Genomic DNA, 57,671 nt, shown 5'->3' with positions numbered 1-57,671 from the left:
GCGGCGATGCGTAACAGCTGCGCCTGTTTGAACTGACGCAGCGCCTCAAGCTGTTGCTCTTCGTCATCTTCCGGCACGCGCAGCAAATACTGGCGCAACTCATCGCGGTAGGCATCGGTCGCCGTCGGCTGGTAAAGAGTGTTTGGATCGAGCAATTCATCCAGCAATAATGGATAACGCGCCAGCTGGCTGGCAATCATCGGCGATGCGGCACACAGAGAAATCAAATGTTTAAGCGCCGCAGGGAATTCACTGAGCAATTCTAAATAGGTGGTGCGGGTAACAATCCCCACCAGCAAGGCGGTAATGCGCGACAGCGTAACGGCAGCGTCTTCACGCGCACAGACATCACTTAGCAGATATGGCATCAGATGGTCGAGCACCTGACGTCCTCGCGGCCCGATAGTACGCTTATCCAGCTCTTTGCGGAAATCAGCAATCAGCGTTAGCACCTGTTTGCGATCATCCTCGCTAAGATGCGCCAGCACTGGCGTAGTGTCATCTTCCTGCAACGCATCCTGCCACAGCTCACGCCACTGTTCCGACAGCGACTCTTCCTGAGTTTCACTTTCGTCGTCGCCAATCAATTCATTAAACACCCGGCGCACATTGGTCATATGTGCGGTCAGCGCCCCGGTCAATTGCGGCCAGTCAGCAAAGTCCATCGCCCACGCCAGCCGCGCACGATTAAGCTCATCAGAAGGAAGCGTCTGGGTTTGTTCGTCGTTAATGCTTTGCAGCAGGTTTTCCAGACGCCGCAGGAACAGATACGCCACTCGCAATTGTTCAGCATCGTTTTCAGAAAGCAGATGCAGCTCGGCAATGGCGCTGAGCGTTGGCAGTAAAGAGCGCGATTGCAGCGACGGTTCGCGTCCGCCGCGAATGAGCTGGAACACCTGAACGATAAATTCAATTTCGCGAATGCCGCCTGCGCCGAGTTTGATATTGTCGGTCAAACCACGTCGACGCACTTCACGGGCAATCATCCCTTTCATGTTGCGCAGCGACTGAATCACGCTGAAATCGATGTAACGACGGAAAACAAACGGGCGCAGCATCGCACGCAACTCGTTAGCATAGACGCCTTCGCTATCGCCCATAATCCGCGCCTTGACCATCGCGTAACGCTCCCAGTCGCGCCCCTGCTCCTGGTAATAATCCTCCAACGCGGCAAAGCTCAGCACCAGCGGGCCACTTTCGCCAAACGGACGCAGCCGCATATCCACGCGATAGACGAAGCCATCCTGCGTTGGTTGATCCAACACTTTAATCAGCCGCTGCCCCATGCGGGTAAAAAACTGCGCGTTATCCAGTTCCCGGCGTCCGCCCTGCGTACAACCATGTTCCGGCCAGGCAAAAATCAGATCGATATCTGAGGAGAAATTCAGTTCCCCACCGCCCAGCTTACCCATGCCTAAAATCAGCAGCGGTTGCGCTTCGCCCTGCGCATTGCACGGCGTTCCCCACTCGCGGCAGCAAGCGTCATACAGCCAGTCACGCGCGGCGACAATCAGCGTCTCCGCCAGATGGCTGAGCTGCTGCAATATGCTCTCTTCAGTAACCAAAGCCAGCGTTTGCGCCCAGGCGATGCGCACCATAATGCGCCGCCGGAATAGCCGCAGCTCGCGCATTAACCCGGCTTCGTCACTCACATTACTGAGCGCCTCCTGCAACCATGCCGCGTAATGCTGCCATTCGTCGGCCTGCGGCGGTTGGCTTTCCAGTTCCGTCAGCCACTCTGGATGCGCAATCACGCTGTCCTGCACAAAATCACTGAAAGTAAGTACTGACTTCGCCTGTGCGCTAAGTGATTTCTCGGCTAAAGGCTCTGGCAGCCGCTCAACAACGGTCTGCCAGTACTGCTGTAACGGTGAAGAGAGCGGCTTCATAAGCGATTTTATCCTTGCCTGATTAACGTTTTCCGCTGTGCAACCAGAACGGTTCCTGATTGTTTGCCTCATTACGGAAATGTTCAATTTCAATGCGTTGCCCGGTCGCAATAGCGTGACGCAGCCCCTGCCAGTTCTCCAGCCAGGCTTGCGCGACGACAGGATCATAGTAACCCGCCAGCAACAGTATTGAGTCAATATCACGCGTCAGACGTGGCAACTGGTCACGGTAGCGATCGCCCAACGGCTGGCAGAAAACGCTTTTCAGTTCAGCGGCATGGCGGGAAAGATGGATATCGGCAAAGCGTTTGAAGGAATCGCTCATTTTACTCTGCGCTTTGGCATCTAAAAACGGCTGCCAGGCTTTGCTTACCAGCCATTCGGTCAACGCCAGCTTCGCCATTGCCGTTTTGGTAGAGTAGACCGCCGTCACGGCAGAAACCGCAGAAGCGATGGTCGCTTCGCATTGAGTCAGCAAATCACGTAAGTGAGTGCTCGCTTTGCGCGGCACAATACCACCGAACAGCATCAGTGTATGACGGACCAGACCAATGGCTGCCAGCACCTGTTCTTTCGCCGCATCGTTGCCGCGTACCCACAGTTCTTCATGATACTGCCATTGCGCTAACGCCAGCTCGAGCGCCGCTTCCAGCCCCTGTTCCACATCGGCTTTTGCCGCAACATGCAAAATGGTGGTCGGTTTGATTTCACGCGCCGGATTGCCCTGCGCCAGATGATAGCCACGCGCCGCTTTGCTCAGGCTGCCCTGGCGTAATCCGGTTTGCGATACCAGTTGGTTCGCCAGTTTCAGCACCGCGCGCGTGTCGCCGCTAAGCAGTTCCAGTTCCAGCTCACAGATAGGTTCAGCAAATTCCCCCGCTTTCACCTCCCCCTGATCGAGAGCGATTTCAATTCGGCTGTCATCGACCGCCACCAGCCATTTTTCGCGATAAAAATCGGTGCTGAACAGCGGTTGTACGCGGGAAGCGAGATCGGCGGGCAATTCGCCGTTCGGCCAGACTTCCGTCGGTAACTGCGCCAGGTCGAGCGTCGGTTCGCTCAACGCCACGTTATATTCCGGGCGCTGGTGTAAGCCGCCTGTCACTCTTCCTGCAACTTTCATGGTCATCTCATAGCGACCGTTTTCGCCACGAATACGTAAGCCCATATCGTGCCCACGCAGCCAGTTATCCGGCGTTTCGTAGTAAATATTCAGCAACTGCACGGGGTCATGGTGCTCGCCGCCCAGCGTATTGAGATGGTCACGCAACGCCTCAACGGCACTGTGATTAACAATAAACTTTAATTCGATTTCCTGAGCCATGGCCTTTACTTATCGGTTATGTCACATAAGTGACGATGAACGGCGAACTTAATGCGATCTTTTTTGTCAGTAGATAGTATTTTGCGCCAAATTGCCATGCAACGGGCAATTTGACGGGCGTAAAAGTTTGAAGCAGTGGCAAGACCTGACACAGAGGATTCCGATTGATGTCGAATGCTTTGCGTAGCGACACTGATGCCACTACTATCGTTCCACTTTCCATGACAATAACGACAGCCTGATGCCAAAATTACGCCTGATCGGATTAACTTTACTCGCACTTAGCGCCACTGCCGTCTCACACGCTGAAGAAACGCGCTATGTTTCTGATGAACTGAATACCTGGGTCCGTAGCGGTCCGGGAGATCATTATCGCCTCGTGGGCACGGTTAACGCCGGCGAGGAAGTGACCTTATTACAAACTGACGCCAACACCAATTATGCCCAGGTGAAAGACAGCTCTGGCCGTACCGCCTGGATCCCGTTGAAACAACTTAGCACTGAGCCAAGCCTGCGCTCCCGTGTGCCAGATCTGGAAAATCAGGTCAAAACCCTGACCGATAAACTCACCAATATCGATAACACCTGGAATCAGCGCACCGCAGAAATGCAGCAAAAAGTGGCGCAGAGCGACAGCGTGATCAACGGATTAAAAGAAGAAAATCAGAAATTGAAAAACGAGCTGATTGTCGCGCAGAAAAAGGTCGATGCCGCCAGCGTACAGCTGGATGACAAACAGCGCACCATCATCATGCAATGGTTTATGTATGGCGGTGGCGTGCTGGGGCTTGGCTTGCTGCTCGGTCTGGTACTGCCACACCTGATCCCAACGCGCAAACGCAAAGATCGCTGGATGAACTAAATCGCCTTCTTCGTTGCACTGTCTTATTATTAGGAATTGTGTATTTGACGAAGGGATGATGGCGTGAAGATTTATCTGGTCGGTGGTGCTGTTCGGGATGCATTGTTAGGGCTACCGGTCAAAGACAGAGATTGGGTGGTGGTCGGCAGTACGCCACAGGAGATGCTCGACGCGGGCTACCAGCAGGTAGGCCGCGATTTTCCTGTGTTTCTGCATCCGCAAACGCATGAAGAGTATGCGCTGGCACGTACCGAACGGAAATCCGGTTCCGGTTACACCGGTTTTACTTGCTATGCCGCACCGGATGTCACGCTGGAAGATGATCTTAAGCGTCGCGATCTGACCATTAATGCGCTGGCTCAGGACGATAACGGCGAGATTATCGACCCGTACAACGGTCTGGGCGATCTGCAAAATCGTCTGTTGCGCCATGTTTCCCCCGCTTTTGGCGAAGATCCGTTACGCGTTCTGCGCGTGGCGCGTTTTGCTGCGCGTTATGCCCACCTCGGTTTTCGTATTGCCGATGAAACTCTGACGCTGATGCGCGAGATGACCCATGCGGGTGAACTGGAACACCTGACGCCTGAACGGGTATGGAAAGAGACGGAAAGCGCCCTCACCACCCGCAATCCCCAGGTGTTCTTCCAGGTACTGCGCGATTGCGGTGCACTTCGCGTTTTATTCCCGGAAATTGACGCCCTGTTTGGCGTTCCGGCCCCTGCCAGGTGGCATCCGGAAATCGACACGGGTATTCATACCTTAATGACGCTCTCAATGGCGGCGATGCTGAGTCCGCAGGTTGATGTCCGTTTCGCAACTTTATGCCACGATCTCGGTAAAGGACTGACGCCGCCAGAACTTTGGCCGCGTCATCATGGGCATGGCCCGGCGGGTGTTAAGTTAGTGGAACAACTATGCCTGCGTCTGCGCGTGCCAAATGAAATTCGCGATTTAGCCAGACTGGTGGCTGAGTTTCACGATCTCATCCACACCTTCCCAATGCTGAACCCAAAAACCATCGTCAAATTATTTGATTCCATCGATGCCTGGCGTAAACCGCAGCGTGTCGAGCAACTGGCGCTGACCAGCGAGGCTGACGTACGCGGCAGAACCGGTTTTGAATCAGCGGACTACCCGCAAGGCCGTTGGTTGCGCGAAGCCTGGGAAGTGGCGCAGTCAGTGCCGACAAAAGCGGTCGTTGAAGCGGGATTTAAAGGTGTGGAGATTCGCGAGGAGCTGACCCGACGGCGGATTGCGGCGGTAGCCAGTTGGAAGGAACAACGTTGCCCAAAGCCTGACTGAGTATAAAACTAAACGTTAACACGAACCATCCCCTCGCCCCTTCGGGGAGAGGGTTAGGGTGAGGGGAACAGACCAGCACCGGTGCGAACAATCACCCCCACCCCGGCCCTCTCCCTACAGAGCGAGGGAGAAAACCAGGCCTGCTCCCGAACTTTTTCTCAATCAAAAGAACACGACGTACACCGCAGCCGCCACAATAAAGCGATAAATGGCGAACGGGATAAACGAAATGCGCTTAATCAATTGCAGGAAGGTTTTAATCGCTATCAGCGCCACCACAAAAGCGGTGATAAACCCAACGGCAAACATCGGGATATCGCCGGTTGTCAGGAAGCCCCAGCTTTTGTAGAGATCGAGCGCCGTTGCGCCCATCATCATCGGTACCGCCAGCAGGAACGAGAACTCGGAAGCAGCGTAACGGCTCACGCCCATCAGCATCCCACCTGAAATGGTGGCCCCGGAACGGGAGAAACCCGGCCACAGCGCCAGACACTGGAAACAGCCAATCATAAACGCCTGACGATAGGTCATATCATCAAGACCCGGCGCACGCGGCTCTTTCGGCTTCAGGCATTCGGCGGCAATCAGCAACAAACCGCCAACGACCAGTGCATACATCACATTTATCGGGTTAAACAATGACTTAATCGTGTCGTGGAACAACAGCCCCAGTACCACCGCCGGAATCATCCCCAGCAAAATGTGGATCAGCGTTAAACGACCTTTGCTTTCTCCTTCGTGCTGCAACGGGCGGCCAAAGTGGATGCCAATCAGGCCAAACAGACGCCGCCAGAACATCACTACTACCGCCAGAATTGATCCTAACTGGATCACAACTTCAAAGGTTTTCGCCGTGTCGCCCTCGAACCCCAACAAGTGACCGACAATAATCATATGGCCCGTGCTGGATACCGGCAGAAATTCTGTCAATCCTTCGACCACACCCAATATTGCCGCTATCAGCAGCGAGTGCATATCGCTCATCAATAAACCCCTAAATTATTAAAATGTACCGCTTGTCCGGACTACTGCAGTAAGACCAGGTTATAACCGTTTGGTTTAACAGCTGTAAAATTAATTATTTTCTTTCAGATTATTGCCACGCTCAATGATTACGCCAACATTCGCCGCCCGCGCCACTGCGCCTGGCTTGCTGAGTTTGATACGCACCCACGGCGAGTTGAAGCGTGCTAACAGCAGCTCCGCCACCTCTTCAGCCACGCGTTCCACCAGCGCAAAACGCGCCCCCTCGACGTGGCTGACCACCGTTTCTGCAATGTCAGCGTAACTGAGGCAATCCGCCACATCATCACTTTTCGCCGCTTTACGGTTATCCCATGCCATTTCGATATCGAACACTAACTTCTGTTCGATGGTCTGTTCCCAGTCGTAAACACCAATAGTGGTGATTACCGAAAGTTGCTCTATAAATACAATATCCATCACGTCCTGCCTGCTTTTTGGCTAACCGGATACCACTTCCGGCGAAATGTGCGTATTATCCACAGATTCATCGTTGAACACGAATTTTCAAAACGGAACAGCTTATGAGTGCAATCGCGCCTGGAATGATCCTCATCGCGTACCTCTGCGGCTCCATTTCCAGTGCCATTCTGGTTTGCCGCTTGTGTGGGCTGCCCGATCCGCGAACCAGCGGCTCCGGCAATCCAGGCGCAACCAATGTGTTACGTATCGGTGGCAAGGGAGCAGCCGTAGCAGTACTGATTTTCGACGTTCTGAAAGGAATGTTGCCCGTCTGGGGCGCGTATGAATTAGGTGTCAGCCCCTTCTGGCTAGGCTTAATTGCCATCGCCGCCTGTCTTGGACACATCTGGCCCGTTTTCTTCGGATTTAAAGGAGGAAAAGGCGTTGCTACCGCTTTTGGTGCCATCGCACCCATTGGCTGGGATCTCACCGGAGTAATGGCGGGAACCTGGTTACTGACCGTGCTATTGAGCGGATACTCGTCGCTGGGAGCGATTGTCAGTGCACTGATTGCTCCATTTTATGTCTGGTGGTTTAAGCCACAATTCACCTTCCCGGTTTCGATGCTCTCTTGCCTGATCCTGCTGCGTCATCATGACAACATCCAGCGTCTGTGGCGTCGTCAGGAGACAAAAATCTGGACGAAATTCAAAAGAAAGCGCGAAAAGGATCCCGAGTGATTTCTGGTGGATCTACATGACCTGATAGCCTTCATCGGGCTTGCCCAGCCGTTGCTGGCACCATGCCGCCAGAAATTCCACGCAGACACGTAATTTCATGCTGCGATAGAGCGGCTCCCGGTAAACAGCCCAGATATTGGCGCTTTGTGCATACTCCGGCAATACTTGCACCAGTTTGCCACTCTCCAGAAACGGCAACACATCCCACTCGGAACGCAGCATAATCCCTTTGCCCTCCAGCGCCCATTGCAACACTATCTCGCCGCTATTGGAGGAAAGATGCCCGCTAACCTTCACCGATTTTTTCTCCTGACCGTTCCCCAACTCCCATATTCCGTGGGTCATATCGCGCTCTTTGGTCACCAGACAGTCATGACGACTTAATTCCTGTAATGATTGTGGCTGCGGATATTTTTGCAGATACTCAGGTGCTGCGCATAATATTCTTTTATTTTTCGTTAACAGATGCGCAATATAATAATCAGGAATTTCGTCATTAATACGAATATCCAGATCAATATTATCCTGCACTAAATCAATTTGCCGATCGAACAATTCAAAATGCACCTGTAACTCAGGATAATTGCGCATAAGTTCGGTAATGGCTGGCGCAATATGGCTGCGCCCAAAACCAAAACTGCAACCAATACGAATCATCCCCTCCGGGCGCGTTTTGATTTGCGTGACGTCATCGACCAGTCGCTGATATTGGGTGAGGATTTCCAGCGCATGTTCGTAACAACGTTGGCCACTTTCAGTCAGCGCCACGCCGCGAGCGGAGCGGTTCAGCAGCGTTGTTGCCAGCGTATTTTCAAGGATTTGGATCCGCTTGGTGACAAATGCAGGCGTCTGCCCAAGCGTCGCCGCTGCAGCACTAAAACTCCCGCTGTGGACGATTTCTACCAGTACCTGCAAGTCTTTGGCTAAAGGCCAGCTATTCAGCATCGTTAATTATCCGCAGTTGTGATAAGCGCAGTGTATTTCGCAAAACATTGCCATTCCCTGCTCTGGCGCAATATTCATTCTTATTTTCGCGTTGATTCACGAACTGTTAATTACATATTCACGGTGGCAAAAAATATAAAACCACATTTTTAGTGGTAGTTTGTGGCGGTGAATTTTTCCAGACAAATACAAAAACTGGAGTTGCCATGATGAGCGAAAGTAATAAGCAACAGGCAGTGAATAAGTTGACAGAGATTGTCGCTAACTTTACCGCCATGATTTCTACCCGAATGCCTGATGACGTGGTGGATAAACTAAAACAGCTAAAGGATGCCGAAACGTCGTCGATGGGGAAAATTATCTACCATACGATGTTCGACAACATGCAAAAAGCGATTGACCTGAATCGTCCTGCCTGTCAGGACACCGGGGAGATTATGTTCTTCGTTAAAGTCGGTTCCCGCTTCCCACTGCTTGGCGAGCTGCAAAGCATACTCAAACAAGCCGTGGAAGAGGCAACCGTCAAAGCGCCACTACGTCACAATGCGGTAGAAATTTTTGACGAAGTAAACACCGGCAAAAATACCGGTAGCGGCGTACCGTGGGTCACCTGGGACATCATCCCCGACAATGACGATGCGGAAATCGAAGTTTACATGGCAGGCGGCGGCTGCACGCTACCTGGCCGCTCGAAAGTGTTAATGCCGTCAGAAGGCTACGAAGGCGTGGTGAAATTCGTCTTCGAAAATATCTCCACCCTCGCCGTAAACGCCTGTCCACCGGTACTGGTGGGCGTGGGCATCGCCACCTCGGTGGAAACCGCCGCCGTACTCTCGCGTAAAGCCATTTTGCGCCCGATTGGCAGCCGCCATCCCAATCCAAAAGCGGCAGAACTGGAGCTACGCCTGGAAGAAGGACTCAACCGTCTGGGGATTGGTCCACAAGGGCTGACCGGCAACAGTTCAGTGATGGGCGTACATATCGAATCTGCCGCCCGCCATCCGTCAACCATCGGCGTTGCTGTCTCTACCGGCTGCTGGGCGCATCGTCGCGGCACGCTGCTGGTTCATGCCGATCTCACCTTTGAAAATCTGTCTCACACCCGGAGCGCGTTATGAAAAAGATCCTGACAACCCCGATCAAAGCTGAAGATCTGCAAGATATTCGCGTCGGCGATGTGATCTACCTGACCGGTACGCTGGTGACCTGCCGCGACGTTTGTCACCGCCGTTTGATCGAACTGAAACGTCCGATCCCTTACGATCTCAACGGCAAAGCGATTTTCCACGCTGGCCCCATCGTGCGCAAAAACGGCGACAAATGGGAGATGGTCTCCGTCGGCCCGACAACCAGTATGCGTATGGAAAGTTTTGAACGTGAATTTATTGAGCAGACCGGCGTGAAACTGGTGGTTGGCAAAGGTGGTATGGGGCCGCTGACCGAAGAAGGCTGCCAGAAATTCAAGGCGCTACATGTGATTTTCCCGGCAGGCTGCGCGGTGCTGGCGGCAACCCAGGTAGAAGAGATTGAAGAAGTGCACTGGACAGAACTCGGGATGCCGGAGTCACTGTGGGTCTGCCGGGTCAAAGAGTTCGGCCCGCTGATTGTCTCTATTGATACCCACGGCAACAACCTGATAGCCGAAAACAAAAAGCTGTTCGCCGAACGCCGCGATCCCATCGTGGAAGAGATCTGCGAGCACGTCCATTACATCAAATAACCCTCCCGGAGAGGCTCACCCCTCTCCTTTTTCGCAGGCATAACACGATGAAACCTTCCACTGAATGGTGGCGATATCTTGCGCCGCTGGCGGTCATCGCCATTATTGCTCTACTTCCGGTTCCCGCAGGGCTGGAGAACCATACCTGGCTCTACTTTGCCGTTTTTACTGGCGTGATCGTTGGACTGATCCTCGAACCCGTGCCGGGTGCCGTGGTGGCGATGGTGGGTATATCCATCATCGCCATACTCTCTCCCTGGCTGCTGTTCAGCCTGGAGCAGCTCGCTCAGCCAGGCTTTAAATTCACTGCAAAATCCCTCTCGTGGGCCGTTTCCGGTTTTTCTAATTCGGTTATCTGGCTGATTTTCGCCGCCTTTATGTTTGGCACAGGCTATGAAAAAACCGGGCTTGGACGCCGCATTGCGCTGATTCTGGTGAAAAAGATGGGGCATCGTACGCTGTTTCTCGGCTATGCGGTGATGTTCTCCGAGCTGATCCTGGCACCTGTAACACCGTCCAACTCGGCGCGTGGTGCGGGGATTATCTATCCCATCATCCGTAACCTGCCACCGCTCTATCAATCACAACCAAACGACAGCAGTTCACGCAGCATTGGCTCGTACATCATGTGGATGGGGATTGTTGCCGACTGCGTGACCAGCGCCATTTTCCTGACGGCGATGGCACCAAACTTGCTGTTAATTGGACTGATGAAAAGTGCATCTCACGCCACGCTGAGTTGGGGCGACTGGTTCCTCGGGATGTTGCCGCTCAGCATTTTACTGGTTCTGCTGGTTCCCTGGATGGCTTACGTGCTGTACCCACCGGTACTGAAGTCTGGTGATCAGGTGCCGCGCTGGGCAGAGACGGAACTGCAGGCAATGGGCCCGCTCTGTTCTCGTGAAAAACGGATGCTGGGGCTGATGGTAGGCGCGCTGGTGCTGTGGATTTTCGGCGGTGATTATATCGATGCCGCGATGGTTGGTTACAGCGTAGTGGCACTGATGCTGCTTCTGCGCATTATCTGCTGGGACGACATTGTCAGTAATAAAGCGGCGTGGAACGTTTTCTTCTGGCTGGCCTCGCTTATCACCCTCGCTACCGGACTCAACAACACCGGTTTTATTAGCTGGTTTGGCAAACTGTTAGCAGGCAGCTTAAGTGGTTATTCGCCGACGATGGTGATGGTGGCATTGATTGTGGTGTTTTATCTACTGCGCTACTTTTTCGCCAGCGCCACGGCGTATACCTCCGCCCTCGCACCGATGATGATCGCCGCCGCGCTGGCGATGCCGGAAATCCCGCTGCCGGTGTTCTGCCTGATGGTTGGCGCGGCAATTGGTCTGGGGAGCATTCTTACACCATACGCCACCGGACCCAGTCCGATTTACTACGGTAGTGGTTATCTGCCAACGGCGGATTACTGGCGACTGGGGGCGATTTTTGGGCTGATATTCCTCGTATTGCTGGTGATTACCGGCTTACTGTGGATGCCCGTGGTGTTGCTTTAAGTAAGGACGGTGCCGGAAATTGCTCTCCGGCACCCGATAGTTTTACGCGGCCGGTAACTCCGCCAGTGGCCAGCGCGGACGCACGCTAACGCCGAGATCCGCCGTCGCGCCTGCTTTAAACCGCACCATTCCGGCATAGGCGATCATCGCGCCGTTATCAGTACAAAACTCCGGACGCGCGTAGAACACTTCGCCGCGGCGTTTTTTCATCATTTCAGCCAGCTTCGCCCGTAACGTACGGTTAGCACTCACGCCGCCTGCCATGACCAGTCGCTTAAAGCCAGTCTGATCCAACGCTCGCTTGCACTTAATCATCAGCGTATCGACCACCGCATCTTCAAAGGCGCGGGCGATATCAGCACGCGTCTGGTCGTCGGTGCCGTTGTCACGAATGGTATTTGCCGCGAAGGTTTTCAGACCGGAGAAGCTGAAATCCAGCCCCGGACGGTCGGTCATCGGACGCGGGAAAACAAAGCGCCCGGCAGTACCCTGAGCCGCCATTTTCGACAGTAACGGTCCGCCAGGATAATCCAGCCCCAGCAGCTTCGCGGTTTTATCAAACGCTTCACCGGCGGCATCATCGATAGACTCGCCGAGCAGCTCGTACTGACCAATGCCAGTCACGCTGATTAACTGCGTATGACCGCCGGACACCAGCAGCGCGACAAACGGAAATTCCGGCGGGTTATCTTCCAGCATCGGCGCTAACAGATGCCCTTCCATATGGTGTACCGGGATTGCCGGAACGTTCCAGGCAAACGCCAGAGAACGCCCCACGGTTGCGCCAACCAGCAGTGCGCCGACTAATCCAGGGCCTGCGGTATAGGCCACAGCATCAATGTCTTTTGCCGTTAAGCCAGACTCCTTTAGCGCCGCCTGGATCAACGGTACGGTTTTGCGCACGTGATCGCGGGAGGCCAGTTCAGGCACGACGCCGCCGTAGTCAGCGTGCAATTTCACCTGACTATACAATTGGTTGGCTAACAAACCTTTTTCATCGTCGTAAATGGCGATGCCGGTTTCATCGCAGGAAGTTTCAATACCCAGTACACGCATGACTTGTTTTACCTCGCTTTATTACCGCGCAGTGTAGGACCAATGCGGGTTGATGTAAAACTTTGTTCGCCCCTGGAGAAAGCCTCGTGTATACTCCTCACCCTTATAAAAGTCCCTTTCAAAAAGGCCGCGGTGCTTTACAAAGCAGCAGCAATTGCAGTAAAATTCCGCACCATTTTGAAATAAGCTGGCGTTGATGCCAGCGGCAAACCGAATTAATCAAAGGTGAGAGGCACATGCCGGTAATTAAAGTACGTGAAAACGAGCCGTTCGACGTAGCTCTGCGTCGCTTCAAGCGTTCCTGCGAAAAAGCAGGTGTTCTGGCGGAAGTTCGTCGTCGTGAGTTCTATGAAAAACCGACTACCGAACGTAAGCGCGCTAAAGCTTCTGCAGTGAAACGTCACGCGAAGAAACTGGCTCGCGAAAACGCACGCCGCACTCGTCTGTACTAATTCCCCGAGAGCGTTGCTCTCCGATCAGACCGAGTTGTAGTTGTAAGGCCGTGCTTCCGAAAGGAATGCGCGGCTTATTTTCGTTTATGAATTGCTAAAAATCGGGGCCTATGGCTGGACGAATCCCACGCGTATTCATTAATGATCTGCTGGCACGCACTGACATCGTCGATCTGATCGATGCCCGTGTGAAGCTGAAAAAGCAGGGCAAGAATTTCCACGCGTGTTGTCCATTCCACAACGAGAAAACCCCGTCATTCACCGTTAACGGTGAGAAACAGTTTTACCACTGCTTTGGATGTGGCGCGCACGGCAACGCGATCGACTTCCTGATGAACTACGACAAGCTCGAGTTCGTTGAAACGGTCGAAGAGCTGGCAGCAATGCACAATCTTGAAGTGCCATTTGAAGCAGGCAGCGGCCCCAGCCAGATCGAGCGCCATCAGAGGCAAACGCTTTATCAGTTGATGGACGGTCTGAATACGTTTTACCAACAATCTTTACAACAACCTGTTGCCACGTCTGCGCGCCAGTATCTGGAAAAACGCGGATTAAGCCACGAGGTTATCGCTCGCTTTGCGATTGGTTTTGCGCCCCCCGGCTGGGACAACGTCCTGAAGCGGTTTGGCGGCAATCCAGAAAATCGCCAGTCATTGATTGATGCGGGGATGTTGGTCACTAACGATCAGGGACGCAGTTACGATCGTTTCCGCGAGCGGGTGATGTTCCCCATTCGCGATAAACGCGGTCGGGTGATTGGTTTTGGCGGGCGCGTGCTGGGCAACGATACCCCCAAATACCTGAACTCGCCGGAAACAGACATTTTCCATAAAGGCCGCCAGCTTTACGGTCTTTATGAAGCGCAGCAGGATAACGCTGAACCCAATCGTCTGCTTGTGGTCGAAGGCTATATGGACGTGGTGGCGCTGGCGCAATACGGCATTAATTACGCCGTTGCGTCGTTAGGTACGTCAACCACCGCCGATCACATACAACTGTTGTTCCGCGCGACCAACAATGTCATTTGCTGTTATGACGGCGACCGTGCAGGCCGCGATGCCGCATGGCGAGCGCTGGAAACGGCGCTGCCTTACATGACAGACGGCCGTCAGCTACGCTTTATGTTTTTGCCTGATGGCGAAGACCCTGACACGCTGGTACGAAAAGAAGGTAAAGAAGCGTTTGAAGCGCGGATGGAGCAGGCGATGCCACTCTCCGCATTTCTGTTTAACAGCCTGATGCCGCAAGTTGATCTGAGTACCCCTGACGGGCGCGCACGTTTGAGTACGCTGGCACTGCCATTGATATCGCAAGTGCCGGGCGAAACGCTGCGAATATATCTTCGTCAGGAATTAGGCAACAAATTAGGCATACTTGATGACAGCCAGCTTGAACGATTAATGCCAAAAGCGGCAGAGAGCGGCGTTTCTCGCCCTGTTCCGCAGCTAAAACGCACGACCATGCGTATACTTATAGGGTTGCTGGTGCAAAATCCAGAATTAGCGACGTTGGTCCCGCCGCTTGAGAATCTGGATGAAAATAAGCTCCCTGGACTTGGCTTATTCAGAGAACTGGTCAACACTTGTCTCTCCCAGCCAGGTCTGACCACCGGGCAACTTTTAGAGCACTATCGTGGTACAAATAATGCTGCCACCCTTGAAAAACTGTCGATGTGGGACGATATAGCAGATAAGAATATTGCTGAGCAAACCTTCACCGACTCACTCAACCATATGTTTGATTCGCTGCTTGAACTGCGCCAGGAAGAGTTAATCGCTCGTGAGCGCACGCATGGTTTAAGCAACGAAGAACGCCTGGAGCTCTGGACATTAAACCAGGAACTGGCGAAAAAGTGATTTAACGGCTTAAGTGCCGAAGAGCGATCGGGAAGCCCCCGACAGCCGCACTGAGAGGCAGCGGCAAATATATAAGTACGCCCTCGTAATTATCGTTGGCGGTAAACAACCGTTGGATTTCAGCGTTAACGGCTGAAGGACATCGGGTCAATCGCCCAACACCAACCTCATGAAATAAGTGTGGATACCGTCTTATGGAGCAAAACCCGCAGTCACAGCTGAAACTTCTTGTCACCCGTGGTAAGGAGCAAGGCTATCTGACCTATGCCGAGGTCAATGACCATCTGCCGGAAGATATCGTCGATTCAGATCAGATCGAAGACATCATCCAAATGATCAACGACATGGGCATTCAGGTGATGGAAGAAGCACCGGATGCCGATGATCTGATGCTGGCTGAAAACACCGCGGACGAAGATGCTGCCGAAGCCGCCGCGCAGGTGCTTTCCAGCGTGGAATCTGAAATCGGGCGCACGACTGACCCGGTACGCATGTACATGCGTGAAATGGGCACCGTTGAACTGTTGACCCGCGAAGGCGAAATTGACATCGCTAAGCGTATTGAAGACGGGATCAACCAGGTTCAATGCTCCGTTGCTGAATATCCGGAAGCGATCACCTATCTGCTGGAACAGTACGATCGTGTTGAAGCAGAAGAAGCGCGTCTGTCCGATCTGATCACCGGCTTTGTTGACCCGAACGCAGAAGAAGATCTGGCACCTACCGCCACTCACGTCGGTTCTGAGCTTTCCCAGGAAGATCTGGACGATGACGAAGATGAAGACGAAGAAGATGGCGATGACGACAGCGCCGATGATGACAACAGCATCGACCCGGAACTGGCTCGCGAAAAATTTGCGGAACTACGCGCTCAGTACGTTGTAACGCGTGACACCATCAAAGCGAAAGGTCGCAGTCACGCTGCCGCTCAGGAAGAGATCCTGAAACTGTCTGAAGTATTCAAACAGTTCCGCCTGGTGCCGAAGCAGTTTGACTACCTGGTCAACAGCATGCGCGTCATGATGGACCGCGTTCGTACGCAAGAACGTCTGATCATGAAGCTCTGCGTTGAGCAGTGCAAAATGCCGAAGAAAAACTTCATTACCCTGTTTACCGGCAACGAAACCAGCGATACCTGGTTCAACGCGGCAATTGCGATGAACAAGCCGTGGTCGGAAAAACTGCACGATGTCTCTGAAGAAGTGCATCGCGCCCTGCAGAAACTGCAGCAGATTGAAGAAGAAACCGGCCTGACCATCGAGCAGGTTAAAGATATCAACCGTCGTATGTCCATCGGTGAAGCGAAAGCCCGCCGTGCGAAGAAAGAGATGGTTGAAGCGAACTTACGTCTGGTTATTTCTATCGCCAAGAAATACACCAACCGTGGCTTGCAGTTCCTTGACCTGATTCAGGAAGGCAACATCGGTCTGATGAAAGCGGTTGATAAATTCGAATACCGCCGTGGTTACAAGTTCTCCACCTACGCAACCTGGTGGATCCGTCAGGCGATCACCCGTTCTATCGCGGATCAGGCGCGCACCATCCGTATTCCGGTGCATATGATTGAGACTATCAACAAACTCAACCGTATTTCTCGCCAGATGCTGCAAGAGATGGGCCGTGAACCGACGCCGGAAGAACTGGCTGAACGTATGCTGATGCCGGAAGACAAGATCCGCAAAGTGCTGAAGATCGCCAAAGAGCCAATCTCCATGGAAACGCCGATCGGTGATGATGAAGATTCGCATCTGGGGGATTTCATCGAGGATACCACCCTCGAGCTGCCGCTGGATTCTGCGACCACCGAAAGCCTGCGTGCGGCAACGCACGACGTGCTGGCTGGCCTGACCGCGCGTGAAGCGAAAGTTCTGCGTATGCGTTTCGGTATCGATATGAACACCGACCACACGCTGGAAGAAGTGGGTAAACAGTTCGACGTTACCCGCGAACGTATCCGTCAGATCGAAGCGAAGGCGCTGCGCAAACTGCGTCACCCGAGCCGTTCTGAAGTGTTGCGTAGCTTCCTGGACGATTAATCGGTAGGCCGGATCAGGCGTTACGCCGCACCCGGCACTAGTCCCTTTGCACAAACGCCACCTTTTCGGTGGCGTTTTTTATCGCCCACGCACTACCAGCGCCTGGTCCAGCTCGCGATACGCTTCAACCAGTTTCTCTAGTGAAACGCGACTTAAACCGCTGGGATTTGGCAGCACCCAAATCTGCGTCGAACCAATGGTGAGCGTTTGTTTCCCCCACTGTGCACCGCGCTGGCTGAATCCCTGTTCATATGCTTGTTTGCCCAGAATCGCCAACGCCTGCGGCTGATAATCTTCAATTTTTTCAATCAGCTTACGCCCACCTGCGTGCAGCTCCTGCTTTGAAACTTCATTGGCTTGCACCGTTGGACGGTCTACCAGTTTGGTGACGCCACAACGATAATCCAGCAGATGCTGTGCCTCCTGCGGCTTCAACTGACGGTCGGTAAACCCGGCCTGATATATCACCTTCCAGAAGCGATTTGCTGGATGAGCAAAGGGAAAACCAGTCCCAGCGGATGAAAGCCCAGGGTTGATACCGCAAAACACGACCCGTAACCCTGGAGCCAAAATATCCTCAACCATATTTACTCCTTTCTAACATCACCAGGAAAAGTATAACGGATTGAAAATACATTGTTTATAAAAACAGCAGGCGCACGGTAATGGCTGGATTGCGACACGGAGTTACTTTATAATCCGCTACCATGGCCCCTTAGCTCAGTGGTTAGAGCAGGCGACTCATAATCGCTTGGTCGCTGGTTCAAGTCCAGCAGGGGCCACCAGATATAGCAAAGGCTGACGAGAAATCGTCAGCCTTTTTCTTTTTATATATCAGTTACTTTGCGTGCCAGTAAGCCGCTGCACGTACCCGCTGTGGGTCATACTGTTCCGCTTCAAAGCGGCGGCTTAAATTCTTAACGACTTTACCTTCGCCGGTTATCCAGATGAAGTAATCATCGGCAGGGATTTGCATCTGCGCCAGACGCGCATCTACCGCCTGCTCATCATGTGCCAGCCATTCGATATTAAAACCATCAAGGTGCGCGAGATAATCCTGACAGGCGTTATCCCGCACGCTAACCAGCGCACTAACTTGCGGTTTAACGGCAAGTTTGCTCAACGTTTCCAGGCGGCGGCGCAGTGCGGGCATTCCGGATTCATCGCAGACATACAGCTGATACGCGTAATCTTCCGGCACCACCAGCGAACCGCGCGGACCTGCCACCGTAAGTTTATCGCCCGGTTGCGCCTGCATCGCCCAGCCGCTGGCGACCCCACCGTCGTGAATAAAGAAATCGATCGCCAGTTCATGGCGTAGTTCGTCATACAGCGGCGTATAGTCACGCGACGGTGGGCGTGGTCCTTCCGGCCAGACGATGCCCTCTTCCGTTACCGTTGGCGGCACAAAGTGAGCGTCAGGTTGAGGAAAGAAGAGTTTGCTGTGATCGTCAAAGCCGCGCGATGTAAAACCGTCCAGCGCCTCGCCGCCGAGGACAATGCGCTGAAAACCGGCGCTGATGCGCTCAACGCGTAACACAGTCAGTTCACGGAAGCGCAGATCATTGCGAACGCGCTGCGGGTAGCGGGGGGAGTTATTCATTGTTATCGCCTTCGTGATAGTAATCAGATATATCTAAATAATTTTCGTAAATGATAATGATTGTTAATCATGATAAATGCAAGCGATTTGTAGAACTGATATATCTGAAGTATGTGAAGGCATTCAGTGCCATAGCAATGCTGCCGGATGCGGCGTGAACGTCTTATCCGGCCTGGATGTGAGGTGCTTCCACGTTTAAACATCATTTTTGTACTTGCAGTAATGCTCACATCAGATATAAATTAGATATATCTAATTAAGCAAAAGGAGGCTGATATGAGCCATCATCACGAAGGGTGTTGTAAACATGAAGGCCAGCCACGCCATGAGGGCTGCTGCAAAGGTGAGAAGTCAGAACACGAGCACTGCGGACACGGTCACCAGCATGAACACGGTCAATGCTGCGGTGGTCGCCACGGTCGCGGCGGCGGTCGTCGGCAACGTTTCTTTGGTCACGGTGAATTGCGTCTGGTGATTCTGGATATTCTCTCGCGCGATGACAGCCACGGTTACGAATTGATTAAAGCGATTGAGAACCTAACCCAGGGGAATTACACCCCAAGCCCGGGCGTCATCTACCCAACGCTGGATTTTCTGCAGGAGCAGTCGCTGATTACCATCCGCGAAGAGGAAGGTGGTAAGAAGCAGATTGCGCTGACCGAACAAGGCGCGCAGTGGCTGGAAGAAAACCGCGAACAGGTGGAGATGATTGAAGAACGCATCAAAGCGCGTTGCGTTGGCGCGGCGCTGCGCCAGAACCCGCAAATGAAGCGGGCGCTGGATAATTTTAAAGCGGTGCTGGATTTACACGTCAACCAGAGCGATATCAGTGATGCACAAATAAAAAAGATCATTGCGGTGATCGACCGCGCCGCTTTTGATATTACGCAACTGGATTAATCGCCGCATCCGCCAGTGGCGCGGTGCAATTGCCGGATGCGACGCTTGACGCGCCTTATCCGGCCTACACCCGCTACACACCCCGCAGGCCTGATAAGATGCGCCAGCATCGCATCAGGCATTGTGCTCCAACCGCCGGATCCGGCATACCGATTAATGCAGCACCGTCACCGCGTCTTCCAGTCGGCTGGCGCGGTGTTTCACCATCGCCGACACCTGCGCACTCTCTTCCACCAGCTCGGCATTTTTCTGGGTGATCAGGTTAAGCTCATCCACTGCACGGGTCAGGCTGGAAAGCCCATCGGCCTGTTCCAGCGTTGAATGGCTAATCTGGGCGATCAACTGGGTGACGTTTTTCACCTGTGCCACAATATCTTCCATCGTCCGTCCGGCGGCGTGTACCTGCTGCGAACCGGATTGCACCTTATCAGCACTGGCATCAATCAGCTTGCGAATATCGTTGGCAGCATTAGCGCTGCGGCTGGCTAAATGACGCACTTCCCCTGCCACCACTGCAAAACCTTTGCCCTGTTCGCCGGCACGCGCCGCTTCCACCGCCGCATTCAGGGCCAGAATATTGGTCTGAAACGCAATATCGTTAATCAGCGAAGTAATGGTGCCAATGCGCTGGGTACTGTCGGCGATATCGTCCATTGTCTTGATCACCGTGGTCATCGCCTCCCCACCCTGCACTGCCGCATTACTGGCGGTGATAGAAAGTTTATCGGCAGCCGACGCCGTGGCAGAGTTCTGTTTCACCGACGCCGCCATTTGGTTCATGGTCGCCACCGTTTGCTGAACGTTATCAACTGTCTGCTGGGTATGTTCGTTCAGTTCATCGGTGCCTTTCGCCAGCGTCTCACTGCCATTTCTGACACTGGACACCTGGCTTGAGACATCGTTAATTAGCCAACGGCACATCAGGCCAAGCTGCCCTACCGCGCGTAATGTCAGCCCCAGCTCATCGCTGCGATTCAGGTGCTCAACACTATTACGCTCTCCGGTCGCCACCTTCAGTGCCTGACGGGCGACATTTTCTATCGGGCGCACAATCTGCCATTCAAAACAAGCGCTTGCCAACAATACCACTAACACACAGAGGAAATACGTCACCACCGGGGCAGCAACAAACCAAAGCATGGCCGCCAGCAAGATAAACATCAGGGTCATCACTCCACGCGCCCGCCAGCGAAGCGGTAATGAAGGCAGTTTACCCAGCCAGCCTTTACGCACCACCAGGCCTTTATGAATACGCTTACTGGTACGTCCGGCGTTCAGCGCTTTGTACAGCGGCTCCACCGCCGCAATCTCTTCATCCGTCGCCCGGGTACGAATCGACATATAGCCACTGATTTTTCCCTCGCGCACCATCGGTACCGCATTGGCCCGCACCCAATAATGGTCACCATTTTTGCGGCGATTTTTCACGATGCCGCTCCAGGGCTCCCCTTTTTTCAGGGTGAACCACATATCCGCAAACGCCGCTTTTGGCATATCCGGGTGACGCACCATGTTGTGCGGCTGCCCTTGTAACTCTTGCAAGGTAAAGCCGCTCACCTGCACAAAAGTGTCATTAGCATGAGTGATATAGCTTTGCAGATCGGTAGTGGACATCAGAGTGGTATCGTCCGCCAGCGGGGTATTTTGCTGGGTGACATACGGATGAGAAGACATGTTCGCGTCCTGTGCAGGTTATATGGTTGTTAACTTCTTGTCAGAGTTTATGTCGGCCCCGCTGCGGTTATCTTTAACCGATTAATTTGATTTAGATCGCAATTTGCGATTAAAGCACAAATCTAATTCTTTGATTTAAAATACTTTCACTCTGTTACTATACGAAAACGTTAATTATCTTGCCCAAAAATCAGGCAATTATTGCCCTGAAAACGTGCATTTGCGCAGCAATCATCAAATCCATACCCGACAAAAACCGTGCAAAATAACAACAAATGTTAACAGATAGCATTAAATATTGCACAAATGATAACCGAATTTGTGTTTATCCCGATTTTCGCGATCGCAGCCGGAGTGGCGCAATCCCTGCAATACTTAAATCGGTATCATGTGATACGCGAGCCTCCGGAGCATATTTTGAACAGGTTACCTTCGAGCGCATCGGCTTTAGCGTGCAGCGCCCACGCCCTGAATCTCATTGAGAAGCGAACGCTGGATCATGAGGAGATGAAAGCACTTAACCGAGAGGTGATTGAATACTTCAAAGAGCATGTCAATCCGGGGTTTTTAGAGTATCGCAAATCTGTTACCGCCGGCGGGGATTACGGAGCCGTAGAGTGGCAAGCGGGAGGTTTAAATACGCTTGTCGACACCCAGGGACAGGAGTTTATCGACTGCCTGGGAGGTTTTGGAATTTTCAACGTGGGGCACCGTAATCCAGTTGTGGTTTCCGCCGTACAGAATCAACTTGCGAAACAACCGCTGCACAGCCAGGAGCTGCTCGATCCGTTACGGGCGATGTTGGCGAAAACCCTTGCTGCGCTAACGCCCGGTAAACTGAAATACAGCTTCTTCTGTAATAGCGGCACCGAGTCCGTTGAAGCAGCGCTGAAGCTGGCGAAAGCTTACCAGTCACCGCGCGGCAAGTTTACTTTTATTGCCACCAGCGGCGCGTTCCACGGTAAATCACTTGGCGCGCTGTCGGCCACGGCGAAATCGACCTTCCGCAAACCGTTTATGCCACTGCTGCCGGGCTTCCGTCATGTGCCGTTTGGCAATATCGAAGCCATGCGCACGGCTCTTAACGAGTGCAAAAAAACCGGTGATGATGTGGCTGCGGTGATCCTCGAACCGATTCAGGGTGAAGGTGGCGTAATTCTGCCGCCGCCGGGCTATCTCACCGCCGTACGTAAGCTATGCGATGAGTTCGGCGCACTGATGATCCTCGATGAAGTACAAACGGGCATGGGGCGCACGGGCAAGATGTTCGCCTGCGAGCATGAGAACGTACAGCCGGATATCCTCTGCCTTGCCAAAGCGCTCGGCGGCGGCGTGATGCCGATTGGCGCGACCATCGCCACTGAAGAGGTGTTTTCAGTTCTGTTCGACAACCCATTCCTGCATACCACCACCTTTGGCGGCAACCCGCTGGCCTGTGCGGCGGCGCTGGCGACCATCAATGTGTTGCTGGAGCAGAACTTACCGGCTCAGGCTGAGCAAAAAGGCGATATGTTGCTGGACGGTTTCCGTCAACTGGCGCGGGAATATCCCGATCTGGTACAGGAAGCGCGTGGTAAAGGGATGTTGATGGCAATTGAGTTTGTTGATAACGAAATCGGCTATAACTTTGCCAGCGAGATGTTCCGCCAGCGCGTACTGGTGGCCGGAACGCTCAATAACGCCAAAACGATCCGCATTGAACCGCCACTGACACTGACCATTGAACAGTGTGAACTGGTGATCAAAGCGGCGCGTAAGGCGCTGGCGGCCATGCGAGTAAGTGTCGAAGAAGCGTAATATCAAATCGGATGGCGATACGACGTCGCCATCCGATCTTTTTATACGACGCGTACGCCCGCAGGCATCATCCGCTCCGGCGTTAACAACACGCTTTCACTGCCGTCATCGGTTTCCGCACACAACAGCATGCATTCCGACGTTTCACCACGCATTTTCGCTTTTTGCAGATTGCATAAGACCACCACCGTTTTCCCCATCAGCTCTTCTTCGCTGTAGTACGGCACCAGGCTGGTCACGGTTTGCAGTGTTTTTTCCCCCACATCAACCTGTACGATGTACAGCTTGTCGGCGTTTTCATGGCGTTTCACTTCCACAATCTTTCCGACGCGCATTTCCAGACGTGCAAAATCAGCGTAAGCCACGGTTTCCATTGTTTCCTCCCTTCGGGTAAAATTTTACTAAACTATAGCAAAAGTTTTTCTCAATCCTGTAGGCTAAAAATGGAGAATGCAGGCGTGATCACATTCGTGAGCCGCTGTGTTACCGTTACAGCGTCAAAGAAACGCGCTTTATTTACTGAAAACAGGTGACCCGATAAGCACTTCCTCTACAATGGGGGCGCACATCAGGGAAAGTAAAAAAGGTAAACATGGCAACACTAAAAGACATCGCAATCGAAGCTGGCGTATCCCTGGCGACAGTATCCAGGGTCTTAAATGACGATCCGACATTGAATGTGAAAGAAGAGACGAAACATCGCATTCTCGAGATCGCCGAAAAGCTGGAGTACAAGACCAGTAGTGCCCGTAAACTCCAGACAGGTGCAGTCAACCAACACCATATTCTGGCTATCTACAGCTACCAACAGGAGCTGGAGATCAACGATCCTTACTATCTGGCGATCCGCCACGGCATTGAAACTCAGTGCGAAAAGCTGGGCATTGAGCTCACCAACTGTTATGAACACAGCGGATTACCAGACATTAAAAACGTCACCGGTATTTTAATTGTCGGCAAACCCACGCCCGCCCTGCGCGCCGCCGCCTGTGCGTTGACCGACAATATCTGTTTTATCGACTTTCACGAACCCGGCAGCGGTTACGATGCGGTGGATATCGATCTGGCACGCATCAGTAAAGAAATCATCGACTTCTATATCAACCAGGGCGTTAATCGTATTGGTTTTATTGGCGGTGAAGATGAGCCTGGCAAGGCGGATATTCGTGAGGTCGCCTTTGCGGAATATGGCCGACTGAAACAAGTGGTACGCGAAGAGGATATCTGGCGCGGCGGTTTTTCCAGTTCGTCGGGTTATGAACTGGCAAAACAAATGCTGGCGCGGGAAGACTATCCGAAGGCACTGTTTGTTGCTTCCGATTCCATTGCTATCGGCGTACTGCGGGCAATTCATGAACGAGGCCTGAACATCCCACAGGATATTTCGCTTATCAGCGTTAACGATATCCCCACCGCGCGATTTACCTTTCCGCCGCTCTCCACCGTGCGCATCCATTCCGAGATGATGGGAAGTCAGGGCGTTAACCTGGTGTATGAAAAAGCCCGCGATGGTCGCGCGCTGCCGCTGTTAGTCTTCGTTCCCAGCAAATTAAAACTGCGCGGCACGACCCGTTAAATCCCCTTACACACTGTCCGGCAATCGTTTTTGCCGGACAGTGCTGCCGTTTATTTTCGTGATCCAGTTAAAGTAAATGCATTTACCTGCTACTTTTTAGTAAAAATTTTACTAAACTCCCCAGCAATTACACAAACTACCATCACCATGAATGGTTCCGATTTCTCTCTACCGGGAGGCCCTATGAATCGCTGGGAAAACATTCAGCTCACCCACGAAAACCGACTTGCGCCGCGTGCGTACTTTTTTTCATATGATTCTGTTGCGCAAGCGCGTACCTTTGCCCGCGAAACCAGCAGCCTGTTTCTGCCCTTAAGCGGTCAGTGGAATTTCCACTTTTTTGACCATCCGCTGCAAGTACCAGAAGCCTTCACCTCTGAGTTAATGGCTGACTGGGGGCATATTACCGTCCCCGCCATGTGGCAAATGGAAGGTCACGGCAAACTGCAATATACCGACGAAGGTTTTCCGTTCCCCATCGATGTGCCGTTTGTCCCCAGCGATAACCCAACCGGTGCCTATCAACGTATTTTCACCCTCAGCGACGGCTGGCAGGGTAAACAGACGCTGATTAAATTTGACGGCGTCGAAACCTATTTTGAAGTCTATGTTAACGGTCAGTATGTGGGTTTCAGCAAGGGCAGTCGCCTGACCGCAGAGTTTGACATCAGCGCGATGGTTAAAACCGGCGACAACCTGTTGTGTGTGCGCGTGATGCAGTGGGCGGACTCTACCTACGTGGAAGACCAGGATATGTGGTGGTCAGCGGGGATCTTCCGCGATGTTTATCTGGTCGGAAAACACCTAACGCATATTAACGATTTCACTGTGCGTACCGACTTTGACGAAGCCTATTGCGATGCCACGCTTTCCTGCGAAGTGGTGCTGGAAAATCTCGCCGCCTCCCCTGTCGTCACGACGCTGGAATATACCCTGTTTGATGGCGAACGCGTGGTGCACAGCAGCGCCATTGATCATTTGGCAATTGAAAAACTGACCAGCGCCAGCTTTGCTTTTACTGTCGAACAGCCGCAGCAATGGTCAGCAGAATCCCCTTATCTTTACCATCTGGTCATGACGCTGAAAGACGCCAACGGCAACGTTCTGGAAGTGGTGCCACAACGCGTTGGCTTCCGTGATATCAAAGTGCGCGACGGTCTGTTCTGGATCAATAACCGTTATGTGATGCTGCACGGCGTCAACCGTCACGACAACGATCATCGCAAAGGCCGCGCCGTTGGAATGGATCGCGTCGAGAAAGATCTCCAGTTGATGAAGCAGCACAATATCAACTCCGTGCGTACCGCTCACTACCCGAACGATCCGCGTTTTTACGAACTGTGTGATATCTACGGCCTGTTTGTGATGGCGGAAACCGACGTCGAATCGCACGGCTTTGCTAATGTCGGCGATATCAGCCGTATTACCGACGATCCGCAGTGGGAAAAAGTCTACGTCGAGCGCATTGTTCGCCATATTCACGCGCAGAAAAACCATCCGTCGATCATCATCTGGTCGCTGGGCAATGAATCCGGCTATGGCTGTAACATCCGCGCGATGTACCACGCAGCGAAGGCGCTGGATGACACGCGACTGGTGCATTACGAAGAAGATCGCGATGCTGAAGTGGTCGATATTATTTCCACCATGTACACCCGCGTGCCGCTGATGAATGAGTTTGGTGAATACCCGCATCCGAAGCCGCGCATCATCTGTGAATATGCTCATGCGATGGGGAACGGACCAGGCGGGCTGACGGAGTACCAGAACGTCTTCTATAAGCACGATTGCATTCAGGGACATTATGTCTGGGAATGGTGCGACCACGGGATCCAGGCGCAGGATGACAACGGCAACGTCTGGTATAAATTCGGCGGCGACTACGGCGACTATCCCAACAACTATAACTTCTGTCTTGATGGTTTGATCTATTCCGATCAGACGCCGGGACCGGGCCTGAAAGAGTACAAACAGGTTATCGCGCCGGTAAAAATCCACGCGCTGGATCTGACTCACGGCGAGCTGAAAGTCGAAAATAAACTGTGGTTTACCACGCTTGATGACTACACCCTGCACGCAGAGGTGCGCGTCGAAGGTGAAACGCTCGCGACGCAGCAGATTAAACTGCGCGACGTTGCGCCGAACAGCGAAGCCCCCTTGCAGATCACGCTGCCGCAGCTGGACGCCCGCGAAGCGTTCCTCAACATTACGGTGACCAAAGATTCCCGCACCCGCTACAGCGAAGCCGGGCATTCTATCGCCACTTATCAGTTCCCGCTGAAGGAAAACACCGCGCAACCAGTGCCTTTCGCACCAAATAATGCGCGTCCGCTGACGCTGGAAGACGATCGTTTGAGCTGCACCGTTCGCGGCTACAACTTCGCGATCACCTTCTCAAAAATGAGTGGCAAACCGACATCCTGGCAGGTGAATGGCGAGTCGCTGCTGACCCGCGAGCCAAAGATCAACTTCTTCAAGCCAATGATCGACAACCACAAGCAGGAGTACGAAGGGCTGTGGCAACCGAATCATTTGCAGATCATGCAGGAACATCTGCGCGACTTTGCCGTAGAACAGAGCGATGGTGAAGTGTTGATCATCAGCCGCACAGTTATTGCCCCGCCGGTGTTTGACTTCGGGATGCGCTGCACCTACATCTGGCGCATCGCTGCCGATGGCCAGGTTAACGTGGCGCTTTCCGGCGAGCGTTACGGCGACTATCCGCACATCATTCCGTGCATCGGTTTCACCATGGGGATTAACGGCGAATACGATCAGGTGGCGTATTACGGTCGTGGACCGGGCGAAAACTACGCCGACAGCCAGCAGGCTAACATCATCGATATCTGGCGCAGCACCGTCGATGCCATGTTCGAGAACTATCCCTTCCCGCAGAACAACGGCAACCGTCAGCATGTCCGCTGGACGGCACTGACTAACCGCCACGGCAACGGTCTGCTGGTGGTTCCGCAGCGCCCAATTAACTTCAGCGCCTGGCGCTATACCCAGGAAAACATCCACGCTGCCCAGCACTGTAACGAGCTGCAGCGCAGTGATGACATCACCCTGAACCTCGACCACCAGCTGCTTGGCCTCGGCTCCAACTCCTGGGGCAGCGAGGTGCTGGACTCCTGGCGCGTCTGGTTCCGTGACTTCAGCTACGGCTTTACGTTGCTGCCGGTTTCTGGCGGAGAAGCTACCGCGCAAAGCCTGGCGTCGTATGAGTTCGGCGCAGGGTTCTTTTCCACGAATTTGCACAGCGAGAATAAGCAATGAGGATCATCGATAACTTAGAACAGTTCCGCCAGATTTACGCCTCTGGCAAGAAGTGGCAACGCTGCGTTGAAGCGATTGAAAATATCGACAACATTCAGCCTGGCGTCGCCCACTCCATCGGTGACTCATTGACTTACCGCGTGGAGACAGACTCCGCGACCGATGCGCTATTTACCGGGCATCGACGCTATTTTGAAGTGCATTACTACCTGCAAGGGCAGCAAAAAATTGAATATGCGCCGAAAGAGACATTACAGGTAGTGGAATATTATCGTGATGAAACTGACCGTGAATATTTAAAAGGCTGCGGAGAAACCGTTGAGGTCCACGAAGGGCAAATCGTTATTTGCGATATCCATGAAGCGTATCGGTTTATCTGCAATAACGCGGTCAAAAAAGTGGTTCTCAAAGTCACCATCGAAGATGGTTATTTCCATAACAAATAACAACTACGGCGGCAAAAGGAGTTTGCCGCCACCGCTACCCTACACATTTTCGGAGATGTGTTATGTCTGATACCAAACGTAATACAATCGGCAAATTCGGCTTGCTCTCGCTGACTTTTGCCGCCGTTTACAGCTTTAACAACGTTATCAATAATAATATTGAGCTTGGACTGGCCTCGGCACCGATGTTTTTCCTCGCGACGATTTTTTATTTTATTCCCTTCTGTCTGATCATCGCAGAATTTGTTTCGTTAAATAAAAACTCAGAAGCCGGTGTCTACGCGTGGGTAAAAAGTTCGCTGGGCGGACGTTGGGCATTTATTACTGCCTATACCTACTGGTTCGTAAACCTGTTCTTTTTCACCTCACTGTTGCCGCGCGTTATTGCTTATGCTTCGTATGCCTTCCTCGGCTACGAATATATTATGACGCCGGTTGCCACCACCATTATCAGTATGGTGCTGTTCGCCTTCTCCACCTGGGTTTCCACCAACGGGGCGAAAATGTTGGGGCCAATTACCTCCGTCACTTCAACGCTGATGCTGCTGTTAACGCTCTCCTACATTTTACTGGCAGGTACGGCGCTGGTTGGCGGCGTACAGCCTGCTGACCCCATCACCGTTGACGCGATGATCCCGAACTTCAACTGGGCGTTCCTCGGCGTTACCACCTGGATCTTTATGGCCGCAGGTGGCGCGGAGTCCGTCGCTGTGTACGTTAACGACGTCAAAGGCGGTTCGAAATCGTTCGTTAAAGTGATCATCCTCGCCGGGATTTTTATCGGCGTACTGTATTCCGTCTCCTCGGTGCTGATTAACGTCTTCGTCAGCAGCAAAGAGTTGAAATTTACCGGCGGATCGGTGCAGGTATTCCACGGCATGGCGGCGTATTTTGGTCTACCGGAAGCGTTGATGAATCGCTTTGTCGGTCTGGTGTCCTTTACCGCGATGTTCGGTTCCCTGCTGATGTGGACCGCAACGCCGGTGAAAATTTTCTTCTCCGAAATCCCGGAAGGCATCTTTGGTAAGAAAACCGTCGAACTGAACGAAAACGGCGTTCCAGCGCGCGCAGCGTGGATCCAGTTCCTGATCGTCATCCCGCTGATGATTATCCCGATGCTCGGTTCCAATACCGTGCAGGATCTGATGAATACTATTATTAATATGACTGCCGCAGCGTCCATGCTTCCGCCGTTATTCATCATGCTGGCTTACCTGAATTTACGCGCCAAATTAGATCACCTGCCACGCGATTTCCGCATGGGCTCCCGCCGCACCGGTATTATCGTTGTTTCAATGCTGATTGCGATATTTGCCGTAGGGTTTGTCGCTTCGACATTCCCGACTGGCGCGAATATTCTGACCATCATTTTTTATAACGTCGGCGGTATTGTTATCTTCCTCGGCTTTGCGTGGTGGAAATACAGTAAATATATAAAGGGATTAACGGCTGAAGAGCGCCATATTGAAGCGACGCCAGCCAGCAATGTTGATTGAGCAGACTAATAAAAAATGAGCAGGCATTTTCCCTCTTCCTGGATGGGGAGGGGGAAAATAGTTTCTGCCTTTATATTTTTATAATTACAACGATAAAAGGCTGTACTTTTTCTTTAGCTCATGGATTAACACAATGAAATTAATCACTGCACCGTGCAGAGCATTACTTGCTCTGCCGTTTTGCTACGCCTTTTCTGCGGCAGGAGAAGAAGCACGTCCGGCAGAACATGACGACACAAAAACACCTGCAATTACCTCGACATCTTCTCCTTCATTTCGTTTTTACGGCGAATTAGGGGTTGGTGGATATATGGATTTAGAGGGTGAGAATAAACATAAATACAGCGACGGTACCTATATTGAAGGTGGCCTGGAGATGAAGTACGGCTCCTGGTTCGGCCTGATTTACGGCGAAGGCTGGACCGTGCAGGCCGACCACGACGGCAATGCCTGGGTGCCAGACCATAGCTGGGGTGGTTTCGAGGGCGGAATTAACCGTTTCTATGGCGGTTATCGTACCAATGATGGCACCGAAATCATGCTCAGTCTGCGTCAGGATTCCTCGCTGGATGACCTGCAATGGTGGGGCGACTTCACCCCCGATCTGGGCTACGTCATTCCCAATACCCGCGACATTATGACCGCGCTGAAGGTGCAGAACTTAAGCGGCAACTTTCGTTATAGCGTCACCGCCACACCTGCCGGACATCATGACGAAAGCAAAGCCTGGCTACATTTTGGCAAGTACGATCGCTATGACGACAAATACACCTATCCGGCAATGATGAACGGTTACATCCAGTATGACCTTGCCGAAGGCATCACCTGGATGAACGATCTGGAAATCACCGACGGCACAGGACAGCTCTATCTCACGGGCCTGCTAACTCCTAACTTTGCCGCTCGCGCCTGGCACCATACCGGACGCGCCGACGGGCTGGACGTACCGGGAAGTGAAAGTGGGATGATGGTGAGCGCCATGTATGAAGCGTTAAAGGGCGTTTATCTCTCCACCGCTTACACCTACGCCAAACATCGCCCTGACCACGCTGACGATGAAACCACCTCTTTCATGCAGTTTGGTATCTGGTACGAATACGGCGGCGGACGTTTCGCCACGGCTTTTGATAGCCGCTTCTACATGAAAAATGCCTCTCACGATCCCAGCGACCAAATCTTCCTGATGCAATATTTCTACTGGTAATAAGGACTGTAATTTCATGAAAATAAAAACTATTTTAACGCCAGTAACCTGCGCTCTGCTGATAAGTTTTTCCGCCCATGCCGCTAACGCCGACAATTATAAAAACGTGATTAACCGTACTGGCGCGCCGCAGTACATGAAGGATTACGATTACGACGATCACCAGCGTTTTAATCCGTTTTTCGATCTCGGAGCCTGGCATGGTCATCTGTTGCCAGACGGCCCTAACACCATGGGCGGCTTTCCGGGCGTTGCGCTGCTGACGGAAGAGTACATCAACTTTATGGCCAGCAATTTCGACCGCCTGACCGTCTGGCAGGACGGCAAGAAAGTCGACTTTACGCTGGAGGCATACAGTATTCCCGGTGCGCTGGTGCAAAAACTGACAGCAAAAGATGTGCAAGTCGAAATGACTCTGCGCTTCGCCACGCCGCGCACGTCACTACTGGAAACCAAAATCACCAGCAATAAACCGCTGGATCTGGTGTGGGACGGCGAACTGCTGGAAAAACTGGAAGCGAAAGAAGGGAAACCGCTTTCCGATAAAACCATTGCTGGCGAATACCCTGACTATCAGCGCAAAATCAGCGCCACCCGTGATGGCCTGAAAGTCACCTTTGGCAAAGTGCGCGCCACCTGGGATCTGCTGACCTCCGGCGAATCGGAATATCAGGTGCATAAATCCCTGCCGGTGCAGACTGAAATCAACGGTAATCGCTTTACCAGTAAGGCGCATATCAACGGTTCGACCACGCTCTACACCACCTATTCCCATCTGCTGACCGCTCAGGAAGTTAGCAAAGAGCAAATGCAGATCCGCGATATTCTGGCGCGTCCGGCGTTTTATCTCACCGCCTCGCAGCAACGCTGGGAAGAATACCTGAAGAAAGGGTTAACCAATCCGGATGCGACGCCGGAACAGACGCGCGTCACGGTGAAAGCGATCGAAACGCTCAACGGTAACTGGCGCTCACCGGGCGGTGCGGTGAAATTTAACACCGTTACACCGTCGGTGACCGGGCGCTGGTTCTCCGGCAATCAGACCTGGCCGTGGGATACCTGGAAGCAGGCGTTTGCGATGGCGCATTTCAATCCGGACATCGCCAAAGAGAATATCCGCGCGGTCTTCTCCTGGCAGATCCAGCCTGGCGATAGCGTGCGTCCGCAGGATGTGGGCTTTGTCCCCGACCTGATAGCGTGGAACCTTAGCCCCGAGCGTGGTGGCGATGGCGGCAACTGGAACGAACGTAATACCAAACCCAGCCTTGCCGCCTGGTCGGTGATGGAAGTGTACAACGTCACCCAGGATAAAGCCTGGTTGGCAGAGATGTACCCGAAACTGGTGGCCTATCACGACTGGTGGTTACGTAACCGCGATCACAACGGCAACGGCGTGCCGGAATATGGCGCGACCCGCGACAAAGCCCACAACACTGAGAGCGGCGAGATGCTGTTTACGGTGAAGAAAGGCAACAAAGAAGAGACGCAGTCTGGGCTGAACAACTACGCCCGCGTGGTGGAGAAAGGCCAGTACGACAGTCTGGAAATTCCGGCACAGGTCGCTGCGTCGTGGGAATCGGGGCGTGATGATGCCGCCGTCTTTGGTTTTATCGACAAAGAACAGTTGGATAAATATGTCGCTAATGGCGGCAAACGTAGCGACTGGACGGTGAAATTCGCCGAAAACCGCAGTCAGGACGGAACGTTGCTGGGCTACTCGCTATTGCAGGAGTCGGTGGATCAGGCCAGCTATATGTACAGCGATAACCATTATCTGGCGGAGATGGCAACCATCCTCGGTAAGCCAGAAGAGGCCAAACGCTATCGCCAGTTGGCACAGCAGCTCGCGGACTACATCAACACCTGTATGTTCGACCCGACTACCCAGTTCTACTATGACGTACGTATTGAAGATAAACCACTGGCGAACGGCTGCGCGGGCAAACCGATTGTTGAGCGCGGTAAAGGGCCGGAAGGCTGGTCGCCGCTGTTTAACGGTGCGGCAACGCAGGCCAATGCCGACGCGGTGGTGAAGGTGATGCTCGATCCTAAAGAGTTCAACACCTTTGTCCCGCTGGGAACGGCGGCGTTAACCAATCCGGCTTTTGGCGCTGATATCTACTGGCGTGGGCGCGTATGGGTGGATCAGTTCTGGTTTGGTCTGAAAGGGATGGAGCGTTACGGTTATCGCGATGATGCCCTGAAACTGGCGGATACGTTCTTCCGTCACGCCAAAGGATTAACCGCCGATGGCCCAATTCAGGAGAATTACAACCCGCTGACTGGCGCACAGCAAGGCGCACCAAATTTCTCCTGGAGTGCCGCGCATTTGTATATGTTGTATAACGATTTTTTCCGTAAGCAATAATTTGCAACTGCTGGCGGATGCGGCGTAAACGCCTTATCCGCCCTACATGTGCAATCCTCCTGGCCGGATAAAACGCGACAAGCGTCGCATCCGGCATCTGCACCGTGCCACTGGCGGATGCGGCGTGAACGCCTTATCCGCCCTACATGTGCAATCCCCCAGGCCGGATAAAACGCGGCAAGCGTCGCATCCGGCGTTACCACCGGGCGTATTCTTTTTGAATCCCATCACAAACCCCGCACTCCCCTTTTCCCTTTTCTCCGGCGACGGCTAAATTAGAACTCATCCGACCACATAACAATTATTTTACATACTGGACAATTTTATGAGCTACCCGTCGCTGTTCGCCCCGCTGGATTTAGGTTTTACCACGTTAAAAAACCGCGTGTTGATGGGCTCAATGCACACCGGGCTGGAGGAATACCCGGACGGTGCCGAGCGGCTGGCAGCGTTTTATGCCGAACGCGCCCGTCACGGCGTGGCGCTGATTGTCAGCGGCGGCATTGCACCAGATTTAACAGGCGTTGGCATGGAAGGTGGCGCAATGCTCAACGACGCCAGCCAGATCCCACACCATCGCACCATTACCGAAGCGGTACATCAGGAAGGCGGCAAAATAGCCCTGCAAATTTTGCATACCGGGCGCTACAGCTACCAACCGCATCTGGTCGCTCCCTCCGCATTGCAGGCCCCCATCAACCGTTTCGTTCCTCACGAACTCACCCATGAAGAGATCCTGCAACTGATCGACGATTTCGCCCACTGCGCGCAACTGGCACGGGAGGCAGGATACGACGGTGTAGAGGTAATGGGGTCCGAAGGGTATTTGATCAACGAATTTCTGACGCTGCGCACCAATCAGCGTAGTGACCAGTGGGGCGGCGATTACCGCAACCGGATGCGATTTGCCGTAGAAGTAGTGCGTGCGGTGCGCGAACGCGTCGGCAACGACTTCATTATTATCTACCGACTGTCGATGCTCGACCTGGTCGAAGACGGCGGGACTTTTGCCGAAACGGTAGAGCTGGCGCAGGCCATTGAAGCGGCGGGCGCGACCATTATCAACACCGGCATTGGCTGGCATGAAGCACGTATTCCGACCATTGCCACGCCCGTGCCGCGCGGCGCATTTACTTGGGTCACGCGCAAACTGAAAGGCCACGTTTCGCTGCCGCTGGTGACCACCAACCGGATTAACGATCCGCAGGTTGCCGACGACATTCTCTCGCGCGGCGATGCCGATATGGTGTCGATGGCACGACCGTTTCTTGCTGATGCGGAACTGCTGTCAAAAGCGCAATCGGGGCGAGCCGATGAGATCAACACCTGCATTGGCTGCAATCAGGCCTGCCTCGATCAGATCTTCGTTGGCAAAGTCACCTCGTGCCTGGTGAATCCTCGCGCCTGCCACGAAACCAAAATGCCAATCCTTCCTGCCGTGCAGAAAAAAAATCTGGCGGTGGTCGGTGCGGGACCTGCTGGGCTGGCGTTTGCCATTAACGCGGCGGCGCGTGGGCATCAGGTAACATTGTTTGATGCCCACAGCGAGATCGGCGGGCAGTTTAATATCGCCAAACAGATCCCCGGCAAAGAGGAGTTTTACGAAACGCTGCGCTATTACCACCGGATGATCGAAGTGACGGGCGTGACGCTGAAACTCAATCACACCGTGACGGCGGATCAGTTACAGGCGTTCGATGAAACGATCCTCGCCAGTGGGATCGTGCCGCGCGTTCCGCCTATCGACGGGATCGATCATCCGAAGGTATTGAGTTATCTCGATGTACTGCGCGACAAAGCGCCGGTAGGCAACAAGGTTGCCATCATCGGTTGTGGCGGGATTGGTTTTGATACGGCGATGTATTTAAGTCAGCCGGGCGAATCCACCAGCCAGAATATCGCCAGGTTCTGTAATGAGTGGGGGATCGACAGCAGCCTACAACAGGCTGGTGGCTTAAGCCCGCAGGGAATGCAGATCCCGCGTAGCCCACGGCAAATTGTGATGCTCCAGCGCAAAGCCAGCAAACCGGGACAGGGGTTAGGCAAAACCACCGGCTGGATCCATCGCACCACCCTGCTCTCGCGGGGTGTGAAAATGATCCCAGGCGTAAGTTATCAGAAGATTGACGATGACGGGCTGCATGTGGTGATCAACGGCGAAACGCAGGTATTAGCAGTGGACAATGTGGTGATCTGCGCAGGGCAAGAGCCAAACCGCGCGCTGGCGCAACCGCTGATTGATAGCGGGAAAACTGTGCATTTAATTGGCGGCTGCGATGTGGCTATGGAGCTGGACGCACGACGGGCAATTGCCCAGGGAACACGGCTGGCGCTGGAGATTTAAATCGTTATTTGAAGCGCCGGATGCAACGCATCCGGCACGTCGCGTTAATCAATAAACAAGGCGGGAGAAATGCCGAATCGCGTTGCCAATTTTTTAGCGTGTTCCAGCGTTAATTTCCTCTTCCCGCTCAAAACGCGTGACACCATAGATTTACTGCCAATTTCCGGCAGATCGGAAAGGGTTAAACCATATTGATCCATAAGGGTACGAATCACGGCTATACCGCCAGGCATGGCTTGAGCCATGGCATTAAATTCCGCAAATTCGGGCGCTGATTCTTCCCACGCGGTTATTTTGGCACACACCAGATCCAGCAAGGGGTTTTCAGGATCGTTGAGCAGCAGATGATCTACCAGTTCCAGCGCCTGGGCGTATTGTTCCTCGTTCTGAATACCCGCCAGAAAAGGTGCCACCGCAGTTAGCTTTTCTCCTGCTTGCAAGATGTCGGCAATCGCAATCATTTTTTCCCCTTAGTACGATGAACAGCGGTAAAGAAATCGTATTCTTTATGCGTCATAACTTCACGTATGTAGCATAAACGTTGAACAACGCTAAACAAGAGAATGTAGAGGATGGTGACAGGGATTTTTTGTTTTATGGAAGCGCGATTCCAGAACTGGGCAGACATTGCCGGATGCGACGCTTGCCGCGTCTTATCCGGCCTGGGAGTAACGTGCTGAACGTAGGCCGGATAAGGCGTTAACGCCGCATCCGGCAGGTAACTCCCAATCTTACCGACGACGCCCCAGCTTCACTGTTTTCAGCACCACAAATTTATTATTCGTGGCGATGGTGGTGCAGTTGCCGAAAATCTTCTTCAGTTTATGGAAGTAATCCAGGTGACGGTTGGCAACGATATACAGTTCGCCGTTGATTTTCAGGCAGCGGCGGGCGTGGTGGAACATCTCCCAGGCGACGTTATCGGTCAGCGCATGTTGCTGATGAAACGGCGGGTTGCAGAGCACAGCATTAAAGCGGAAAGGCTCCACTCCGGAGAGCGCGTTGTTGATCATAAACTCGCAGCGATCCAACGCCTCTGGCATGTTGGTTTCAACATTCATTCGGCTGGAAGCGACCGCCATCGGCGATTCATCGACAAACACCACTTTCGCCTGCGGGTTTTTATCAAGCAGCGTCAGGCCAATAACGCCGTTACCACAGCCGAGATCGACAATCTCACCTTCGAGATTCTCTGGCAGATGTTGCATAAAGAAGCGTGCGCCAATATCCAGCCCGGTGCGGGAGAAGACATTCGCATGGTTGTGGATAGTCCAGTCAGTACCTTCCAGCTTCCAGCTAACGGTCTGCGGCGCATCGGCCAGCGGCGGTTCATTGAAAGTGCAATTAATCAGGCGCGCTTTTTTCCATGCCAGCGTAGTGGTGGTCGGGCCGAGCACTTTCTCGAACAGCTCCAGCGTGGAAGTGTGAATGTCACGGGCTTTGGCACCGGCAATAATACGTGTATCCGACGTGACCACTTTGCGCAGCGCACGCAGTTGCTGTTCCAGCAATGCCAGTGTTTTCGGCACTTTGATCAGCACCACACCCGGCTGTTGCGGGTAGTCGGCGGTGCTGTCGAGAAACTTCACGCTCGACTCATCAATCCCGTTGAGGCGTAAATTCTCGCGCGTCGCCAGTTCACTGATGTATGAGTCGCCAATGCTGTACGGCTTATGTTCCGCCAGCGCGCAGCTTAACGCACCAAAGGCATCATTCAGGATCAACACCGGGCCGCGGATTTCTGTGTCGTCCAACTGTTGCAGCAAATATTCATCCGCCGCTTCCCACGCCTGTAGCGGGTTAACGTCATCCGTCGCCGGAAAACGTTGTAGTGTCAGTGAACGGAAACCGTTGTCTAAGTGGCTCATCGGCCCTCCTGAATGATAAAATTTCGACGTTGCCCCTGAAAAGGGTGCGTGAGTATACCCTTTTTCTCTTTTTCGTGGGCGGTTATGAACAATCTTACTTATCTTCAGGGTTATCCCGAGCAGCTACTTTCCCAGGTGCGAACGCTGATTAACGAACAGCGTCTGGGCGATGTGCTGGCAAAACGCTATCCGGGAACACACGACTACGCCACCGATAAAGCCCTCTGGCAATATACTCAGGATCTGAAAAATCAGTTTCTGCGTAATGCCCCGCCGATCAATAAAGTGATGTATGACAATAAGATCCATGTGCTAAAAAACGCGCTCGGGTTACATACCGCTGTTTCTCGTGTGCAGGGCGGCAAGCTGAAAGCAAAAGCAGAGATCCGCGTCGCTACTGTGTTTCGCAACGCGCCGGAACCGTTTTTACGTATGATCGTGGTGCACGAACTGGCGCACCTGAAGGAGAAAGAGCATAACAAAGCGTTTTACCAGTTGTGCTGCCATATGGAGCCGCAGTACCACCAGCTTGAGTTCGACACCCGGCTGTGGCTAACGCAGTTGTCGCTTGGGCAGGACAAAATCTGAAAATGATGTCAGGCGTTATCTTTTCTTTCTTTAGCGCCTAAAATCGACCTCCCCCCTTTCGTTAAGGATAACGACCATGCAGCCCCGCCTTCTTCTCCGTATTTGTTTTTCTCGCCGGACTCTTAAGATTGGCTGTTTGTTGTTGCTTATAGCAGGAGCGACCATTTTTATTGCCGATCGCGTTATGGTCAACGCCAGCAAGCAGCTGACCTGGAGCGATGTCAACGCAGTTCCGGAGCGTAACGTGGGCTTATTGCTGGGGGCCAGGCCGGGTAATCGCTACTTTACCCGACGTATTGATACCGCAGCAGCGTTGTACCACGCCGGAAAAGTGAAATGGCTACTGGTAAGTGGCGATAACGGACGTAAAAATTACGATGAAGCCTCAGGTATGCAGCAGGCTTTGATCGCTAAAGGCGTACCGGCGAAAGTGATCTTCTGCGACTATGCCGGATTCTCAACGCTGGATTCGGTAGTGCGTGCCAAAAAGGTTTTTGGTGAAAACCATATCACCATTATCTCGCAAGAATTTCATAACCAACGCGCCATCTGGCTGGCAAAACAGTACAGCATCGACGCTATCGGTTTTAACGCGCCTGACCTCAATATGAAGCACGGTTTTTATACTCAACTGCGGGAGAAACTCGCTCGTGTCAGCGCCGTGATTGACGCCAAAATCCTCCATCGCCAGCCGAAATATCTCGGGCCATCGGTCATGATTGGGTCGTTTAGTGAGCATGGCTGTCCGGCAAAAGAATAATGCGTATCTGCGCACGTCGAAGATGAAAAAGGCGTGCTACATTGACGACAGAATCCCTTTATGGAGTATCCACGCGTTATGATACGTTTCGCTGTGATTGGTACGAACTGGATCACTCGCCAGTTCGTCGAGGCCGCCCATGAGAGCGGTAAATACAAGTTAACCGCCGTATATTCCCGCAGCCTTGAGCAGGCTCAGCACTTCGCCAATGATTTTTCTGTCGAGCATCTGTTTACCTCGCTGGAAGCGATGGCGGAAAGCGATGCCATTGACGCGGTGTATATTGCCAGCCCGAATGCCCTGCATTTTTCCCAGACACAACTTTTCCTTAGCCATAAAATTCATGTGATTTGCGAGAAACCACTGGCGTCGAATCTGGCGGAAGTGGATGCCGCCATTGCCTGTGCGCGGGAAAATCAGGTGGTGCTGTTTGAGGCATTTAAAACCGCCTGCCTGCCGAACTTTCATTTGCTGCGCCAGGCGCTGCCGAAAGTCGGCAAATTGCGTAAAGTCTTTTTCAACTATTGCCAGTATTCCTCGCGCTATCAACGTTACCTGGACGGTGAAAATCCCAACACCTTTAATCCGTCATTCTCTAACGGTTCAATTATGGATATCGGCTTTTACTGCCTGGCGTCGGCGGTGGCGTTATTTGGTGAGCCGAAAAGCGTGCAGGCAACCGCCAGTTTGCTGGCAAGCGGTGTAGATGCCCACGGCGTGGTGGTGATGGATTACGGTGATTTCAGCGTCACCTTGCAGCACTCAAAAGTCAGTGATTCTGTCCTGGCGAGCGAGATTCAGGGCGAAGCAGGATCGCTGGTGATTGAAAAACTGTCTGAATGCCAGAAAGTGTGCTTCGTGCCGCGTGGCAGCCAAATGCAGGATCTCACCCAGCCGCAGCATATTAATACCATGCTCTACGAAGCAGAGCTGTTCGCTACCCTGGTGGATGAGCATCTGGTGGATCATCCGGGGCTGGCGGTCAGTCGCATCACCGCCAAACTGCTGACCGAGATCCGCCGCCAGACTGGGGTGATTTTTCCGGCAGATAGCGTAAAACTATAATTGCCAAAGTAAAACAGTGTAAAAGGTATGTAACAGACCATTGACTGGCTGAATGGTCTGTCATACTTTGTTACCTGCAAAGGGGAGTAACTTCATTGCCGGTCGATCGTCATTACGATGTGTGAAAAACCACATCCGGTCACCGGGCAACCCGAAAGGAATACGCAGACGTATTCCTTTTTTGTTGTAAGTGAGACCTTGCCGGAAGGCGAGGTCTATGCATAAAAAGCAGCGGCTGACGTCTTCCGACGTTGGCCGTTTTTTTATGTGTAAGGAACTTCTATGAATACTGTCGGCACGCCGTTGCTATGGGGCGGATTCGCTGTTGTTGTCGCCATTATGCTGGCTATCGACCTGTTGTTGCAGGGGCGTCGTGGGGCACATGCCATGACCATGAAACAGGCTGCGGCCTGGTCGCTGGTCTGGGTGACGCTGTCGTTACTGTTTAACGCCGCTTTCTGGTGGTATCTGGTGCAAACCGAAGGTCGCGCCGTTGCCGATCCACAGGCACTGGCCTTTCTCACAGGTTATCTGATTGAGAAATCGCTGGCGGTCGATAACGTCTTTGTCTGGCTGATGTTGTTCAGCTATTTCTCTGTTCCGGCGGCATTACAACGCCGCGTGCTGGTGTATGGCGTGCTCGGGGCGATTGTTCTGCGTACCATCATGATCTTCACTGGCAGCTGGCTAATTTCGCAGTTCGACTGGATCCTGTATATCTTCGGTGCCTTCCTGCTGTTTACCGGCGTGAAGATGGCGCTCGCCCATGAAGATGAATCAGGCATTGGCGACAAGCCGCTGGTGCGCTGGCTACGCGGTCATTTGCGCATGACCGACACCATCGACAACGAGCATTTCTTTGTGCGTAAGAATGGATTGCTGTACGCCACACCGCTGATGCTGGTACTGATTCTGGTGGAATTGAGCGACGTGATTTTCGCCGTGGATAGCATTCCGGCTATCTTCGCCGTGACCACTGACCCGTTCATTGTGCTGACCTCAAACCTGTTTGCGATCCTCGGCCTGCGTGCGATGTATTTCCTGCTGGCGGGCGTAGCAGAGCGTTTCTCGATGCTCAAATATGGCCTGGCGGTGATTCTGGTGTTTATCGGTATCAAGATGCTGATTGTCGACTTCTACCATATTCCAATCGCCGTCTCGCTGGGCGTGGTGTTTGGCATTCTGGTGATGACGTTTATTATCAACGCCTGGGTGAATTATCGGCATGATAAGCAGCGGGGTGGATAATTTTTAATCTGCCTAAGCCGTGTACCCTGTCATTAACATGAGCACCGTTTTCTCCCTCTCCCTTCCAGGGAGAGGGTCGGGGTGAGGGTAATTTTTCGCACCGATGCTGGCCTGTTCCCCTCACCCTAACCCTCTCCCCAAACGGGGCGAGGGGACTGACCGAGTCCTTTTTTGATGTTGTCATCAGTCTGGAAGCCGCACGTTGGCTTTATTTTTATGTCAAATAAATGTAACCATTAAGTTGCAAAATATGACCTCTCTTTAAAATCCAGCATTTTTCGCTTCCCGAAGCTGTAACTTTCCTTATACTCGACCTTGCAAACACTTTGTTACATCCTGAAAGATGCGTCGACAGAACGCACCAGGGATGTGCGACAACACAATGAAAGGATCGAAAAATGACTACGCAACGTTCACCGGGGCTATTCCGGCGTCTGGCTCATGGCAGCCTGGTAAAACAAATCCTGGTCGGCCTTGTTCTGGGGATTCTTCTGGCATGGATCTCAAAACCCGCGGCGGAAGCTGTTGGTCTGTTAGGTACTTTGTTCGTCGGCGCACTGAAAGCCGTTGCCCCCATCCTGGTGTTGATGCTGGTGATGGCATCTATTGCTAACCACCAGCACGGGCAGAAAACCAATATCCGCCCTATTTTGTTCCTCTATCTGCTGGGTACCTTCTCTGCTGCTCTGGCCGCAGTAGTCTTCAGCTTTGCCTTCCCTTCTACCCTGCATTTATCCAGTAGCGCGGGTGATATTTCGCCGCCGTCAGGCATTGTCGAAGTGATGCGCGGGCTGGTAATGAGCATGGTTTCCAACCCCATCGACGCGCTGCTGAAAGGTAACTACATCGGGATCCTGGTGTGGGCAATTGGCCTCGGTTTCGCACTGCGTCACGGTAACGAGACCACCAAAAACCTGGTCAACGATATGTCGAATGCCGTCACCTTTATGGTGAAACTGGTCATTCGCTTCGCACCGATTGGTATTTTTGGTCTGGTTTCTTCTACCCTGGCAACCACCGGTTTCTCCACACTGTGGGGCTACGCGCAACTGCTGGTCGTGCTGGTTGGCTGTATGTTACTGGTGGCGCTGGTGGTTAACCCATTGCTGGTGTGGTGGAAAATTCGTCGTAACCCGTTCCCGCTGGTGCTGCTGTGCCTGCGCGAAAGCGGCGTGTATGCCTTCTTCACCCGCAGCTCTGCGGCGAACATTCCGGTGAATATGGCACTGTGTGAAAAGCTGAATCTGGATCGCGATACCTATTCCGTTTCTATTCCGCTGGGTGCCACCATCAATATGGCTGGCGTAGCAATCACCATTACCGTGTTGACGCTGGCTGCGGTTAATACGCTGGGTATCCCGGTCGATCTGCCCACGGCGCTGCTGTTGAGCGTGGTGGCTTCTCTGTGTGCCTGTGGCGCATCCGGCGTGGCGGGGGGTTCTCTGCTGCTGATCCCGCTGGCCTGTAATATGTTCGGTATTTCGAACGATATCGCCATGCAGGTGGTTGCCGTCGGCTTTATCATCGGCGTATTGCAGGACTCTTGCGAAACCGCGCTGAACTCTTCAACTGACGTGCTGTTCACTGCGGCAGCTTGCCAGGCGGAAGACGATCGTCTGGCAAATAGCGCCCTGCGTAATTAATTGTTTAACCCCTTTCGTCTACGGCGGGAGGGGTTTTCTCTACTTTAAACGGATCAATTCCCCTTTTCTGCATCCGCCAGAAACGAATGATATTCAAGCCATTCATAAGCAGAAAACTACCCTCAATCATTGTGCCGCCTATCGACCCCGCCCAGAAGTTGTGAATCACCCAGCAACACGTTGAAAACCACATCACGCAGCGCATGGTGAGCCCTTTACAGCGGAACAGCGCCCAGGTACTGACAATCGTACCGATAACCGGCAATAGTTCGACAGGATGATGGAACTTCGCGAGGCCAATTCCGCCAGTCAGCACAATAAAAATCGCCATTACCCATAAGCTGCGCGTGCGTAAGGTAATCAATGTACGAATGGCATTAAGGATGGCACTGGCACCAGCGGGATAGGTGCCCAGAAGAAAAAAATGTACGCCAATAACGGCGCTATAGACCGAAAGCTGCTTTTTGAAGCGACGTTCGTCACGATTGAAAAATGTTGTGATACCAATCAGAAAGGCGATGACACCCACGCCCTGGGCCAGCCAATACGCGGTCATGATAAATCCTTATCAGGTATGGAAAAGCAAACGGCGCTTCACATTATGAAACGCCGTTTTTTATTAACAACTCATTTCGACTTTATAGCGTTACGCCGCTTTTGAAGATCGCCAGTTCGCGGAAGTCGTTACGCTCGTTGCAGGTTTGTTTACCGTTGGCAAACACAACGATGGTGTCGATAAATTCTTCCAGCAACTGCGGCATCGCTTTACCGTGGATCAGCTGACCCGCGTCAAAGTCGATCCAGTGTTTTTTCTTCGCCGCCAGTTCACTGTTGGTAGCGATTTTCACCGTCGGTACAAAGCCGCCGTATGGCGTGCCACGACCAGTACTGAACAGCACCATATGGCAGCCCGCACCCGCCAGGGCGCTGGTCGCTACGGCATCGTTACCCGGCGCACTTAACAAGTTCAGCCCCGGCGTTTTCAGACGCTCGCCGTAACGCAGCACGTCAACCACGACGCTGGAACCCGCTTTCTGGGTACAGCCAAGGGATTTATCTTCCAGCGTGGTGATACCGCCCGCTTTGTTCCCCGGCGATGGGTTTTCATAGATCGGCTGGTCATGGGCAATAAAGTACTGTTTGAAGTCGTTGACCATGGTGACCAGTTTTTCAAACGTTGCTTCGTCGCGGCAATGGTCCATCAGCAACTGCTCTGCGCCAAACATCTCCGGCACTTCGGTCAGTACGGTAGTACCGCCGTTAGCAATCACGTAGTCAGAGAAACGCCCCAGCATCGGGTTAGCAGTAATACCAGAAAGACCGTCAGAACCACCGCACTCCAGACCAAACTTCAGTTCGCTGAGTTTGCCTGGCTCGCGTTTATCGTTGCGCATCACGTTATACAGCTGATGCAAATGCTCGATCCCGGCTTCGATCTCATCATCCTGCTGTTGGCAGATCATGAAATGAACGCGTTCAGGATCGATATCGCCCAACGTTTCACGGAATGCGGCAACCTGGTTGTTTTCACAGCCCAGACCAATCACCAGCACTGCGCCCGCGTTCGGGTGGCGCACCATGTTTTGCAGCATGGTGCGGGTGTTGATGTGATCGTCGCCCAGTTGTGAGCAGCCGTAGGTGTGGCTGAAGAGGAACACGCCGTCGGTACCTTCGGCGTTGTTGGTCTCTTTCAGGAAACGGTTCTGGATTTGCCGCGCGATGCCGTTGACACAGCCCACGGTTGGCAGGATCCACAGCTCATTACGCACCCCGACATCGCCGTTAGCGCGACGATAGATCTGCACTTCACGATCTGCCGCTTGCGCAGGCAGATCCTGAAAATCAGGTTGATAGCGATACTGATCCAGATCGCTCAGATTCGTGCGCGTATTGTGGGCGTGGACGTGTTCCCCCGCCGCAATATCCGCCAATGCATAACCAATCGGCAGGCCATATTTGATGACGTTGGCCCCTTTTGCGATATCCGTTAACGCAAATTTATGTCCACGAGCAACATCCTGGCGCAGCGTAACAGTCTGGTTATCGACACTGACTTCTGTGCCTTCAGCCAAATCTGCTAAAGCGACCGCGACGTTATCCAGCGCATGGATCTTGATGTATTGCATATCAACCCCAGACCTTAGTTCAGTTCAATGGCGAAGTAGTCACGCGCATTGTTAAAGCAAATATTTTTCACCATCTCGCCCAGCAGGTTGATGTCCGCCGGTGCTTCGCCCGCTTCCACCCAGCGACCGATCATCTGGCACAGAATGCGGCGGAAGTATTCGTGACGGGTGTATGACAGGAAGCTACGGCTGTCAGTCAGCATACCGACAAAGCGGCTCAGCAGACCGAGCTGCGCCAGTTGGGTCATCTGACGTTCCATACCGTCTTTCTGATCGTTAAACCACCAGCCGGAACCGAACTGCATTTTGCCCGGCATACCTTCGCCCTGGAAGTTACCGATCATGGTGCCCAGCACTTCGTTATCGCGCGGGTTCAGGCAGTAGAGAATGGTTTTCGGCAGCAGGTTTTCTTCGTTCTGCTTGCTCAGCAGCTTAGACAACTCTTCCGCCATCGGACGGTCGTTGATGGAGTCAAAGCCTACATCCGGCCCCAGCAGTTTGAACTGACGCAGGTTGTTATTACGCAGCGCGCCAATGTGGTACTGCTGTACCCAGCCGCGACGTGCATATTCGGCACCAAGGAACACCAGTACCGCAGTTTTGAACTGTGCCACTTCGTGCTCGCTCAGGGGTTCGCCAGCCAGACGGCGCGCCAGAATGCTGTCCAGTTCCGCTTCGTTCGCTTCAGCAAACATCACCACGTCCAGCGCATGGTCAGACACTTTACAGCCGTGAGCGGCGAAGTGATCCAGACGTTTGGTCAAGGCAGTTTGCAGGTCAGCAAAGCGGCGAATGTCGGTATCGGAAACTTCGCCCAGCTTCGCCATGTAGTCGTTAAAGGTCGCCTGTTCGATGTTGAAGGCTTTGTCCGGACGCCAGCTCGGCAGCACTTTGATGGTGAAAGAGCCGTCTTTGGCGATCTCTGCGTGATGCTCCAGAGAATCGATCGGGTCATCGGTGGTGCCGACCATTTTCACGTTCATCTGCTGCATGATGCCGCGCGCGGAGAAGTTATCCTGCGCCAGCAGTTCGTTACATTCGTTCCAGATTTCATCGGCAGTTGACGGAGAAAGCAATTTGCCAGTGATACCAAACGGACGACGCAGTTCGAGGTGCGTCCAGTGGTATAACGGGTTGCCGATAGTGTGCGGAACAGTCGCCGCCCAGGCGTCAAATTTTTCACGGTCAGACGCATCACCGGTACACAGACGCTCGGCCACACCGTTGGTACGCATAGCGCGCCATTTGTAGTGATCGCCTTTCAGCCAGATGTCATACAGGTTTTTAAAACGATAGTCTTCCGCAATCTGCTGCGGCGGCAAATGGCAATGGTAATCGAAAATCGGCTGGTCTTTTGCGTAGTCGTGATACAGACGGCGGGCAAATTCGGTATCTAACAGGAAATCTTCAGTCATAAACGGAGTCATTTTCGTCTTCCTCTCAACGAGTGAGCTAGCTTGCTTATGGTGCGATGCTGACAAAGTTATCACACCAATTTCCAGAGTCCGAAGATATTTTCGTGAGTTAGATCAATAAACGTAGTTAAAAAAATTACTCTCAAAGTGGTAAATCTCTCTGCAGGCCGCGCCAGTACTGGCCTCGCTGTCGTCAGGTAATGTCCCTACAAATATTCGCACATTTGTGATGGCTCTCACCTTTTAAAGTTGTATGACAAGTTATCTTTCTGCCGTCGCAAATCATAAGTCGACGGAATGCAAATTGCCGATTCATTCATTTGTTAGATGAATCGGGTTAACCGGTACGGAAGCCGAATTAGCACGAAACTTTCATGGCAACGTTCGGGGCGTGCCGGTTTTTTTTCGGTTACCCGGTCGTAACTAACATCTTCAGCCTCTGGCGGGATGATGGCCGCGCTTCCTGCGGATATAACAAAACGATGAGGTTTTACATGCGTAAAATTAAAGGGTTACGTTGGTATATGATCGCACTGGTGACGCTTGGCACCGTGCTTGGTTACCTGACGCGTAACACTGTGGCGGCAGCTGCGCCAACTCTGATGGAAGAGTTAAACATCTCCACCCAACAGTATTCCTATATCATCGCAGCCTATTCTGCTGCTTATACGGTCATGCAACCGGTAGCGGGCTATGTACTGGATGTGCTGGGTACGAAAATCGGTTATGCAATGTTTGCTGTGCTGTGGGCCGTGTTCTGTGGTGCAACCGCGCTGGCTGGTAGCTGGGGTGGCCTGGCGATTGCTCGTGGTGCAGTCGGTGCCGCGGAAGCAGCGATGATCCCGGCGGGTCTGAAAGCCAGCTCCGAATGGTTCCCGGCGAAAGAGCGTTCCATCGCGGTAGGTTACTTTAACGTAGGTTCTTCGATTGGTGCGATGATTGCGCCGCCGCTGGTGGTATGGGCAATCGTAATGCACAGCTGGCAGATGGCATTTATCATCTCCGGTGCATTGAGCTTTATCTGGGCGATGGCATGGCTGATTTTCTATAAACATCCACGCGACCAGAAGCATCTGACCGATGAAGAACGCGACTATATTATTAATGGTCAGGAAGCCCAGCACCAGGTGAGCACGGCGAAGAAAATGTCCGTTGGTCAGATCCTGCGTAACCGTCAGTTCTGGGGTATCGCGCTGCCGCGTTTCCTGGCAGAACCGGCCTGGGGTACTTTTAACGCGTGGATCCCGCTGTTCATGTTTAAAGTTTACGGCTTTAACCTGAAAGAGATCGCGATGTTCGCCTGGATGCCGATGCTGTTTGCTGACCTCGGTTGTATCCTCGGTGGTTACCTGCCGCCGCTGTTCCAGCGTTGGTTTGGTGTGAACCTGATCGTTTCCCGTAAGATGGTCGTAACGCTGGGTGCTGTGCTGATGATTGGCCCGGGTATGATCGGTCTGTTCACCAACCCGTATGTCGCAATTATGCTGCTGTGTATCGGTGGTTTTGCCCACCAGGCACTGTCTGGCGCGCTGATTACGCTCTCTTCTGACGTGTTCGGTCGTAACGAAGTGGCGACGGCGAACGGTTTAACCGGGATGTCCGCATGGCTGGCAAGTACGCTGTTTGCGCTGGTTGTCGGTGCACTGGCTGACACCATCGGCTTCAGCCCGCTGTTCGCAGTTCTGGCAGTATTTGACCTGTTAGGTGCGCTGGTTATCTGGACCGTGTTGCAGAACAAACCGGCGATTGAGGTGGCGCAGGAAACACATAACGATCCCGCACCGCAACATTAACGTTTAACTTAAGTTGTAATGACGAAGCCGCCTTATCAGACGGCTTCGTCGTTTATATAGAAAAAAGCGTTTGTCCGGTTTGCAGGGTTAATTGATGGTTGGCAAGGAAGGCGTAAAGATTACTGACAATTTGCCCATGTAGTACCCGGCCTGTTTATCCATCACGCTGAATTTATCGACTGCCAGAGTCAAGGGTGTCGGCACACACATCACGGCATAGCGAATACCGGGCAGTACCACCGGACGCACACGTTTCAGGTTAATGCTGTTCCAGACCATATTTTCATTATTGCGCACATCAATTTGCCCACCGGTTTCCGGGTTGTACATTTTGACCCGGTAATCAATGCGTTCTCCCTCGTCGGTGGTGGTCCCTCCCTGACGATAGATAGAGAAGTAACCGTCTCTGCGCCCTGCAGCTGGTCGCCCTTCATCTTTGAGCATGATTTCATAACTGATGGCATTACCGTTAAAACCATCGTACAGGCACATGTCCAACATGGTCAGATCTTGCGCGTAGTTGCTGCCGTTAACGCTTCCTGTTGGATGCAAGTCTAACTGCACCCTTGGCGTGGCGTGGGCGAACTCCGGGAAGAACACGTCAATATGGTTGGGGTCGAGCGTATTCAGGGTAATATTTGCGAAATAGTCCTGGGCCGGGCTGTTCGAATGTAATTTAACTTTCCCCTTCCAGACGCCACCAATCGGCAAATTCTTCATCTCTGTCTGCTCAAGGTAGAGCGTAAGAAACTTTGTATCGTATATATAATAATGTTGACCATCTTCTGTACATGAAGATCTATTAGAATCCTTAAGATTCGTCTGAAGCCCTTTGCCCCCCTTGCATCCTGGCGGCGCTTCATCGCTACTTACAATGGCTGTTTTAAATCCTTTGAGTTTTACCGGCCAACGCATCCCACTGCGTTGTTCAGTTAAATAGATTTGTACTGTCGATATATTTCCATTAGCTGTACAGGTTTGTTGGAGGTCAGGATACGAACATTCATACCACATATATCCATTATTTCCTGCCGACGCTTCATCCTTCCAGAAGTAATAATCCGCTCTACCAGATGCCAAATCATACGTAATTTCACTTGTCACGTCAGGAGCTGCCTGAACGCCAGTGAGCGTGCCAAACAAGCCCAATATCGCCGCAATCAATCGATTTCTCATGGTGCAACCTCCCTTTGCGCCGTCTGAACGTTTCCACGTAATTTAGGCTGTTTCAACTGTGCCTGAACCTGAATCGACTCCGGTAATTGTGAATAAGTCACCACACTACAAGTAACATCTCCGCTGTAACGAATGCTGGCGCGTTTCTTTACAACACTCAGTGGACACTTAAGGAATTGCTGCCCGGAAAGCAGATAGAGCTCTTTTTCGCTGCCGTTAATTTCAAGTGTAAATCCGCCATCTTCAGCTACCAGTAACATGGCGCTGTTCAGCCCCACAATCGGGAATTTTTTCACCGCTGCCGGCAGTAATAAACGACCGATATAGTTGTAGTTAAAGCTGGCAGACACTTCGCGATAGCGCAGCTTGCCAGGCAACAACATTAATTCACGATTCCCTGCACCGTTAATGATGTTTGTTGTCCCCTGCTGATTGCCCTGGCTACTGTCGTTAACCTCAACAAAACCAGACTGAAATCCAGGATAAGGGAACAACACACTGTCACTTTGACCAAGCTGCAAAGTTCGGCTGCCTGCCACCCGCGCTTCGAGTTGCAGATCCTGACTATCTTCATCCTGTTCAGAGAAGCCTTTCACATCCACCAGTACCGCACCCAGCAAATCGTCTGTACCACTGGCTCCCAAATTAACGCCATAGCGACTGACAGCCAGCGTAGAGCTATAAGTGCCCGTAAAGGCCGAAAGATGATCATGATTCTTACGGTCATAACTATCAGATACGGTAGCGTAGACATTTCCGTATTGCCCATCCCAACGCCCGTTAACCGCGCTGTTTATGGTATCGGTGTTCAGGCCTCCGACGGTTACGCCAAGTTCTTTATGGCTGAATGAATCGTTATAAAAGGTATGCGATAACTGCCATGACGTTTGATCGCCATCCTGTTCGCTATAACGATAATCCGTAGACACATTTGTTGAATGGCTGTTGTTATTGCTATCCATCGTTGGCGTGTCAGATAACGAAAACGATAAGTACAAGCCGTTGTCGTCGTTATCGCCACCGTTGTCATTACGATGGAAAACACCGACTGACGTACTCAAAATCCAGTCACGCATCACAAAAGCGCGGGAAGCGCTAAGTTGTACAGTTTCAGAGATACTTTGCGCTGTTGTCTGGCGAAGATAGTTATTTTCAAAGCTCTGCTGTTTATCCCAACGCAAACTATCATCAGTGTTATTTTGTGTGCGGGTATAACCCAGCATCATATTCCAGCCGACAAAATTCTGTGAAACCGTCGCGGAAATACTTTCATAACAGCTTAAGGCGTTATAGCTCTCTCTGCTGTCGGTTGTACAAGCATCGCCGTCAGAGTTGGTCCGATAAAAGCCCAACGTCGGCCATCCCGGATTACTCCAGTTGGCCTGTTGCATATCACCTTTGCCGCCGTCATCGTTACGGAACACGCTGGCGCTGATTGCAAGATTCCCCACCCCGCCTAAATCTGCCGTCCAGTTATTACCTAACTCGAAAGCACTCACATCATCGGCATTCGCCAGCCCTGCGTAGAGCTCATATTGCGGATGTAATGGCAGGCGTACTCCTAGCTGATAAGCTGAACTTTCATCATCAGAAACCTGTGATGTAGTTTTACCTGCCTGTAAGAACCATTGCGCATTTCCGTCAGTCAGACCGCCGGTTTTGGTAAACGGCACAAGCTCGGTGCGGGTGAGTTGGTTATTTTCGTAGACTTTTAATGCCACGCTGTAGCTGCCTGGCGGAAAGGAACTGGTATCAATAAATTGCGAACCACTATTGAGATAAAACGATCCCAAAAGTTGCTCATTACGATAAGCGTCAACACGAGAATTGCGCGAAAGCAGAACCATTACTGGGGTTCCTTGCTGGCTTTGCGCCTGGTTTAAATAGCTCAGTGTCGACCCGATACGCATCCCATCAATTGCACCGAGTGGCAGAAAGTTAAAGGTAAAGTTCCCGCCTTGTGCATTAAATAGTGTGCGGTTGTCCATGCGACCCGCCTGCACATAATAACGACGTAAAAAATCATAACGATAATAGAGATCGCTGACGTCAGCATTACTGTCACTGACATCATCTGCATCATAACCGTTGAAATTCCAGTGTGCACCAATATAACTATTTTCTGTTATTCCCAGCGCACCGTTTCCCTGAATAGACAACGATTGGTAATCATCCTGTGCCAGAACATTGATGTCTTGCTGATGTATAAAAGCATTAACAGTATTTTTGTCTGGATTTAAATATAATGACTTCGCATCGAAAGCTGAATTCCATTGCGGATTAATAAACAACGTTGCCGAACTTTCTTCATCATTATAGATTATTTCCAGCGTATCGGTATTCAGAAAACCACACCCTGAGTCAGTACGTACATAACCGCAAGCCAATTCACCGTGGCGAGCTAGCGGCTGCGATAATTTTTCTTTCACTATATGCGCGATTTTCTGATCGTCTACATCCAGTTCCAGCTTGTTATATAGACTTGCTGGATCAAGAAATGTTACGGTATCAAGATTAACCATTGCATAATATTTACCGAGACTTTTCCCTGAAAAATAAACCTCGATATACTCCTGCTGTCCCTGAGCAATAACCTCAAACCCTGCGGGAATTTTGGTTAATGTCGCCTCTGCCGGGCTGAGACTCGCCAGGATCAAAAGAGCCAGTAATTTTTTATCCATGGCAATCCTGAAATCCATAACAAATACTAAAACAGTTAAAATAAGGGAGGGCTACCCCTCCCTTTGTTACGTGTTAATTCTGTTATCTGGATTAGATATCCTGAGACAGATAAATGCTTACTACACCACGGTAGATGCCTGTCTCCAGAACACCTTTGGTGGTTTGAGCAAACATCAGGTTTTTAGCCAGAGAACCGTTAGTTAACGCATCGGAAGCAAAGATTTTGGTTGCGGTAAAAGTGGTTGCCGCATCAGCTTTAATTTCTTCACCGCCCCAGGTTACTGTCAGCGGAACAATCTTGCTAGCATCCAGGCTTTGAACCAGTTGCGCCGGGGAAACTAACTGCATTTTTACATCTTTGGTAACGTCGTTAGACCAGATTTTGGTCATCAACTGGTAAGATTGCAGACCCTGCCCCGGCAGATATTGCATTTCTACTGCTTTCGGCAACGCGGTGTTATCGGTCTGTGTCATATCCAGAGCGGCATCAACGTTGGCCGTTACAGTAATATCCTTTTGTACTGCCAATGCGGAGCCTGCAACAGAAAACATCGCTGCGACCAGAAGAGATTTTGCAAATACCTTTTTCATTACTATTCCTTCGTTTATTACAATGATAATTAATGGACCGCCAGTTCAAACTCGCCATTATCTTTGGTGATCCAGTTATTATATTTGACAACGATTTTGTCGTAGCCAGATATGCTTTCAAGATTTCTTTCCTGACCAGGGAAGATGTTTTTATTTACGGTCTGTATCTTACAATTTTCTTTGCTATTATTTTTACAATAAGCGATCGTTAAAATCTTTAAGCGTTGATTCCCTGCATTAACTAATTTTTGGGCAGCATTTACTTCTAACTTAGCAATAGGTTGCTGAGGTGGAACACTAACAACAATCCCCCAAATTAAGTTAACTGTTAACTGCATAGAGAGATCTTTTTTATCTGTGGCAACGTCATCAATACTGGGAACCGCTTCAAATTTAACGCGATAATTTTTCTCTTTTTGCTCTGGTTCCATCGCAACAAAACGTACGGTTTTGCTACTACCGGCTGGTAAAGCGAATTTAGGTGGCATAACAACCAGATGATTTGCATCACCGGATTTAATCTCAACTTCATTTTCCTGAGGCGTCGATGGATTATCGATACGGAATACTGTCGCCTTGATGTACTGAACTTCATTACTTTTAGATATTACGCGAACGTTGCCTTCACCCTGACTATTAATGGAAACAGCCATAGGATAAACAGTCATATTTGACTGTGCCAAAAAAGGAGCGAACACGAATAAAAGCGGCGTAAGCCGTGATAAGAGATTAATTTTCGCCACCATATAAATTTGATCTTACAATATTGTTTCCAAAAAGTTGGTGTATTAGAGATGTAGATTTATTGTAAGTCAATATAAAAAAGCATTTTTAGTTAATATTAAATTTAAAGGCTGGGAATTAACTTACTGAAATTTAGTAGCTTTCACAATGACGATACTTATTTTTTAGGAATTTATAAATATTCACAATATTAATTCAATACATTAATTCAATCACCAAATTTATATATGACCAATGGCATACCCATGAATAAAGTGGTATGATAACTTCGTCCGCATTCCACTCCGGGAGACGCATATGGAAATCACTGAACCACGCCGTTTGTATCAACAACTTGCCGCTGACCTGAAAGAGCGCATCGAACAGGGCGTCTATCTGGTAGGTGATAAACTGCCTGCAGAACGCTTTATTGCCGATGAAAAGAACGTCAGCCGTACGGTAGTTCGTGAAGCCATCATCATGCTGGAAGTTGAAGGCTATGTCGAAGTGCGTAAAGGTTCAGGTATTCATGTGGTTTCCAACCAGCCGCGCCATCAGCAGGCGGCTGACAATAATATGGAATTCGCCAATTACGGTCCGTTTGAGTTGCTTCAGGCTCGCCAGCTCATCGAAAGTAATATTGCCGAGTTCGCGGCAACTCAGGTAACGAAACAAGACATCATGAAACTGATGGCCATTCAGGAACAGGCGCGCGGCGAACAATGCTTCCGTGATTCCGAGTGGGATTTACAGTTCCACATTCAGGTAGCCCTGGCGACGCAGAACTCCGCCCTGGCGGCCATCGTTGAAAAAATGTGGACCCAACGTAGCCATAACCCGTACTGGAAAAAACTGCACGAACACATTGATTCCCGTACCGTCGATAACTGGTGTGATGACCACGATCAAATCCTCAAGGCGCTGATTCGCAAAGATCCTCATGCTGCTAAGCTGGCAATGTGGCAGCACCTGGAAAACACCAAGATCATGTTATTCAACGAAACCAGCGACGACTTCGAGTTCAATGCCGACCGCTATCTGTTCGCCGAAAACCCGGTAGTGCATCTCGATACGGCCACCAGTGGCAGTAAATGAAACTCCTGTCCGACAGGCGCTGCGACGCGCCTGTTTGTCTCGTCGGTAAGCGAAAAGTATAAAGTGTCAGCCTGTGTAAATCCTCTCGCCACCCTCCCCTGCATTCAGCAAAATCAGACTCCACGGACATGTAATTTTGATAACGAACAACGTTGACCTTTGTTACAATTAGATTCAATTTGAATTTATGTTTTTGAATGCTTTCTTATCTCACGATTTAACAGGGAATAGTTCAGGCTGTGTTGATGTATCAAACCCGCAGAACATACCAAAACAGCAATAACATTGCGGTAGTGCATCTTTTAAAACCAGCGTGGCGTTAACCGATTCACCAGGAATAATGAATGGAACTTTTGACCCAATTGCTGCAAGCCCTGTGGGCGCAGGATTTTGAAACCCTGGCCAATCCATCGATGATTGGCATGTTGTATTTTGTCTTGTTTGTAATTTTGTTCCTTGAAAACGGCTTGCTTCCAGCGGCCTTTTTACCGGGCGACAGTTTACTGGTATTGGTCGGCGTGTTGATTGCGAAAGGCGCGATGGGTTACCCGCAAACGATTCTGCTGCTGACCGTTGCCGCCAGCCTCGGCTGCTGGGTCAGCTATATTCAGGGGCGATGGCTGGGCAATACCCGCACCGTACAAAACTGGCTATCTCATTTACCCGCGCATTATCATCAACGCGCACACCATCTTTTTCATAAACACGGTTTATCGGCGCTGTTAATTGGTCGCTTTATTGCGTTTGTCAGAACACTGCTGCCGACGATTGCCGGGTTATCAGGGCTGAATAACGCGCGCTTTCAGTTTTTCAACTGGATGAGCGGTCTGCTGTGGGTATTGATCCTGACAACTCTGGGTTACATGCTCGGCAAAACGCCGGTATTTTTAAAGTACGAGGACCAGCTGATGTCATGCCTGATGCTGCTCCCGGTGGTGCTGCTGGTGTTTGGCCTGGCAGGTTCTCTGGTCGTGTTATGGAAAAAGAAATATGGAAATCGGGGGTAAGGGATGCAAATACCTCGCATGTCGCTTCGCCAGCTAGCCTGGTCCGGCACTGTTTTACTTCTGGTCGGCACGCTGTTGCTGGCCTGGTCCGCGGTTCGCCAGCAAGAGTCTACGCTGGCGATTCGTGCCGTTCATCAAGGCACAACGATGCCAGACGGTTTTTCGATCTGGCATCACCTTGACGCTCATGGCATTCCTTTCAAAAGTATCACCCCCAAAAACGACACTCTGTTAATTACATTTGACTCCAGCGACCAGAGCGCCGCCGCAAAAGCGGTCCTCGACAGAACATTGCCCCATGGCTACATCATTGCGCAGCAGGACAATAACAGTCAGGCTATGCAGTGGCTGACCCGGTTACGGGATAACTCTCATCGCTTCGGATAACTTCCTGTTATCCGAAACATATCACTCACTTTGGTGATTTCACCGTAACTGTCTATGATTAATGAGGCGGTGGTTAACACTACCGCTTCGTTGTCTGGACAATCGTTCCTTTGTAATAGGTCCGAATCACAATGGAAGGTTCAAGAATGAAATACCGCATCGCTTTAGCTGTTTCTCTCTTTGCTCTTAGTGCCGGTAGTTATGCCACTACCCTGTGTCAGGAAAAGGAGCAAAATATCCTTAAGGAGATCAGCTATGCCGAAAAACACCAAAACCAGAATCGTATTGACGGTCTGAATAAAGCCCTGAGTGAAGTCCGGGCCAACTGTTCAGATAGCCAGCTGCGTGCCGATCATCACAAGAAAATCGCAAAGCAGAAAGATGAGGTGGCGGAACGCCAGCAAGATTTAGCCGAGGCGAAGCAAAAAGGCGATGCCGATAAGATTGCCAAACGCGAACGGAAACTGGCAGAAGCGCAGGAAGAGCTGAAAAAGCTGGAAGCGCGCGACTACTAACTCACAATAGTCACTACTTACTCACCTGGAGAAAACTATGTCGAAAGAACACACTACGGAACATCTGCGTGCTGAGTTGAAATCCCTTTCCGATACGCTGGAAGAGGTGCTTAGCTCATCTGGCGAGAAGTCGAAAGAAGAGTTGAGTAAGATTCGTAGCAAAGCGGAGCAGGCACTGAAACAGAGCCGTTATCGCCTGGGTGAAACCGGTGATGCCATCGCCAAACAAACCCGTGTCGCGGCGGCGCGTGCTGATGAGTATGTGCGTGAAAATCCGTGGACCGGCGTGGGAATTGGCGCTGCAATCGGTGTAGTGCTCGGCGTTCTGCTGTCGCGTCGTTAATTATGGCGGACACTCATCACGCGCAAGGGCCCGGTAAAAGCGTTCTGGGCATCGGGCAGCGAATTGTTTCCATCATGGTTGAAATGGTGGAAACACGTCTGCGGCTGGCGGTGGTGGAGCTGGAAGAGGAAAAAGCTAATCTCTTTCAACTTTTACTGATGCTGGGCCTGACGATGCTTTTCGCTGCATTTGGTCTTATGAGCCTGATGGTGCTAATTATTTGGGCGGTTGATCCGCAATATCGCCTGAATGCGATGATTGCCACCACCGTGGTGTTGCTGCTACTGGCACTGATTGGCGGTATCTGGACGTTACGTAAATCGCGTAAATCCACCTTGCTGCGCCATACACGCCATGAGCTGGCAAACGATCGGCAACTGCTCGAGGAGGAGTCCCGTGAGCAGTAAAGTCGAACGTGAACGACGTAAGGCGCAACTGCTTAGCCAGATCCAGCAACAACGGCTGGATCTTTCCGCCAGTCGTCGTGAATGGCTGGAGGCAACAGGCGCTTACGATCGTCGCTGGAATATGCTGCTAAGTCTGCGCTCCTGGGCGCTGGTTGGCAGTAGCGTGATGGCGATCTGGACGATTCGCCATCCTAATATGCTGGTCCGCTGGGCCAGACGCGGTTTTGGCGTATGGAGCGCCTGGCGTCTGGTAAAAACGACCCTCAAGCAGCAACAGCTTCGCGGTTAACTTCCCTCTGGCCGGAGCAATTCCGGCCTTATCCCTCAAATTTTTTGAAGATTTTTGACAGTTTTCCTTGCTAACAATCATCATTCACCACGTTTATGATTCTCTCCATCGACAGCAACGACGCTAATACCGCGCCCTTGCACAAAAA

At 51.9% G+C, this 57,671-nt stretch carries 51 protein-coding genes, 1 tRNA gene and 1 pseudogene (1 of these 53 cut by a window edge); 33 read left to right on the top strand and 20 right to left on the bottom strand.

Annotated features, from left to right (window positions below):
* Both glnE and ygiF read right to left on the bottom strand, forming a co-directional pair.
* Window positions 1–1,889: the 5' portion of a bifunctional [glutamate--ammonia ligase]-adenylyl-L-tyrosine phosphorylase/[glutamate--ammonia-ligase] adenylyltransferase gene (glnE, locus tag HGD79_RS19270; protein ID WP_139496489.1), read on the bottom strand. It extends 952 nt beyond the left edge of the window; only the first 1,889 of its 2,841 coding nucleotides appear in the window; its start codon is at window positions 1,887–1,889; its stop codon lies off the left edge, out of view.
* A gap of 22 nt (window positions 1,890–1,911) precedes the next feature.
* Window positions 1,912–3,213 carry an inorganic triphosphatase gene (gene ygiF, locus HGD79_RS19265; protein WP_000046272.1) on the bottom strand — a complete coding sequence of 434 codons (1,302 nt, stop codon included), beginning with the start codon at window positions 3,211–3,213 and terminating at the stop codon, window positions 1,912–1,914.
* Between the two features lie 241 nt (window positions 3,214–3,454).
* Between ygiF and HGD79_RS19260 the strand changes: the two genes are divergently transcribed.
* The gene (locus HGD79_RS19260; protein WP_001125332.1) at window positions 3,455–4,075 is read left to right on the top strand and encodes a TIGR04211 family SH3 domain-containing protein; all 621 of its coding nucleotides are present in this window, start codon (window positions 3,455–3,457) and stop codon (window positions 4,073–4,075) included.
* 63 nt (window positions 4,076–4,138) lie between these two features.
* Window positions 4,139–5,377: a fused tRNA nucleotidyltransferase/2',3'-cyclic phosphodiesterase/2' nucleotidase/phosphatase Cca gene (cca, locus tag HGD79_RS19255; RefSeq protein WP_139496490.1), complete on the top strand. Its 1,239-nt coding sequence runs from the start codon at window positions 4,139–4,141 to the stop codon at window positions 5,375–5,377.
* A gap of 162 nt (window positions 5,378–5,539) precedes the next feature.
* Here cca and bacA read toward each other — a convergent pair whose 3' ends face one another.
* A complete protein-coding gene (gene bacA / locus HGD79_RS19250; protein ID WP_001305111.1) occupies window positions 5,540–6,361 on the bottom strand; it encodes an undecaprenyl-diphosphate phosphatase in 822 nt (273 codons plus the stop codon).
* Window positions 6,362–6,451: 90 nt separating this feature from the next.
* Window positions 6,452–6,820: a bifunctional dihydroneopterin aldolase/7,8-dihydroneopterin epimerase gene (gene folB / locus HGD79_RS19245; RefSeq protein WP_001295541.1), complete on the bottom strand. Its 369-nt coding sequence runs from the start codon at window positions 6,818–6,820 to the stop codon at window positions 6,452–6,454.
* A 104-nt stretch (window positions 6,821–6,924) separates the two neighbouring features.
* Here folB and plsY point away from each other — a divergent pair, with 104 nt between their 5' ends.
* On the top strand, window positions 6,925–7,542 hold the full coding sequence (gene plsY / locus HGD79_RS19240) for a glycerol-3-phosphate 1-O-acyltransferase PlsY (RefSeq protein ID WP_001272796.1): 618 nt from the start codon (window positions 6,925–6,927) through the stop codon (window positions 7,540–7,542).
* A gap of 12 nt (window positions 7,543–7,554) precedes the next feature.
* On the opposite strand, the gene ttdR is transcribed toward plsY, so the two are convergent.
* Window positions 7,555–8,487 carry an L-tartrate utilization transcriptional activator TtdR gene (ttdR, locus tag HGD79_RS19235; protein WP_000935206.1) on the bottom strand — a complete coding sequence of 311 codons (933 nt, stop codon included), beginning with the start codon at window positions 8,485–8,487 and terminating at the stop codon, window positions 7,555–7,557.
* A gap of 206 nt (window positions 8,488–8,693) precedes the next feature.
* On the opposite strand from ttdR, the gene ttdA reads away from it, so the two are divergent.
* The 3 genes from ttdA to ttdT are packed head-to-tail and all read left to right on the top strand — an operon-like array spanning window position 8,694 to window position 11,718.
* Window positions 8,694–9,605 (top strand): L(+)-tartrate dehydratase subunit alpha, encoded by a 912-nt coding sequence (gene ttdA, locus HGD79_RS19230; RefSeq protein ID WP_000986797.1) that lies wholly within the window; start codon window positions 8,694–8,696, stop codon window positions 9,603–9,605.
* Window positions 9,602–10,207 carry a L(+)-tartrate dehydratase subunit beta gene (gene ttdB / locus HGD79_RS19225; protein WP_000722957.1) on the top strand — a complete coding sequence of 202 codons (606 nt, stop codon included), beginning with the start codon at window positions 9,602–9,604 and terminating at the stop codon, window positions 10,205–10,207. Before ttdA ends, ttdB begins: the two co-directional genes overlap by 4 nt.
* 47 nt (window positions 10,208–10,254) lie before the next feature.
* Window positions 10,255–11,718 carry an L-tartrate/succinate antiporter gene (gene ttdT, locus HGD79_RS19220; RefSeq protein WP_000804961.1) on the top strand — a complete coding sequence of 488 codons (1,464 nt, stop codon included), beginning with the start codon at window positions 10,255–10,257 and terminating at the stop codon, window positions 11,716–11,718.
* 42 nt (window positions 11,719–11,760) lie between these two features.
* On the opposite strand, the gene tsaD is transcribed toward ttdT, so the two are convergent.
* Window positions 11,761–12,774 carry a tRNA (adenosine(37)-N6)-threonylcarbamoyltransferase complex transferase subunit TsaD gene (tsaD, locus tag HGD79_RS19215; protein ID WP_001264365.1) on the bottom strand — a complete coding sequence of 338 codons (1,014 nt, stop codon included), beginning with the start codon at window positions 12,772–12,774 and terminating at the stop codon, window positions 11,761–11,763.
* Between the two features lie 236 nt (window positions 12,775–13,010).
* Here tsaD and rpsU point away from each other — a divergent pair, with 236 nt between their 5' ends.
* The 3 genes from rpsU (at window position 13,011) to rpoD (ending at window position 17,118) form a co-directional block, all read left to right on the top strand.
* Complete coding sequence (gene rpsU / locus HGD79_RS19210; RefSeq protein ID WP_001144069.1) at window positions 13,011–13,226, top strand: 30S ribosomal protein S21; 216 nt, start codon at window positions 13,011–13,013, stop codon at window positions 13,224–13,226.
* Window positions 13,227–13,336: 110 nt separating this feature from the next.
* Window positions 13,337–15,082: a DNA primase gene (gene dnaG / locus HGD79_RS19205; RefSeq protein ID WP_000918827.1), complete on the top strand. Its 1,746-nt coding sequence runs from the start codon at window positions 13,337–13,339 to the stop codon at window positions 15,080–15,082.
* A 194-nt stretch (window positions 15,083–15,276) separates the two neighbouring features.
* Window positions 15,277–17,118 carry an RNA polymerase sigma factor RpoD gene (rpoD, locus tag HGD79_RS19200; protein WP_000437371.1) on the top strand — a complete coding sequence of 614 codons (1,842 nt, stop codon included), beginning with the start codon at window positions 15,277–15,279 and terminating at the stop codon, window positions 17,116–17,118.
* 78 nt (window positions 17,119–17,196) lie between these two features.
* On the opposite strand, the gene mug is transcribed toward rpoD, so the two are convergent.
* The gene (gene mug / locus HGD79_RS19195; protein ID WP_000228937.1) at window positions 17,197–17,703 is read right to left on the bottom strand and encodes a G/U mismatch-specific DNA glycosylase; all 507 of its coding nucleotides are present in this window, start codon (window positions 17,701–17,703) and stop codon (window positions 17,197–17,199) included.
* A 124-nt stretch (window positions 17,704–17,827) separates the two neighbouring features.
* On the opposite strand from mug, the gene HGD79_RS19190 reads away from it, so the two are divergent.
* Window positions 17,828–17,903, top strand: a tRNA-Ile gene (locus tag HGD79_RS19190).
* A 53-nt stretch (window positions 17,904–17,956) separates the two neighbouring features.
* Here HGD79_RS19190 and nfeF read toward each other — a convergent pair.
* A complete protein-coding gene (gene nfeF, locus HGD79_RS19185) occupies window positions 17,957–18,721 on the bottom strand; it encodes an NADPH-dependent ferric chelate reductase NfeF (RefSeq protein ID WP_001065895.1) in 765 nt (254 codons plus the stop codon).
* A 276-nt stretch (window positions 18,722–18,997) separates the two neighbouring features.
* On the opposite strand from nfeF, the gene nfeR reads away from it, so the two are divergent.
* Window positions 18,998–19,621, top strand: a complete 624-nt coding sequence (gene nfeR / locus HGD79_RS19180) for a DNA-binding transcriptional regulator NfeR (RefSeq protein ID WP_000018000.1) — start codon at window positions 18,998–19,000, stop codon at window positions 19,619–19,621.
* A gap of 153 nt (window positions 19,622–19,774) precedes the next feature.
* Here the strand turns inward: nfeR and aer are convergent, their stop codons facing one another.
* A complete protein-coding gene (gene aer, locus HGD79_RS19175) occupies window positions 19,775–21,295 on the bottom strand; it encodes an aerotaxis sensor receptor Aer (RefSeq protein ID WP_000094682.1) in 1,521 nt (506 codons plus the stop codon).
* A gap of 417 nt (window positions 21,296–21,712) precedes the next feature.
* Between aer and ygjG the strand changes: the two genes are divergently transcribed.
* On the top strand, window positions 21,713–23,092 hold the full coding sequence (ygjG, locus tag HGD79_RS19170) for a putrescine aminotransferase (RefSeq protein ID WP_001297164.1): 1,380 nt from the start codon (window positions 21,713–21,715) through the stop codon (window positions 23,090–23,092).
* 41 nt (window positions 23,093–23,133) lie between these two features.
* Here ygjG and HGD79_RS19165 read toward each other — a convergent pair whose 3' ends face one another.
* A complete protein-coding gene (locus HGD79_RS19165; RefSeq protein ID WP_000450589.1) occupies window positions 23,134–23,466 on the bottom strand; it encodes a tRNA-binding protein in 333 nt (110 codons plus the stop codon).
* A 218-nt stretch (window positions 23,467–23,684) separates the two neighbouring features.
* On the opposite strand from HGD79_RS19165, the gene ebgR reads away from it, so the two are divergent.
* The 7 genes from ebgR (at window position 23,685) to fadH (ending at window position 35,802) form a co-directional block, all read left to right on the top strand.
* Entirely contained in the window at window positions 23,685–24,668 is a 984-nt protein-coding gene (ebgR, locus tag HGD79_RS19160) for a transcriptional regulator EbgR (RefSeq protein WP_000212470.1), read from the top strand.
* Window positions 24,669–24,851: 183 nt separating this feature from the next.
* Complete coding sequence (gene ebgA, locus HGD79_RS19155; RefSeq protein WP_001082869.1) at window positions 24,852–27,944, top strand: beta-galactosidase subunit alpha; 3,093 nt, start codon at window positions 24,852–24,854, stop codon at window positions 27,942–27,944.
* Entirely contained in the window at window positions 27,941–28,390 is a 450-nt protein-coding gene (locus tag HGD79_RS19150; protein WP_001219954.1) for a beta-galactosidase subunit beta, read from the top strand. The genes ebgA and HGD79_RS19150 overlap by 4 nt, the downstream gene beginning before the upstream one ends.
* Before the next feature lie 62 nt (window positions 28,391–28,452).
* Window positions 28,453–29,886 carry an amino acid permease gene (locus tag HGD79_RS19145; RefSeq protein WP_001285446.1) on the top strand — a complete coding sequence of 478 codons (1,434 nt, stop codon included), beginning with the start codon at window positions 28,453–28,455 and terminating at the stop codon, window positions 29,884–29,886.
* A gap of 133 nt (window positions 29,887–30,019) precedes the next feature.
* Complete coding sequence (ygjJ, locus tag HGD79_RS19140) at window positions 30,020–31,090, top strand: protein YgjJ (protein ID WP_168848476.1); 1,071 nt, start codon at window positions 30,020–30,022, stop codon at window positions 31,088–31,090.
* A gap of 16 nt (window positions 31,091–31,106) precedes the next feature.
* Entirely contained in the window at window positions 31,107–33,458 is a 2,352-nt protein-coding gene (gene ygjK / locus HGD79_RS19135) for an alpha-glucosidase (RefSeq protein WP_168848475.1), read from the top strand.
* A gap of 325 nt (window positions 33,459–33,783) precedes the next feature.
* The gene (gene fadH, locus HGD79_RS19130; RefSeq protein WP_000121461.1) at window positions 33,784–35,802 is read left to right on the top strand and encodes an NADPH-dependent 2,4-dienoyl-CoA reductase; all 2,019 of its coding nucleotides are present in this window, start codon (window positions 33,784–33,786) and stop codon (window positions 35,800–35,802) included.
* Between the two features lie 44 nt (window positions 35,803–35,846).
* Here the strand turns inward: fadH and higA are convergent, their stop codons facing one another.
* The 3 genes and pseudogenes from higA to rlmG form a co-directional block, all read right to left on the bottom strand.
* The gene (higA, locus tag HGD79_RS19125; protein ID WP_000560253.1) at window positions 35,847–36,263 is read right to left on the bottom strand and encodes a type II toxin-antitoxin system antitoxin HigA; all 417 of its coding nucleotides are present in this window, start codon (window positions 36,261–36,263) and stop codon (window positions 35,847–35,849) included.
* Window positions 36,260–36,343, bottom strand: a pseudogene (locus HGD79_RS19120) (type II toxin-antitoxin system HigB family toxin); the annotation flags it as partial. The gene higA and the pseudogene HGD79_RS19120, both read right to left, overlap by 4 nt.
* Window positions 36,344–36,533: 190 nt before the next feature.
* Entirely contained in the window at window positions 36,534–37,670 is a 1,137-nt protein-coding gene (gene rlmG / locus HGD79_RS19115) for a 23S rRNA (guanine(1835)-N(2))-methyltransferase RlmG (RefSeq protein ID WP_000018690.1), read from the bottom strand.
* A gap of 84 nt (window positions 37,671–37,754) precedes the next feature.
* Between rlmG and HGD79_RS19110 the strand changes: the two genes are divergently transcribed.
* The 5 genes from HGD79_RS19110 (at window position 37,755) to sstT (ending at window position 42,974) form a co-directional block, all read left to right on the top strand.
* On the top strand, window positions 37,755–38,258 hold the full coding sequence (locus HGD79_RS19110; protein ID WP_001297151.1) for a M48 family metallopeptidase: 504 nt from the start codon (window positions 37,755–37,757) through the stop codon (window positions 38,256–38,258).
* A 76-nt stretch (window positions 38,259–38,334) separates the two neighbouring features.
* The gene (locus HGD79_RS19105) at window positions 38,335–39,018 is read left to right on the top strand and encodes a vancomycin high temperature exclusion protein (RefSeq protein WP_168848474.1); all 684 of its coding nucleotides are present in this window, start codon (window positions 38,335–38,337) and stop codon (window positions 39,016–39,018) included.
* 78 nt (window positions 39,019–39,096) lie between these two features.
* Window positions 39,097–40,083: a Gfo/Idh/MocA family oxidoreductase gene (locus tag HGD79_RS19100; protein WP_001297165.1), complete on the top strand. Its 987-nt coding sequence runs from the start codon at window positions 39,097–39,099 to the stop codon at window positions 40,081–40,083.
* 282 nt (window positions 40,084–40,365) lie between these two features.
* Window positions 40,366–41,331, top strand: coding sequence for a TerC family membrane protein Alx (gene alx, locus HGD79_RS19095; RefSeq protein WP_001098806.1), 966 nt, complete (start codon window positions 40,366–40,368; stop codon window positions 41,329–41,331).
* A gap of 398 nt (window positions 41,332–41,729) precedes the next feature.
* Window positions 41,730–42,974 (top strand): serine/threonine transporter SstT, encoded by a 1,245-nt coding sequence (gene sstT, locus HGD79_RS19090; RefSeq protein ID WP_168848473.1) that lies wholly within the window; start codon window positions 41,730–41,732, stop codon window positions 42,972–42,974.
* 4 nt (window positions 42,975–42,978) lie between these two features.
* Here the strand turns inward: sstT and HGD79_RS19085 are convergent, their stop codons facing one another.
* The 3 genes from HGD79_RS19085 to uxaC form a co-directional block, all read right to left on the bottom strand.
* The gene (locus HGD79_RS19085; RefSeq protein ID WP_000128137.1) at window positions 42,979–43,530 is read right to left on the bottom strand and encodes a YgjV family protein; all 552 of its coding nucleotides are present in this window, start codon (window positions 43,528–43,530) and stop codon (window positions 42,979–42,981) included.
* Between the two features lie 82 nt (window positions 43,531–43,612).
* On the bottom strand, window positions 43,613–45,100 hold the full coding sequence (gene uxaA / locus HGD79_RS19080; RefSeq protein WP_001199377.1) for an altronate dehydratase: 1,488 nt from the start codon (window positions 45,098–45,100) through the stop codon (window positions 43,613–43,615).
* Between the two features lie 14 nt (window positions 45,101–45,114).
* Entirely contained in the window at window positions 45,115–46,527 is a 1,413-nt protein-coding gene (gene uxaC, locus HGD79_RS19075; protein ID WP_000187441.1) for a glucuronate isomerase, read from the bottom strand.
* 482 nt (window positions 46,528–47,009) lie between these two features.
* Between uxaC and exuT the strand changes: the two genes are divergently transcribed.
* Window positions 47,010–48,308, top strand: coding sequence for a hexuronate transporter ExuT (exuT, locus tag HGD79_RS19070; RefSeq protein ID WP_001226463.1), 1,299 nt, complete (start codon window positions 47,010–47,012; stop codon window positions 48,306–48,308).
* Between the two features lie 87 nt (window positions 48,309–48,395).
* On the opposite strand, the gene HGD79_RS19065 is transcribed toward exuT, so the two are convergent.
* From HGD79_RS19065 to HGD79_RS19050, 4 genes are all read right to left on the bottom strand, one after another.
* Window positions 48,396–49,484: a CfaE/CblD family pilus tip adhesin gene (locus HGD79_RS19065; protein WP_001245988.1), complete on the bottom strand. Its 1,089-nt coding sequence runs from the start codon at window positions 49,482–49,484 to the stop codon at window positions 48,396–48,398.
* Window positions 49,481–52,165: a TcfC E-set like domain-containing protein gene (locus HGD79_RS19060; protein ID WP_000358670.1), complete on the bottom strand. Its 2,685-nt coding sequence runs from the start codon at window positions 52,163–52,165 to the stop codon at window positions 49,481–49,483. The genes HGD79_RS19065 and HGD79_RS19060 overlap by 4 nt, the downstream gene beginning before the upstream one ends.
* Before the next feature lie 91 nt (window positions 52,166–52,256).
* Window positions 52,257–52,757, bottom strand: coding sequence for a CS1 type fimbrial major subunit (locus tag HGD79_RS19055; RefSeq protein ID WP_000755097.1), 501 nt, complete (start codon window positions 52,755–52,757; stop codon window positions 52,257–52,259).
* 29 nt (window positions 52,758–52,786) lie between these two features.
* Window positions 52,787–53,503, bottom strand: a complete 717-nt coding sequence (locus HGD79_RS19050) for a fimbria/pilus periplasmic chaperone (RefSeq protein WP_000225866.1) — start codon at window positions 53,501–53,503, stop codon at window positions 52,787–52,789.
* 295 nt (window positions 53,504–53,798) lie between these two features.
* On the opposite strand from HGD79_RS19050, the gene exuR reads away from it, so the two are divergent.
* The 8 genes from exuR (at window position 53,799) to HGD79_RS19015 (ending at window position 57,523) form a co-directional block, all read left to right on the top strand.
* Complete coding sequence (gene exuR, locus HGD79_RS19045; RefSeq protein WP_000406488.1) at window positions 53,799–54,575, top strand: transcriptional regulator ExuR; 777 nt, start codon at window positions 53,799–53,801, stop codon at window positions 54,573–54,575.
* A gap of 239 nt (window positions 54,576–54,814) precedes the next feature.
* Window positions 54,815–54,898: a protein YqiM gene (gene yqiM / locus HGD79_RS26730; RefSeq protein ID WP_211180508.1), complete on the top strand. Its 84-nt coding sequence runs from the start codon at window positions 54,815–54,817 to the stop codon at window positions 54,896–54,898.
* Between the two features lie 21 nt (window positions 54,899–54,919).
* Entirely contained in the window at window positions 54,920–55,582 is a 663-nt protein-coding gene (gene yqjA, locus HGD79_RS19040) for a DedA family general envelope maintenance protein YqjA (RefSeq protein WP_000422149.1), read from the top strand.
* 3 nt (window positions 55,583–55,585) lie between these two features.
* Window positions 55,586–55,969, top strand: a complete 384-nt coding sequence (gene mzrA, locus HGD79_RS19035; RefSeq protein ID WP_001166768.1) for an EnvZ/OmpR regulon moderator MzrA — start codon at window positions 55,586–55,588, stop codon at window positions 55,967–55,969.
* Window positions 55,970–56,115: 146 nt separating this feature from the next.
* Window positions 56,116–56,484 carry a DUF1090 family protein YqjC gene (gene yqjC, locus HGD79_RS19030; RefSeq protein WP_001297156.1) on the top strand — a complete coding sequence of 123 codons (369 nt, stop codon included), beginning with the start codon at window positions 56,116–56,118 and terminating at the stop codon, window positions 56,482–56,484.
* A gap of 37 nt (window positions 56,485–56,521) precedes the next feature.
* Entirely contained in the window at window positions 56,522–56,827 is a 306-nt protein-coding gene (locus tag HGD79_RS19025) for a YqjD family protein (RefSeq protein ID WP_000031415.1), read from the top strand.
* Between the two features lie 2 nt (window positions 56,828–56,829).
* Window positions 56,830–57,234 carry a phage holin family protein gene (locus HGD79_RS19020; protein ID WP_000785722.1) on the top strand — a complete coding sequence of 135 codons (405 nt, stop codon included), beginning with the start codon at window positions 56,830–56,832 and terminating at the stop codon, window positions 57,232–57,234.
* Window positions 57,224–57,523 carry a YqjK-like family protein gene (locus tag HGD79_RS19015; RefSeq protein ID WP_000096086.1) on the top strand — a complete coding sequence of 100 codons (300 nt, stop codon included), beginning with the start codon at window positions 57,224–57,226 and terminating at the stop codon, window positions 57,521–57,523. The genes HGD79_RS19020 and HGD79_RS19015 overlap by 11 nt, the downstream gene beginning before the upstream one ends.
* Window positions 57,524–57,671: the final 148 nt, after the last annotated feature.

The organism is Escherichia sp. SCLE84 (assembly GCF_012584495.1).
Classification (GTDB): Bacteria; Pseudomonadota; Gammaproteobacteria; order Enterobacterales; family Enterobacteriaceae; genus ECMA0423.
Note: the sequence above shows the minus strand (reverse complement) of the source record. Positions and strands in the feature narration are given on the sequence as shown.

Excerpts from the sequence above, each read along its gene's own strand:
- ygiF (WP_000046272.1), bottom strand. The coding sequence starts at position 3,213 with ATGGCTCAGGAAATCGAATTAAAGTTTATTGTTAATCACAGTGCCGTT.
- HGD79_RS19260 (WP_001125332.1), top strand. The coding sequence starts at position 3,455 with ATGCCAAAATTACGCCTGATCGGATTAACTTTACTCGCACTTAGCGCC.
- bacA (WP_001305111.1), bottom strand. The coding sequence starts at position 6,361 with ATGAGCGATATGCACTCGCTGCTGATAGCGGCAATATTGGGTGTGGTC.
- folB (WP_001295541.1), bottom strand. The coding sequence starts at position 6,820 with ATGGATATTGTATTTATAGAGCAACTTTCGGTAATCACCACTATTGGT.
- plsY (WP_001272796.1), top strand. The coding sequence starts at position 6,925 with ATGAGTGCAATCGCGCCTGGAATGATCCTCATCGCGTACCTCTGCGGC.
- ttdR (WP_000935206.1), bottom strand. The coding sequence starts at position 8,487 with ATGCTGAATAGCTGGCCTTTAGCCAAAGACTTGCAGGTACTGGTAGAA.
- ttdA (WP_000986797.1), top strand. The coding sequence starts at position 8,694 with ATGATGAGCGAAAGTAATAAGCAACAGGCAGTGAATAAGTTGACAGAG.
- ttdB (WP_000722957.1), top strand. The coding sequence starts at position 9,602 with ATGAAAAAGATCCTGACAACCCCGATCAAAGCTGAAGATCTGCAAGAT.
- ttdT (WP_000804961.1), top strand. The coding sequence starts at position 10,255 with ATGAAACCTTCCACTGAATGGTGGCGATATCTTGCGCCGCTGGCGGTC.
- tsaD (WP_001264365.1), bottom strand. The coding sequence starts at position 12,774 with ATGCGTGTACTGGGTATTGAAACTTCCTGCGATGAAACCGGCATCGCC.
- rpsU (WP_001144069.1), top strand. The coding sequence starts at position 13,011 with ATGCCGGTAATTAAAGTACGTGAAAACGAGCCGTTCGACGTAGCTCTG.
- dnaG (WP_000918827.1), top strand. The coding sequence starts at position 13,337 with ATGGCTGGACGAATCCCACGCGTATTCATTAATGATCTGCTGGCACGC.
- rpoD (WP_000437371.1), top strand. The coding sequence starts at position 15,277 with ATGGAGCAAAACCCGCAGTCACAGCTGAAACTTCTTGTCACCCGTGGT.
- mug (WP_000228937.1), bottom strand. The coding sequence starts at position 17,703 with ATGGTTGAGGATATTTTGGCTCCAGGGTTACGGGTCGTGTTTTGCGGT.
- nfeF (WP_001065895.1), bottom strand. The coding sequence starts at position 18,721 with ATGAATAACTCCCCCCGCTACCCGCAGCGCGTTCGCAATGATCTGCGC.
- nfeR (WP_000018000.1), top strand. The coding sequence starts at position 18,998 with ATGAGCCATCATCACGAAGGGTGTTGTAAACATGAAGGCCAGCCACGC.
- aer (WP_000094682.1), bottom strand. The coding sequence starts at position 21,295 with ATGTCTTCTCATCCGTATGTCACCCAGCAAAATACCCCGCTGGCGGAC.
- HGD79_RS19165 (WP_000450589.1), bottom strand. The coding sequence starts at position 23,466 with ATGGAAACCGTGGCTTACGCTGATTTTGCACGTCTGGAAATGCGCGTC.
- ebgR (WP_000212470.1), top strand. The coding sequence starts at position 23,685 with ATGGCAACACTAAAAGACATCGCAATCGAAGCTGGCGTATCCCTGGCG.
- ebgA (WP_001082869.1), top strand. The coding sequence starts at position 24,852 with ATGAATCGCTGGGAAAACATTCAGCTCACCCACGAAAACCGACTTGCG.
- HGD79_RS19150 (WP_001219954.1), top strand. The coding sequence starts at position 27,941 with ATGAGGATCATCGATAACTTAGAACAGTTCCGCCAGATTTACGCCTCT.
- HGD79_RS19145 (WP_001285446.1), top strand. The coding sequence starts at position 28,453 with ATGTCTGATACCAAACGTAATACAATCGGCAAATTCGGCTTGCTCTCG.
- ygjJ (WP_168848476.1), top strand. The coding sequence starts at position 30,020 with ATGAAATTAATCACTGCACCGTGCAGAGCATTACTTGCTCTGCCGTTT.
- ygjK (WP_168848475.1), top strand. The coding sequence starts at position 31,107 with ATGAAAATAAAAACTATTTTAACGCCAGTAACCTGCGCTCTGCTGATA.
- fadH (WP_000121461.1), top strand. The coding sequence starts at position 33,784 with ATGAGCTACCCGTCGCTGTTCGCCCCGCTGGATTTAGGTTTTACCACG.
- higA (WP_000560253.1), bottom strand. The coding sequence starts at position 36,263 with ATGATTGCGATTGCCGACATCTTGCAAGCAGGAGAAAAGCTAACTGCG.
- rlmG (WP_000018690.1), bottom strand. The coding sequence starts at position 37,670 with ATGAGCCACTTAGACAACGGTTTCCGTTCACTGACACTACAACGTTTT.
- HGD79_RS19110 (WP_001297151.1), top strand. The coding sequence starts at position 37,755 with ATGAACAATCTTACTTATCTTCAGGGTTATCCCGAGCAGCTACTTTCC.
- HGD79_RS19105 (WP_168848474.1), top strand. The coding sequence starts at position 38,335 with ATGCAGCCCCGCCTTCTTCTCCGTATTTGTTTTTCTCGCCGGACTCTT.
- HGD79_RS19100 (WP_001297165.1), top strand. The coding sequence starts at position 39,097 with ATGATACGTTTCGCTGTGATTGGTACGAACTGGATCACTCGCCAGTTC.
- alx (WP_001098806.1), top strand. The coding sequence starts at position 40,366 with ATGAATACTGTCGGCACGCCGTTGCTATGGGGCGGATTCGCTGTTGTT.
- sstT (WP_168848473.1), top strand. The coding sequence starts at position 41,730 with ATGACTACGCAACGTTCACCGGGGCTATTCCGGCGTCTGGCTCATGGC.
- HGD79_RS19085 (WP_000128137.1), bottom strand. The coding sequence starts at position 43,530 with ATGACCGCGTATTGGCTGGCCCAGGGCGTGGGTGTCATCGCCTTTCTG.
- uxaA (WP_001199377.1), bottom strand. The coding sequence starts at position 45,100 with ATGCAATACATCAAGATCCATGCGCTGGATAACGTCGCGGTCGCTTTA.
- uxaC (WP_000187441.1), bottom strand. The coding sequence starts at position 46,527 with ATGACTCCGTTTATGACTGAAGATTTCCTGTTAGATACCGAATTTGCC.
- exuT (WP_001226463.1), top strand. The coding sequence starts at position 47,010 with ATGCGTAAAATTAAAGGGTTACGTTGGTATATGATCGCACTGGTGACG.
- HGD79_RS19065 (WP_001245988.1), bottom strand. The coding sequence starts at position 49,484 with ATGAGAAATCGATTGATTGCGGCGATATTGGGCTTGTTTGGCACGCTC.
- HGD79_RS19060 (WP_000358670.1), bottom strand. The coding sequence starts at position 52,165 with ATGGATAAAAAATTACTGGCTCTTTTGATCCTGGCGAGTCTCAGCCCG.
- HGD79_RS19055 (WP_000755097.1), bottom strand. The coding sequence starts at position 52,757 with ATGAAAAAGGTATTTGCAAAATCTCTTCTGGTCGCAGCGATGTTTTCT.
- HGD79_RS19050 (WP_000225866.1), bottom strand. The coding sequence starts at position 53,503 with ATGGTGGCGAAAATTAATCTCTTATCACGGCTTACGCCGCTTTTATTC.
- exuR (WP_000406488.1), top strand. The coding sequence starts at position 53,799 with ATGGAAATCACTGAACCACGCCGTTTGTATCAACAACTTGCCGCTGAC.
- yqjA (WP_000422149.1), top strand. The coding sequence starts at position 54,920 with ATGGAACTTTTGACCCAATTGCTGCAAGCCCTGTGGGCGCAGGATTTT.
- mzrA (WP_001166768.1), top strand. The coding sequence starts at position 55,586 with ATGCAAATACCTCGCATGTCGCTTCGCCAGCTAGCCTGGTCCGGCACT.
- yqjC (WP_001297156.1), top strand. The coding sequence starts at position 56,116 with ATGAAATACCGCATCGCTTTAGCTGTTTCTCTCTTTGCTCTTAGTGCC.
- HGD79_RS19025 (WP_000031415.1), top strand. The coding sequence starts at position 56,522 with ATGTCGAAAGAACACACTACGGAACATCTGCGTGCTGAGTTGAAATCC.
- HGD79_RS19020 (WP_000785722.1), top strand. The coding sequence starts at position 56,830 with ATGGCGGACACTCATCACGCGCAAGGGCCCGGTAAAAGCGTTCTGGGC.